Below are 56,810 nucleotides of genomic sequence, written 5' to 3' on the forward strand. Positions count from 1 at the left end.
CGGGCCTGCCAGATCACCCGCGCTGTGCCGGTCCTTCAGCTCCGCGAAGCAGGATGAAAAAGGCTCAGTGAGGTCGTCATCGGACACGTACTCCGCTCTGACCCGTTGTGAGTACTCCGGGAGGCGCCCCGGACGCGCTCAAACGCCCTACCCCACAAACGGGTACGGTTCGTTCCCGAGCCCCGGACGGGAGGCGACGCGTATGGCACTGGTCCGCAAGGGCTCTCGCCACATCATCGTGGACGGCATCACCTACCGGTGGCGGGTACGGCACCGGCCGACCTACGCACAGGCCCTCTGCGGGACACCCATGACCTTCGCCGTGGAACCGGCGGAGAAGCCGGGACGGACCCTCGTCGTCGCCACTCAGCACCCGCACCCGGGAGCCTGGCTGTCGATGACTCCGCCCGCTTCCGTGACCCCGGCCATCGTTTCCGTCGCCATCCGCGAGGCCCTCACCCAGGGATGGACCCCGGAATCCCCCGGGTCAGCCCACCACATGAAGCTCTAGCCCCACCACTGTGCCCCTTGCGTGCCGGTTCGGGTGGCAACGGACGGGAACCCAGGGTCACTCGTACAGGCGGATCCACTCGACGTGGACGCGGCGCCTCCCGCCGTCGATGCGGTAGGCGGTCCGGCCCCCGGAAGCCCCGGCGGTGAGGTGGTGGGACTCCGCGACGGCTCCGCGACGAACGAGGACCTCGTCGATGGAGGCCCGGCCGTGGTCGAGGAAGTCGGGCAGTCGGCCGGAGAGCCCGGGGGCGTGTGCGGCACTTTCCGCGGGCTCGACATGGCCTCCCGCAGACGGTTCAGGGACATGCCGGACTTCACACGTCAGGACGCTCATCGAAAGTGCGTGCGAAAACCGGTGTGGCGTAGTGATACTGGGAGTCTCAAAGCACGTCCGTTCTCATTTGGAGTCGTCGATGGCCGTTCGCCGTGTCGTACCCAACGTCCACTCGGAGGCCGAACAGGAGAGCCGTGAGTTCTACGGTCTCCTCGGCTTCGAGGAGGTCATGAATCACGGCTGGATCATGACGTTGGCCTCCCCATCCAGTCCGATGGCTCAGGTCAGCTTCATGTCCAGCGACAGGACCGCGCCGGTCACGGCCGACATGAGCGTCGAGGTGGACGATGTGGACGCGGTCTACGCGGTCGTACGGGAGAGCGGCGCGGAGATCGTGCACCCTTTGCGGGATGAGGAGTGGGGAGTGCGCCGGTTCCTCGTCCGTGACCCCAACGGCCAGGTCGTCAACGTACTGGGCCACCGCTGAGGATCTCCCCGGTTCGTGGGTGAAGGAGTCGGTCATCGATGACCGCGGCGAGGAGGTGCGCTCCGTAGTGGTCAGCGGGTTCCCGTGTTCGGGCAGGCCGGCGACGGGCGGTTCGGCTCCCGGTATCCGCTCCGCGCGAAGGACGTCTCCTGGCGTTCCAGGCGCACCAATCGGTGTACGGCCGCGCTCTCAAGAACCGTGAAGGGACGGGATCCGCGTGAACGGGGCTTCGGGACTACGGGGCTCGGATCCGGTTGCCCCATGGCCCGGGAACCGACGCCGTGGGACGCTGAACGCGTCCCCGGCATGGCATGCGGCGAAAGACCCCTGAAAGCGCCATCCCCGATTCTGTGGGCACACCGCGACGACGGGTGGACCCGCCCGGTAGCGGACAGCCGAGTGTGAAGGACAGACACGGTGATCGAGTCCGAGTTCAACACCGACGACCTACCCGGAGCGGATCGTTTCGAGGTGTGGCGCCGGCACGTGTCCCAGGCACCGACCCCCATGGACGCGACCAGCGACGGGATCGAGGACTTCCGGGTGCACCAACTCGATCTGCGCCTGGACGCCGCGCGTGTGTGGAAGATGGAGTTCAGGGCACTGGCCCTCCACCGGACGGCACCGCTGATCAGACGCTCCGATCCCGAGGCGTACAACGTGTGCCTGGTACGGAGCGGTTCGCTGGAACGCGGCTGCGGCGCACGGGAGGTGGTCTACGGCCCGCACGACATACACGTCAACGACTCCTCCAGGCCTTTCGATGTCCAGGCACCGAGCGGAGGGGGACTCGTCACGAGCGTGGGGGTCGACATACCCAAGAAGCTGCTGTCCCTGCCCTCACAGCGGGCCGACCGAATGTCCGGTCTGCGGCTGTCGGGACGCGAGGGGATCGGGGCCCTCCTCAGCGGCTTCCTGATCCAGTTGACCGAGAACCCCCGGTCCTACTCCCCCGCCGACGGGCCCAGGTTGGCGCTGACCCTGGGCGACCTGGTCTCGGCGCTGTTCGCCCACACTCTGGAGGCCGAGGGCGACCTGGTACCGGAGAGTCGCGGGCGAAGTCTGTCCCTGCGCATCCGGGCCTTCATCCACGAGCACCTGCACGACCCGCAACTGACCCCGGCCGCGATCGCCACTGCGCACCACATCTCCACCAGCTATCTGCACCGACTCTTTCAGCAGGACGGCACCACGGTCGCGACCTGGATCCGGGAGCAACGTCTGGAGCGTGCCCGCCTCGGTCTGACCGATCCGGCACTGGCCGAGGTACCGATCCACCGCATCGCCGCGCGCTGGGGTTTCCGTCATCCCGCCGCCTTCAGCCGAACCTTTCGCGACGCCTACGGAATCGCTCCGAAGGACTATCGGCACCGGCGCCTCGATCCGGAGCGGCCGTAGAGGCGGTGTCGGCGAACGCGGGTGGTACGGATCGGCCGTTCGCGCGCCGTGATCGCCCGGGGCCATGGAACACGCCGGCACGGGAGGCCACCTTCCGTCCGGCGTCACCCCGGGTGGGCATCAAAGGTGGAGGGAACGTCAAGGAACCGTGGACTCCGGGCCAACGACATCGGGGGACGAAACCGCGATCGTTGAAGAACACCGGACGCCGGGCGCCCCCAACGCCAGCCTCTACGGCCGTCCGCTCTACCCCCCAGGGAGCGAGGTCATGATGACCAGCCCACGCGGACCGACCGGTCCTCCCAGCTCGACCCCCTAGGCGACGACCGGGAGCACCGGGCCGGCCGCGTCCGGCTCACCTCATCGTCCCTCGATCGAGATCCCTTTCATAGGCGGCGGCGCCCGTCAAAGGTCATGCGTTGATCGGCGAGAAAACCTCACGGTACCGACCAGCGGCCACGGTATCGCACGGAAATTCCCTTGAATTATTTTCGTCGGACACCCGTGCCCGAATGAAGCCATTCAAGGAAGAATCCGTCGCCCACCGTTTCACAAAGAGACAAGAAGTAAGATTTCGCCTGCGACGGCGACTCAACAAAGGAAATGAACATGCAGCGGAAATTCGGCACCACGGTGAGGATCGCGACGCTCGGCTTCATCGGAGCACTGGCCCTGGGGGCGGGAACGCCCGCCATGGCCGTCGAGACCACCGACGTGGGCGCCCAGGCGCTCCGGTCGCTCTACGTCTACGAGCACGACAACTTCAAGGGCCGTTCGGCGCACCTGACCGCGAACGACAGTAACTTCTCCGACAACTATTGGAGTGGGGGTACCACCGCCACCATCGACGACAACATCAGCTCTTTCAAGAACAAGGGCTCCTATCGTGCCGTCATGTACCCGTCGGCCAACTACAGCGGTGCCCCCTACACCGCAAAGGGCCACTCCGAGGACAAGGACCTGAGCAAGAACTCGAACAACCCTCCCAACTTCGACAACAAGGCTAGCTCGGTCAGGTTCGTCATCTAGGAGAAGACACCGGCGGGGGCGGTGCCGAACACGGCGCGGCCCCCGCCCGGGTGGGAAAGTGAGCGGTACATGCGGATTCCCCGTGCCCTTCTCGCGGTCGTCCTTCTCACCATCGTGGGCTGTTCGATCACCGAGGCCGAGGAGGAGGCCCCCGAAGTGGGAGAACGGGTGGGCGACCTGTGGGTCCCCTTGGACGACTACGGATTCTCCAGGCTCGACATGCTCACGGTCCAATACGCCGAGGACCTCTTGATCGGAGACTGCCTGAACGCCGTCGGCCTGGAATGGGACCCGCTGCCGTCCCCTCCCGAGCAGGACACCGACCCGCTCAACCGCAGGCGTTACGGCCTGGTCGAGCCCGAACTCGCCGAACTCTACGGCTATCACCTGCCTCCTCCGACAGAGGACCAACGGGAGCGTGATCGGGTCTGGCAGGCCCGAGAGGTCCTGCCCCGAGCCGAGTGGGTCGCGGCCTATGGCGAAGACGGGGACGGTGGGTGCCTCTCCGAAGCGCGAGAGAGGCTCTACCGAGACGTTCCGGCGATCGACACCACGCTGTTGAACGGCCACATCGGGCAGACCTTCGAGGCCTCTCAGGAACACCCGGAGGTCGTGAGCGCCTTCGGTGAGTGGAGAACATGCATGCTCGCGAAGGGGTTCGACTACGCGGCCCCGCTGGACGTCCACGCCGATCCCGCCTGGACCGACTCCGCGGAGCCCTCACCCCGGGAGATCACCGTGGCCGGAACGGATGTGCGCTGCAAGGAGGAGACCGGTCTCGTCAAGGTGTGGTCCGCAGTGGAGGAGGAGATACAGAGTGAGGTCATCGATTCCCATCCGGAGGACTTCGCCTTGTTCGCGCGGGCGAAGGAGGCCGAAATGGAGGCCGCGCGCAGCGTGATCGAACAGAGCGGAGCCGTCGGTTCGGCACAAGACTGACCTCCGGCACGGCCGCCACGCGGACCGCAGGTGCGACCCGACGACGCGGACCGGCCCCACTGGGAGCGCCCTGGCCCGGGGACGTGTCCGCCGCCACGGTCCTCACCCGGAACGCGGTGCGTCCCGGGATCCTCGTGTTCGGGCAGGCCGGCGACGGGCGGTTCGATTCCCGCCATCCGCGCGGACTCGAAAACGGCCGGGAGGCCCGCTGGGAACCGAGGGCCCGGCCGTCTCGCTCTCTTGGAGGCGACTGCCCGGATCCTCGCTGAGCGACTGCGTCGCGCGTGGGCGGGGCCGTCCTGGTGAACGTGCTCGTGGCCGAGTACTTCATCGTGCGGCGAACCCTGAGGCCGCTCGCCCGCAAGCAGAAGGCCGTGAGGGCTCCCCCGCGCGAACGACCACCGGTACCGCCGCCCTCGTGGGTGCGAGCCACCCGGCCGGGAACGGCCCGAAGCGGAAGGCGGTGTCACGGGCTCTGCGGGGCCACGGGGTTCCAGGGCGCTGGGGTGAGTGTGGCGGCCTCCGACGCTGAGAGGTCGCGCCCGAAGTCGACGCCGCGGGCGGAGATCCTCAGTGACGGGGCCGGAACGGAGGTAGGGCGCGGAAGGCCGGATCGAACCGCAGGGAGTACGCGAGCGCCCCGAGCAGTCTCCGGGCCCGCGAGAGCGGGTGGTCCGGGAAGTGCGCGTCCCACCCGACGTCCTCCGCCTGGTTGCGCGGGGTGCCGCCACCGATGTCCTGCGCGTAGGGATGCCGTGCCCAGGCGGCCATGGCCGCGGGGAGGTCTCCCCGGTACTGCTGGAGGAACCCGGGGAAGAGCGCCGCCTCTCGGGTACCCGTGACCGGACCTTCGACGCACTGGACCTTCACCACCACGCTGCACCGGTCCCGGGGAACGGTGTACGTCCCCAGGTAGGCCATGCCCCGCTCATGGTGGGGCTGGGGCCCCTTGACCACCTGGCGGACGGCCGGCATCCCGTCCAGACCGACCACGTCGAGTTCGACCAGACCCATGCCCCCCTGCGCCGTACGGGCGCTCATGTGGGCGCGCAGGTTCGCGGGGTCCTCCACGGGGGCGGGCAGGTCGGGCACGACGTTGAAGAAGTCGAGGACGACCGCGTCACCCGTGCCGTCGAGCCACACGTTCTCCTGGACCTGCCGGAAGGGACGCGTGTCGAACGCGACCGGTGTTCCGGCGAGTCCGAAGGGCTGCGGGACGCCCTGGTGGTGGGGGTGCTGATGAGGGGGCATGACCGCACACTATCCAGCCCTTCGGTCGTTCTCGTCCTGGTTCGTCCGGGGCACGCGGGGCGTCCTGCGATCACGACGGGCGACATCGCCGATGTTCCGCGAGAACGCTCCGGGCCCGCCGCGCGGGAGAGCGGGAGAAGGGGAATCCATGACGCCACACCCGATCACCGTGGTGACCGGCGGCGGTCGGGGCATCGGCGCCGCCGCCACCCCGTGCTCCCCCGACGAGTACGTGCGCCACGCGGTGACCGAGGCCGTGGTGGACGCCATGCCGGTCGGTCCGGTCGAGGAATCGGGGCCGTCCGGAAACCGGGTCGACGCGGTCGCGGCCGGGGCGATCGAGGCCGACACGGACGTCACCGTGGGCGACCCGGATCGCCCGGCCGAGGCGGCGGCCGCGATCCCGCTGCGACGTGCGGGTCGTCCGGAGGAGACCGCCGCCGCGATCGCCGGGTCGTCCCCCGCGTCCGCCTATACGACCGGGACCGTGCCGGGGGCGGGTGGGGACCGACTCCGGACTCCGGAGTTTCGCGGAACGGCGGAGGGGCAGAGTCCTCCGCACAGGAGGTTGCCCCCCGTGGAGACGACGCCCTTGGTCCTCTTCGTCCTGGTGGTGATCGTGGTGGCCGTGGGCACCGCGATCGCCGTCCGCTCCTCGATCCTTCCGTCACGCCGCACGGCCCGGCTCAGGAGACGCTTCGGCGCCGAGTACGAGCACGCGGTGCGGATCCACGGTGACACCGAGACCGCCGAACGCGACCTGTCCGCGCGGCTGTCCCGCCGCACCGAGCTGCGACTGCGGGCCATCCCCGAGGACCTGCGCGACGGCCACGTGCGGGCCTGGATCGCGGTCCAGCAGGGGTTCGTCGACGACCCGGAACGCTCCGTGCGCGATGCCCGGGCCGTGATCGCGGCGATCGCCCTCGACCTCGGGCATTCCCCCGGCGAGGACTTCGAACGCCTGCTGGACACCCTGTCGGTGGACCATCCGGAGGAGGTCGCCGAGGTGCGCCGTATCCGGGACGACGACACGGGGGGCACCGAACACCTGCGCGGATCGCTGGTGGCCCACCGGCGGCTCGTGGACGCCTTGTTGGGCGGGATCGACACGGTGGGCCGGGGATCGGAGACGCAACGTTGAACCACTTCGAAGCGGACACGCGCCGCCGGGTGCGGTGGACCCTGCGGGCGCACGAAGGGGGTGCGCGGGCGGCGCGCTCCGTGGCACGACGGAAGGCGGACATGGTGGAACACCCGACCGACGAGGTGGTAACGGTGCGGGCCGAGGTGCGCGCGCCGAGGGCGGAGGACGGTTGGCGCCCCCGGCCGCGCGGGGTGGACACGGAGCTGGCCCGACGGCGTCTGGACGGCGCGATCACCGGTTTCGTGGACGACCCTCGGAGCGCGGTGCACGAGGCGGACGCCCTGGCCTCGGAGGTCGCCGACGCGCTGGTGGCCGAGATCGAGTCCCGCCGGGCGGCGTTGCGCGCCGCGTGGGACGAGGGCGCCGACACCGAGACCCTGCGGTTGGCGTTGCTGTCCTACCGCGCCTTCGTGCGGAACCTGGTCGGAGACGCCCGGTAGCCAACGGGTCGAGGGGGACCGCGGGGGGCGGTGGCACCCGCACGCCGACCTGCGCGACCGTTCGGGCGCCCGGGAGCCCGTGGCCGCGCAGACCGCGCAGGCCCCGCAGACCGCGCAGACCGCGCAGACCGCGCAGACCGCGCAGACCGCGCCGCGAGGCGCCTCCGATGCGTTCACCGCTTGCGAAAAGCCCGCGCGAACTGCGAAGACGCTATCTCATGATGGTAACGGTCGATAATGTCAGACCGTTCCTTCGGGGTGGTGAAAATAATCCGAGAGGGGACTTCGGCCATTGTTCCCGCCGATGTGACGGACGCCCCGGACGAGGCTCGGGGCGACCCCCTCCATCACCCGGGACGACCGGAGAAGAGCACTCTGAAGTGCCGGTATCCTCTGTACCTTCGTCCCGGCCCCCTGGATCCGCACAGGGGCGCGGCGAATTTTTTTCCCGCTTTCACCTGCGATGATCCCCCCATGTCGCGCATACCGCTGTTTCACCGGAAAAAGCACGGGCAGTGGATGCCGACATAGGAGGTGCACTCGCATGGACACGACGATTCTCATCATCATCGGCGTGGTGGCCATTGTGGTCATCGGTGTCGGAGCGGTGCTGATCTTCGGGACGTCGAAGGTCCCGTTGGGGAACACCACCCGACTGAAGAAGCGCTTCGGTGCCGAGTACGACCACGTGGTCACGGCGCACGGCGGCGACACGAAGGCGGCCGAGAGGGAACTCTCCGCCCGTCTCGATCGCAACGACAAGATCCGGCTCCGCACGCTCACCGACGAGGAGCGAGCGCGTCACCGGGACGCGTGGCTCGCCGTTCAGCGGGAGTTCGTGGAGAACCCCGAGCGTTCCGTCCAGGACTCCCGCAGGGTCTTGACGGCCGCCATGACCGATCTCGGGTACCCGGTCGAGCCGTCGGGGACGGACACCCGGGGCTTCGAGCACCATCTGGCGGACCTGTCGGTGGACCACGGTGACGAGGTCGCCGCCGTTCACAGGGCCGAGGAGCCGGACACGGACACGGACACCACCGGCACCGAGCGGCTGCGCGAGGTCCTGATGGCCCATCGCGACCTGCTGGACGTCATGCTCGACGGTCCTTCGCGACCGCGACGGGCGGGCGGCCTGGTGCCGAAGGCACGTAACGGACGGGAATCGGAGGTAGCGCGATGAGAGGTTCCGAGAACATCACCGACGACACCGAACGACGGGAGGGCGCGCGACGCCGGACCGGCGAGCGGACCGGCCCGCCCACCAACGACACGGGTGCCGCCCGTCCCACGGGGCGGGGAAGCGGCACCGGCACCGGGCGGGCGGACACGGCTCCCGTGGCGGTCGACGCCGAGGTGCGCGACCCCGGGACGACCGGGACCACCGTGCCCGCGCAGGGCACCGGACGCACCGGCCCCGCGGTGAACGACGAGAGGCCCGGTAAGGCCACGACCGCCACCGGCGGAACGCGCTCCGAGGGCCGGGACACGCCGGTCGAGGGTGACCGGGACCGGAGCGGATCGCGGCAGGACGTGGACCGCGAGCGGGTGCGCGAGCGTCTGACCACGGCGATGAACGGTTTCGTGGACGACCCCGGCAAGGCCGTGGGCGAAGCGGACGCGGTGGTCGACGAGGTGACCGAAGCGGTGATCTCCCGGCTCCGGGAGCGCCGTTCGGGCCTGCGGTCGGCCTGGGAAGAGGGGGCCGACACCGAGCGGCTCCGGCTGGCGCTGCGGGAGCACCGCGCGTTCGTCGATGACCTGCTCGACGGCCGCTTCTAGGCGGCGCGCCTTCGGGGGAAGGCGCACGGGAGCGCGGACGCCCCGGGACCTCGGTCCCGGGGCGTCCGTCATGTCCGCCCGAGGATGCCCCGGGCGATGAGCCGTTGGTTGACCCGACTGCGTTCGGCGACCACATCCGGATCGAACACGGGCCGGGACGACCCGGCCGCCATGACGGGTTCGAGCAGCATCGGCCCGAGGATGAGGAAGAGCACCTGGTAGGGCTCCCACCGGCCGGTCACCTCGTCTTCGGCCGGCCCGTCCCGAAGACCGTCGAGACGGGTGCGCACCCCCTCCAACAGACGGGTGAAGAGTGCCGCCCCGGCGTCGTTCCCCTCCAAGAGGGAGCGACGCAGGTACTCACGGCGAACCTCGTCGGTACCGAGGAGGCGAGCACTCGCGCCGCCGAACGCGGCCAAGAGCTCTCCCGGGTCCGTCGTCTCCACCCCTTCCATCAGGGTGTCGAAGTCGTCCAGGACGTCCTCGTCCACGGCCGCGCGCAGCCCCTCCTTGGAACCGAAGTGATGCCGGACCAGGGCGTGGGAGACGCCGGCCCGCGCGGCGACGGCCCGCAGGGAGGTTCCCGCGAAACCGTTCCGGGCGAACAGGGCCAGGGCCGCCCGCCGGATGCGCGCCTTGGCCGTGAGGTCGGCCTCGTTGCCGTGGGTCATGGTCGCCCACCTTATCGGGCCGTCACAGGACCCGGCGCAGTACCGGGGTCCTGGACAGGAGCCGGGCCAGGAGCAGACTCGCGACGGTGCCCACGACGGCGACGATCACGAAGGCGGGCCACGGGGCCAGGTCGAGGGTCGCGTACTGGAGGGCGACGACCACGGGCACATGGATCAGGTAGACCGTGAACACCAGGGCGCCCGCCTCGGCCACCCGGGGCGAGGGACGGTTCGCCCAGCGCCTGAAGGCGGTGAGGAGTCCGATCGACAGCGACACGCACATCACCGTCTCCACGGTGGACCACAGCAGGGACCCCGTGGTCAGGCCGCCGGGGGCGTAGAGCACCTCGATCCGGGAACCGAACGACAGGTGGGCCGCGGCGAGCACCCCGCCCACCGCGAGCCACGCCAGGCCGGCCCGTTCACCGAAGGAGGTGAGCCAGCCGTGCCGGTAGGCCAGGAGGCCGACCCAGAAGAAGGACGCCTGGAGGGCCAGGTCCGCCGGTTCGGTCTGGATGAACTCCAGCAACGGGATCCAGGTGTCGACCGGGTAGGGAACGCGCAGCAGGAAGGTGGAGACCGAGACGACCACGACGAAGCCGCATATCGCGATCGTCCCGGGAGGAGCGGAGGGGACCGCCTTGGGCGCGCGGGGACGGCCGAACCGGCCGGCGACCCACCGCCAGGCCGCGTAGAGGGACACGTAGACCAGCAGGTGCTGTAGGAACCACAGGTGCGCGAACTGGCGGTCCGGCCAACTCGGCCCGGTCCAGCCCTGCGGCGTCTCCCCCTCTCCGAGGTAGACGTCGAGGTAGTAGGTGAGCGGATCCAGGGACGGATGGTCCCGGAAGTTCTGGTGGTACGGGTACATCAGGGCCGGCACGACCACGAAGAAGCCGATGAGGACGAGCGGCAGGAAGCGCCGGAAGCGGTGCCCCAGGAAGCGCGCGCCTCCCTGGCGGTCGTGGGCGGCGGGAACGAAGAAGGCCGACACGAACAGGAAGAGGCTCATGAGGAACGTCCCGCCCACTCGGGCGATCTCGGCGAGTAGCGCCGATCCTCCTTCTCGTTCGACGTACCACCAGTCGGCGGGACCGTAGGGCTGGGCGGCGTGCAGGACCACCACCAGCACGATGAGAAAGAGCTTGAGCGCGTCCAGGTGGTGGAGGCGGCCGGTCCCCTCCACCACATCGCGCTTTCCATTTGGATTATTTGCTGTCCACATGGACAGCAGAATAGATCGGCACGGCCCCGCGCGCGGCGGTGGCACCCGATCCCAGGGCGAATTCGGGGTTCCCCTTAGGGGTGCGTCCCGACCGCGACCGCCCGGCACGCGGTGTGCCCGCCCGGGCCGACGAGTTGTAGCATCGTGGCCGGATCTTCCCTGTCCGCGTGTCCCCCCGTGCCGGAGAAGGCCGTGCGACAGGGCTTTGCGGCACACACGGGAGCGGATGTCCATGGACGTTGAAGAAACCCAGGTCATGAGCAGGACCGGGGAGTTCACCACCACCCTGAGCTGGCAGGAGTCCGTGCGCGGCCGGGTCGCCGCGGCCATGGACCGCTTCTCGGGTCCGATCGCCGATCTGGTGGCGCGCGACGCCAACGAAGGGGACACCCGTCTGCTCATCGCCGATTTCTTCAGTGTCGGTCTGAACTTCAGCAAGTACCAGGACCTCACCACCGAGTACCGCACGAGCGGGGAGTCCAACGACTACGCGATCGTGCTGGACGGGAAGCTCTTCGCCCCGGTGGAAGTGCGCGGGATCGGCCAGGAACTGGATCTGCGCAACATCCAGATGGCCCGCCGGTTGGCCGCCCAGGAGGGCGCGGAGTGGATCTTCCTGACCAACGGTCGGATCTGGCGGGTCTACCACCTGCGCCCCGAGGGTTCGGGCACCCGACCGGTCGTGGTGGTCGACGCGGACCTGAGCGACCCCGACGCCTACCACCGCAACCTGGACCAGTTGTTCCACCTCACCCGTGAGGCCATCGCGCACGGCCGGCTGGACGCCCTGCGACGGTGGCGCGAGGCGGTGGAGGCGGCCCCGCTGTCCGGTCTGGTGACCGAGGACTCCGTGGTGGCGGCGGTGCTGAACGAGTTGCGGGAGAGCACCGGGCACCCCGGGCACGCCGGCGACGCCGAGGAGGTCCGCGAGGTCCTGGGGGAGCAGGTGATCGCGCGCGGGCTGTCCTCGACCCCGCCTTCGGAGGAGTGACCGCGGCGGTCCGGCGGGGGAAGGCCGACGGCGCCCTCCCCCACGGGCCGTTCCGACCGCGTCGTTCCGGGGGGGTCGGGCGCGAACCGACGGGAAATCCCTCGCACAACCCCCATTGACAGGTGTGACGGGTGACACAAAAATGGTCATACCTTTCAATTGGGAGCGCTCCCAAAGTGCTCTCGGTCCGCTCGGAAGGACGACCCCCCCTTGAGTCCACGACGAACCACGGCGGTCCTGGGCACCGCCTCACTGTTGGTCCTCTCACCGATCACCCCCGCCACCGCCGAACCCACCGACGGAGAAGCCGTCGAACAGATCGTCAACGGCGACTTCTCCGACGGGACCACCGGCTGGTGGGGTACCCCGCAGGTCGCGTTGACCGTCACCGAGGACGAGGTCCTGTGCGTCGACGTGCCCGGGGGCACGGCCGACCCGTGGGAGGTCATCGTCGGCCAGAACGACGTGCCGATCGTCGCCGGTGAGTCCTACGCCTTCTCGTTCACCGCCTCCGGCGCGCAGGGCCGACCGATCCGGGCACTGGTCCAGGAGGCGGTCGACCCCTGGCGCACCGAATTCGACGAACGCCCCGTCCTCACCGAGGAGATGACCGCGTACGAGTACGTGTTCACCGCCTCATCGGACCACGACGCCGCCCAGGTCGCCTTCCAGATCGGCGGCTCCGCCACCCCCTGGACCCTGTGTCTGGACGACGTCTCCCTGCTCGGCGGGGCCGAACCCCCGGTGTACGAACCCGACACCGGCCCGCCCGTGCGCGTCAACCAGGTGGGCTACCTGCCCGAGGGCCCCAAGAACGCCACCGTCGTCACCGACGCCGAGGAGCCCCTGGCCTGGGTCCTGACCGACGCCGACGGCACCACGGTCGGCGAGGGCGACACCGTCCCGTACGGACTCGACGCCACCTCCGGGCAGAACGTGCACACCGTGGACTTCGGCCACGTCACCGAGCCCGGTGAGGGCTACACCCTGACCGTGGACGGGGAGACGAGCCACCCCTTCGGGATCGGCGCCGACCCCTACCGGGCGCTGGCCACCGACGCGTTGGAGTTCTACTACACCCAGCGCAGCGGCATCGAGATCCTCGACGAGATCGCCCCCGGCTACGGGCGTGCGGCCGGTCACCTCGGCGTCGCCCCCAACCGGGGGGACACCGAGGTGACCTGCCACCCGAGTTCCCCCTGCGACTACTCCCTGGACGTCTCCGGGGGCTGGTACGACGCCGGGGACCACGGCAAGTACGTGGTCAACGGCGGTATCTCCGTGCATCAGCTGATGAGCGTGTACGAGCGGGCGCACACCGCGCCCACCGGGGACCCCGACCGGGTCGGTGACTCCACGTTGGCCGTTCCCGAACGGGACAACGGGGTGCCCGACGTCTTGGACGAGGCCCGCTGGGAGTTGGAGTTCCTGCTGTCCATGCAGGTGCCCGTGGGCGAGGAACTCGCCGGGATGGCCCACCACAAGGTGCACGACGAACGGTGGACCGGGCTCCCGCTGATGCCCGCCGCCGACCCCCAGCCGCGCTATCTGCACCCGCCGTCGACCGCCGCCACCCTCAACCTGGCGGCGACCGCCGCGCAGTGCTCGCGGGTGTTCGCGCCCTACGACGCCGACTTCGCCGCGACCTGCCTCGCGGCGGCCGAGACGGCCTGGGACGCCGCGGTGGCCCACCCCGACCGGTACGCCGAGGTGGGCGGCGAGGGCGGCGGCCCCTACAACGACGACGAGATCGCCGACGAGTTCTACTGGGCGGCCGCCGAGCTGTACCTGGCCACCGGGTCCGCCGAGTACGAGGAGGCGGTGACGTCGTCGGAGCTGCACACCGCCGACGTGTTCACGGCGAGCGGCTTCGACTGGAAGTGGACCGCGCCCCTGGGGCGGCTCCAGCTCGCCACGGTCCCGAACGACCTGCCCGACCGGGACGCCGTGCGCGCCTCGGTGGTCGAAGGGGCCGAGGCGTACGTGTCCGCCGTGGCGGAGCACCCCTACGGTCTGGCCTACGCCCCCGAGAACGGGGTCTTCGCCTGGGGTTCCAACAACCTCGTCCTCAACAACCTCGTGGTCGTGGCCACCGCCTACGACATCGGCGGCGAGACCCGGTTCCGGGACGCGGTCCTGGAGGGCATGGACTACCTGCTGGGGCGCAACGCCCTCAACAACTCCTATGTCACCGGCTACGGGACGGCGCACTCGCTCAACCAGCACAGCCGCTGGTACGCGAACCAGCTCGACCCGGGCCTGCCCAACCCGCCGGACGGCACCCTGTCGGGCGGCCCCAACTCCGACACCGGGACCTGGGACCCGGTCGCGCAGGCGAACCTGACCGGTTGCGCGCCTCAGTTCTGCTACATCGACCACATCGACTCGTGGGCGACCAACGAGCTGACCATCAACTGGAACTCGACCCTGGCCTGGGTGTCGGCGTTCGTCACCGACCAGGGTTCGGCGGCCCCGCCCGCGACGTCCACCTGCGAGGTGGACTACCGGGTGCACGGCACCTGGAGCGGTGGGTTCAACACCCAGGTGGTCGTGCGCAACACCGGTGACGCCCCCCTGACCGACTGGACCCTGACCTGGTCCTTCCCCGGAGCCCAGACGGTGAAGAACCACTGGAGTTCCGACCTGACGCAGTCCGGGCGCGCGGTGACCGCGCGATCGTTGGGCTGGAACAACGGTATCGCCGACGGAGACGAGGTGACCTTCGGTTTCGTCGGTTCCTCCGGCGTCGGACCGAACGCCTCACCCGAGCGTTTCACACTCAACGGGGGCGTCTGCGGCTGATCCCTCCCCGGCGGCGCGCGATCCCGGTACCGCGCGCCGCCGGTTCCTTCCGGGAAGGGAACGGGGCCCCACAGGAGAGCGTGGGGCCCCGTTCCCTTGCCGTCCGCCCGGGGGCGCCCTTCGGTGCGCTCCCCGTGCGAACGCCGTGTGTCGTGCCCACACGCTCCGCCGGACGGATCCGGCCTACTCCAGGGGGACGCCCATGACACGGTCGTCCCCTTCGGCGGGGTCGCCCCGTCCGTCACGGTTGCTGGTGGACAGCCACAGCGCGTCGCCCTCCGAGGCGACCGTCACCGTGCGCAACCGCCCGTACTCCCCCTCGAAGTGCGCCACCGGTTCGCCGACCCCGCCGTCTCCGGTGAGCGGCACCTCCCACAGGCGGGCACCGCGCAGGGAGGCCACCCACAGGGAGCCGCCCGCCACCGCCGCACCGCTGGGCGAGGCCTCGTCGGTGGTCCAGGTGACCAGCGGGTCGACGTACCCGTCGCCACCGCCCTCGCCCTCCACCTCGGGCCATCCGTAGTTGCCGCCCGGTTCGATCAGGTTGACCTCGTCCCACCGGTCCTGGCCGAACTCCGTCGCGTACAGGCGGCCGTCCTCGTCCCAGGCCAGGCCTTGGACGTTGCGGTGCCCGTAGCTGTAGGTGGGGTCGTCGAAGGGGTTGCCCTCGGCCGGTTCGCCTTCCGCGGTGACCCTCAGGATCTTGCCGCCCAAGGAGTCCCGGTCCTGGGACAGCGAGGGGTCGCCCGCGTCGCCGGTGCCGACGTACAGGAAGCCGTCCGGGCCGAACGCGATCCGGCCACCGTTGTGGTTGCCGGCCGCGGGAATGCCGTCGAGCACGGTCTCCTGTCCGACCAGCCCCTCCTCCGGGTCGTACTCCAATCGGGCGACGCGGTTGTCGGTTTCGGACGTGAAGTAGACGTACACGTACGGCTCGTTGGGGAAGGCCGGATCGACCGCCAACCCCAGGAGGCCGCCCTCGCCACCCGGGGACACGTCCTCCACGGTGCCCACGGGGGTGACGGTGCCGTCCTTCGCCACCCGGACCACCTCGCCGGAATCCCTCTCGGAGACCAGGATCGAACCGTCCGGCAGGGGTGCGACCCCCCAGGGGACGTCCAGGTCGGTGGCGTGGTCGCGGGGCTCTCCCGGGGCCGTGGACTCGGCGTCCGGTGTGTCGGCGGCGCGGGGGACGTCCCCCGCGGGTTCCGCCCCGCCTCCGGAGGCGCACGCGGCCGTCAGGGTCGCCGTGACGGCGACGGCCGCGATCCTTCCCAGGGTCCCCGTGTGCGGTGTGGGTCTCATGACCGCCCCTTACCCACCGGAACGTGAACGACCCGCCCGCTCCGGAGCGCGTCCCGGGGCCGCATGTGTGAGATCGGACCGTCCCGGTCAGTGGAAGGACACGCACACTCTCGAAGGGAACATCGGAATGAACCGGAGAAAGAGCGATCCTCCGCGTCACCCCTGGTTCAGAGGCGCGCTTCGGGGCGTGGTCGGCGCGATGGCCATGACCGGTATGCGTCAGGCGACGGTGGGCCTGGGGCTCCTCGAACGCACACCGCCCGAGGCGATCCTGCGCGAGGGCGCTCCGCCGCTCCTCGAAGCCGTCCCCGAGCACAGGAGGACGGCGGCCATCGAGCTGGCCCATTGGTCCTACGGGGCGGTGGCGGGTACCGCGTTCGCCCTCGTACCCCGACGGCTGCGCAGGTCGCGGCTGGCCGGTCCCGTCTACGGGGTCCTGTCCTGGGGGGTCTTCGAGACCGTCCTCGCGCCCGCGCTCGGTCTGGCGCACGCACGGCGTTCCCGTCCCGCGGATCGGTGGGCGCTGCTGGCCGACCACGTGTTCTTCGGGTTCGTCGTGGGCGCCGCCCCCGAGGCGACCGTCGCCGGTCCTTCGGCGGGAGAGGACGAGGGCGACGAACGACCCTAGAAGGTCCAGACGGGGCCCGGGGGATCCCGGGCCCAGGGTCGTTCCCGCTACTCCTCCTGGGTCTGCTGAAGCCGGGCGTAGGCCAGTTGCAGCCAGTCGGAGATGGCCACGGCGCTGAACACCGCTCCCGCGCCGCGGGTGAGGCGGGGGGCCAGGGCCAATCCGAAGGCGTAACCGGTGGCGATCCACTGGGCGGTGCAGAAGGGGCAGGTGATCAGCTCACCGACGACCTTGCGCGCGCCCTCGCCCCGCACCTCCTCGGACAGCTCCGCGGGTGCGGACACCCCCTGATAGCGGGTGAAGAAGACCCGGAGAGGGCTGGTGACCGGGTCCTTGGTCAGCAGGCGGGACACCTTGTGCGTGGTCATCCCCATCAGGGCCAGGTCCCAGGGCCCCACCGACGTGTCCCCCCGCCGCCCCCGCAGTTTCACCGCGAGCAGGCCCGTACCCACCATGGCCGCGTAGACCGAGACCGCACCCGCGTATCCGGCCAGGGGCCGGTCATCGCCGTTCGCGTAGGCCTGCGCCTCGCGGTGCAGGGTCTCCTTGACGTGCTTCCCGGTGCCGGTGATGTCATCGTTCATCGCCGTCGTCCCCCTCGTCTTCCGTCCTCGTCGTCCTCGTCGTCCTCGGGTCCTCTGCGGTCGACCCACGCGTGCAGGGCCTCGGCGTCCTGCGCGTACTCCAGGTTCATGGCCGCCTCGATCAGGGCCAGATGGGTGAAGCTCTGGGGGAAGTTCCCGAGCATGGTGCCGTCGGCCGTCATCTGCTCGGATTGGAGTCCGAGCGGTCCGACGCGCCCGCACAACTCCTCGAACCTCCGCCGCGCCTCCTCCCTCCGTCCCGCCAGCGTCAGGGCGGAGACCATGTCGTAGGAGCACAGGAGGAAGGCCCCCTCCGGGGAGTCGAGTCCGTCGTCGGTCGCGTCGGTGTCGTAACGGTGGACGAGGAATCCGGCCTCTCCCAGTTCGGCGTCCACCTGGTCCAGGGTCCCCTTGACCCGGGGGTCGTCCCCGTCGAGGAAGCCGAGCAGGGGAATGCGCAGCAGGGAACCGTCGACGCGGGAGGAACCGTAGTACCGGATGAAGGAACCGGCCTCGGAGTCGTATCCGCGTTCGAGCACCTCGGCCCGGATCGCGTCGCGCTCGGCGCGCCAACGGTCCAGGGGGACCTTCTCCTCCCTGCCGGTCAGGCGGACCAGACGGATGCCACGGTCCAGGCAGATCCAGGCGTAGACCTTGGAATTGGTCCAGTGCCGACGGTCCGCCCGGACCTCCCACACGCCCTCGTCCGGTTCCCGCCAGAGATCGACCGCCACCTCGACCACGGTGAGCAGCTGATCCAGTTCCTCCTCGCTCAAATCGCCGGTGACCTCCTGGTAGTAGAGGGCGGCGTCGAGGATGTGACCGTAGACGTCCAGTTGGTGCTGGCCGTAGGCGTTGTTGCCCACCCGTACCGGCCGGGATCCGGCGTAGCCGGAGAGGTGGTCGAGCTCCTCCTCTTCGGGCGGCTCCTCGCGTCGGATCGTCTGGACCGGGGCGATCCATCCCCGGGGCTCGCCGCACATGCTCAGCAGAAAGTGCAGGTAGTGCCCCGCCTCCTCGGTGTAGCCGAGCCGCATGAAGGCCAGGACCACCAGGGCGGCGTCCCGGTGCCACACGTAGCGGTAGTCCCAGTTGCGCTCCCCGCCGGGCCATTCGGGCAGGGAGGTGGTGGGTGCGGCGATGAGACCGCCGGTCTCCTCATGGAGGAGACCGCGCAGGACGAGCGCGCTCCTGTGCACGTGCTCGGCTCCCACACCCTCGTAGTCGCAGCGCGCCGACCACTCACGCCAGGCGGTGACGGTCTCCTCCAGCAGGTCCCGCGCTTCCCGCGCGTCGATCGACCGTTCACCTTCCAGGTGATCCAGGGCGAGGAAGGCCGTCTCCCCTTCGGAGAGCGTCGTTCGCCATTCGACGTCACCGTCGTCGTCGATCCACGGATCCGGTGTGCCGGAGAGCGACAGGCCCGAAGCCTCTCTCAGGTTTCCGTCCTCCCGCTTCCACGCGGGCCGGGCCCGGCCGAAGTCCGGTCGAGCGGCCACACGCGAACGCACCGTGGCGGTCCCGGATCGGCATTCCACCATGCGCAGGAGGAAACCCTCCCGATACAGGCCCGTCCTCCCACCGTCGCGCCGGAGCGGCATCAGGTCGAGCACCGCCACCTCTCCGCCCGGCCCTCGCCAGAGGCTCTCCAGAACGAGGGTGCCGTCCAGGTAGGCGCGTCGCTCCGGTCGGGCCCCGTCGACCTCCAGGGACCACGATCCTCCGCGCTCCGGGTCGAGGAGCCCCGCGAAGGGGGCGGAACCGTCGAAGGCCGGCGCGCACATCCACACGATCGCCCCATCGGGACCGGTGAGGGCCGCGGTATGGCAGTCGGAAAGGAAACCGTGCTCGCCGATACCGGCTCTGGTTCGCTCCATGTCCACCCTCCGGAACGGTCGTCCTGATTTCCCCTCCCATCCGACTGCCCTTGAGTCCTCGGATGAAACAGCAGGTGGAAGGCCCGGAAGCGGAGTACATGGACACGGCCATCGCGGGTAGTGGGACAGCGCGAACGACCGTTTCGGGGGACAACGGGAGGAACCATGGGACACGGACGGAAGACCGGGCGGGTCGTGGTGGTCAGTGGTGCCGGCGCGGGCGTGGGCCGGGCCACCGCGCGGGAGTTCGCCCGTCACGGTCACGCCGTGGCCCTCCTGTCACGGGGGGAGGCGGGGCTGACCGCCGCGGCGGCCGAGGCCCGCGCGTACGGCGTGCCGGTCCACACCGTGAAGGTGGACGTGAGCGACGCCGAGGCGCTGAGCGCCGCGATGGAGGAGATCGAGAGGGAGCTCGGCCCGGTCGACGTATGGGTCAACTCGGCGTTCGCCTCGGTGATCTCCCCGTTCATGGAGATCAAACCGCACGAGTACGAGCGGGTCACGGACGTCTGTTATCACGGCTACGTGCACGGGACGCGGATCGCCCTGGAACGGATGCTCCCCCGGGACCGGGGGGTGATCGTGCAGGTGGGATCCGCTCTGGCCTATCGGGGCATCCCGTTACAGGCGGCGTACTGCGGGGCCAAGCACGCGATCCGGGGCTTCACGGACTCGGTCCGCGCCGAACTGGTCCACGAGGGTTCCCGGGTGCGCGTCACGGAGGTGCACCTACCGGCGATCAACACCCCGCAGTTCTCCTGGGTGCGCACCCGGGTGAACGGGCGCACCCGCCCGGTGCCACCGGTGTACCAGCCGGAGGTGGCGGCCCGGGCGATCGTGTGGGCCGCCGAACACCCGACCAGGCGCAGATACCAGGTGGCCCCCTCGACCGTGGTCACCGTTCTGGGGCAGCGCCTGGCGCCGCGCCTGCTCGACCTCTACCTGGGCCACACGGGCTACGACGACCAGGTGCGCGACGAGAAGCCTCCCACCGAGGACAACCTGTTCTCCCCCGTGGACGAGACAAGGGACTTCGGCGCGCACGGGGAGTTCGACGAGGAGGCCAAGGAGCACAGCCTCTTCGACGAGGTGAACCGGCGCCGTGGCGCCCTGACCGTGGCCGGCCTGGCGGGGGCGGCCGCCGGGGCCGGATGCTACGCGCTCACCCGGCGGCGCACCTGAACCGCGGACGCCGGGGCGAAGGGGAAAGAGAACGAGGAGGAGGGGACATGGCCGAGCATGACGATCGTGTCGACGCGCTCTGGGACGCCTTCCACAGCGCGGTGAACATGACCGGTGAGGAATTGAGGGAATGGCTGCTCACCGACGCCTCGGGAGAGGAGGCGTTCGAGCGGCCCGACCCCGATCTCGGGGTGTCCGAGCGGGGTGAGGAGGTGGTGTCCGTTCTCCGCAAACGCCGTACGGACGTCACCGACGCCGACCTCGACCTCATGGAACAGGTCACGGGGTACGTGCGGGAACGACTGGCCGAACCGCGCCGCCAGGATGCCCGGTGGCGCCGTTCCCTGTTGTCGGTGGGGCACGACCCGTTGCGGCCGGACTCGGTCCGCCCCGACGAGGAGGACCTGGAGGGCTGAGCCGTACCGCGCCTCGGAGGGCCGTTCGGGCCCTTCCACGGCACGGCCGACCGACCGACCGACGGGCCGGTCGGCCGGTCGGTCATCGGCCGGTCGGTCAACGGCGGACCATGACCATGACCCCGCAGGACCAGCCCAACAGGGACAGGCGCTCCCAGCCCGAGCGCGATTCCAGGTCCGCGATGAGGGCCTCCACCGCCAGGCAGTGCCCCTCCGGCACCATCCCCTCGGGTTGCCGTGCCAGGTCGTCCACCACGTAGAAGCCTCCTGGCTCCACCAGCGACAACGCCTCGTCCCGATGGGTGAACCTGCCCGGCCAGGTGTCGGCGAACACCAGGTCGTAGCCGGGTCCGTCGGCCCGCGCGGTGAGCCACGCGCCGCCGTCCGCCTGGTGCACCCGCACCCGTGGGTCCGTCCCGTGGTGGCGCCGGGCCACCCCCAGGCACTCGGGATCGTGGTCGACGGTGTCCAGGGTGGCCTCCCGGTCCATGCCCGCGAGCAGCCACGCGGTCCCGGCGCCGGTTCCCGTGCCGAGTTCCAGGATCCGGCCGCCCGGTTTGGACGCGGCCAGGGCCCGCAGGAGTCGACCCACCTCCTCCTCACAGGACATGGTGAAGCCGATGGCCTCGGTGTCGGCCTCGATCGCGTTCAGGGTCTCGGGCCGCTGCCGGGTGACCTGCATGGGGATCCCCTCTCCGTTCCGGATGAGCCCAGGTTAGGACGGTCGTCCTCACGGGGCGAGGTCTTTCCACAGCCTGTGGACAAACCCGTGGACCGAACCGGGCCCGCTCGTCCGTGGAGACCCGTCCGGGATTTCGAGGACCCTCAGAAACGGAAGCCGAAGAGACCACCGTTCTCGGAGTCGTTCAATCGGGGCTCGATGACGTAGGGGTCCGCGACGAAACCGAGCCGCACCGCTTCGGCGAGGTCGTCGGAATTCATGGTCACGATGTACTGCATGCCTTCATCTCTGCTGACCTGCGCCGCCAGCTCCAGGGCACGGGCGACCTGCCGTTCGTCCACACCGTCGTAGAGCTTGCTGTCGTGGACGAGGAAGTCGGGACCGCGCCCGGCCCGGTGGGCGATCACGGCCCAGGTGAGGTCGAAGCAGAACACCTTCATGTTGGAGATGCCGGTGCTGTCGTCGGCTTCGAGCTTGAGCTCGATCTCCAGGTGGCTTCGCTTCGCCTGGAAGGTCAGGTAGGGAGCACGGGCATCGCCGTACAGGTACTCGGCGAACCGGTTGAACAGCAGGCTCGCGTGCCGTTCCTGCTCCTGTCGGGCTTCGATGTCCCGCTGGACCTCGTCTCCCAGCGCGGCCCTCTCCTGGTCGATCTGCCTGCGGCTCTGCTCCAGGGTGCGCGCGGCGTCGAGCCTCCGCCGGAGGTACTCCCGGTGCGCCTCCTCCTTGGCGAGCGCCCCCTGCATCACGGTGAGCGTGTCCAGGCCCCGCCCTCGTTCAGGGTGCGCAGGAGCGCGGCCTGGCGATCGCCCAGTTCCGCGCGCTCGCGCTCGCTCGCGGCCAGCTTCTCCCGCAGGGCGGCCGCCTCCTCGTCAAGGTACTGTCTGCGGTTCCGCACGACCGCGCGGTGGAACTCCTCCACCTGGTCGAACCGGGCCCGAACCCGGTCGCCGAGCAGTACGCCCATTTCCTCGTAGGCGCGTTCCAGGTAGTCATGGTCGGGTTCGCCGGACTCGCTGATCGAGCGCTCGATGTCGGCGAGGTTGCGCCGGTCGACGACGTCGGCCTCACGCGACTCGCGGATCCTGGAGTCCAACCGCTCCGCCTCGCGACGGATCCCCTCTATGACCTGGAGAGGGGTCACCGCTCCTACGCCAACATCGAAGCGCAGGTCACCGCCATCGAGATGTACCAGTCCCAGCTCATCCCGGGCCCGGCGCAGACCGAGGAATACGCCCGAGCGCTCATCAGGGCCACCATGCGTCCGGACAGTGACCTGGACCGAGAGATTCAGGTACGCCTCACCCGGCAGGAAGTAGTCAACCGCCCCACCCCACCGAACGTTTGGATCATCGTCGCGGAAGCCGCCCTGCGGCAACGCATCGGAAGCGCCTCCGTGATGGCAGACCAGGTAGAACACCTCATGGAGTTGGCTCAGCTCCCCGCAGTGACTCTCCAGGTTCTGCCTTACGGTGCGGGCGCACACGCGGCCTTGACACTGGCCTCCTTCTCCATCCTCCGAGTCGAGCACCACGGACTGCTGACGGTCTACCTCCAAGGACCGTCATCCCACACGTTCATGTCCGGCTCCGAGAACATCGAGCATTACACGAACATCTACAACCGACTGCGTGCTGCGGCGTTGAACGACGGATCTCTCACACTGGCACTGCTGAAACGTATTGCCCGAGAGCACGACCAAGACAAGGAATGACGTCATGAACACAGCGAGCGGTCTCCCCATCAGCGCTCACCGTTTCCGGAAATCCAGCTACTCGCAGAGCGAAGCCGCCTGTGTGGAGGTGGCCGAGTGGGAAGCGGGCGCGGCCGTGCGGGACACACAGCACCGGGAACCGGGCGCCCTCGCCTTCGCCCTCGGCGAGTGGCGGGCCTTCCTCGACACCGCCAAGAACGACACCCGCTGAAAGCGCGTGCGACCGGCCCCGGGCCGTGATTTCAAGGCCCGGGGCATCCATGTCATCGGTGGCCGGTCCGGCGAAGGCCGTCACAGGCCCCAGAGGCAGATCGCGGTGCGGTCGTCGCCGTGTTCCTCGGCTCGGAAGTCCAGCTGGGAGGCGAACTCCATCCGTCCGGGCACCCGGCCCGCGCCCCACTGGGCGGCCAACCGGTCGGCGGTCCCGGGGTCGCCCATCGGACCGGACAGGCCCGTGCCGCACATGAGGAGCGCTTCGCCGGGGGCGATGCGGTGCCCGTTGACGTGCACGCCGTCGGGCTCGGCGGGCAGGGTCGCGGGCAGCGGCTCCCACTCGCCCGCGCGCAGCAGCCGGGCGGCGGCGACGTCGGTGCCGAACAGCAGACAATCCGTGGTCTCTCCCTCCGGGGAGAGCCGGACCAGGGCCACCGTCAAGGCACCGACGGGGGCCGTCTCCATCGCCTGTTCCAAGAGCAGGGCGCACAGGCTCCGGAAGTGCTCCGGGTCCCGGAGCGGCGCGGCGATCTCCGGCATCCGGGCGGCCACGCCCCGCCACAGCAACCGGCGGACCCGGTCGGCGTCCCGGACGGAGGGGAACCCGCAGGCCGTGGCGGCCAGGACGAACCGCTCTCCCCCGTGCTCCAGCGGGTACAGGCCGAAGGACTCCTGACGAGGCCGCCCCTCGACGCGGTTGCGGTCCCCGCGCAGGGACACCGCGCGCACCGCCAGTCCGGGGTGATCGGCCTCGTCGATGATCGTGTCCGGGACCGGGCGGGAGGGCAGGCCCTCCGCCCGGACCGGCAGTCCGGTGTCGCGGGCCGCCGCCGCGCCCTCGACCCCCAGCAGGTCGCCGCCGATCTCGCCGACCGTGGGCAGTCCCAGCCGGTCCCGGAGCAGGACGGTCGTCTCCGTCGCGTCGGGGGACCGCTCCCCCGTGGCGCCCAACAGGGTCCGGTCGGCACCGGAGACGGTGACGCCCCCGTCGTCCAGGATGTCGGTGATCCCCTGTTCTCCGGGTTCCCGCCCATCGGGTGAGGCGAGCAGGTCTCCCACGTGCTTTCCGGCTTCGTCCATCGGCCCTCTTCCCTCGGTCGCGCCCACCGTTGGGACTCCGCCCGTTGGTTCCGGGTTCCCCGACGGCGCGTCCGGTTCAGGACGGCGGGATCCGCCCACCCGACACGGCGGAAGCGGGCCCCGCCGCCGGCGCGGAACGGGGAGGGCGGGCGGAGACCGCCACAGCCCCGCCCGCCCGGATCGAGTATTCCGGTGGTGTCGTGCCGGTGAACACCCCATGACCCCACCGGACGGCCCGAATTCTCAGGCCTCCTTCTGCCGGTCCACCCAGGCGGTGAGCGGCTGCCCCTGGATCGCCGCCGCCATCAGCTCCGGGAAGACGTCCGGCGTGCAGGCGAACGCGGGGACGCCCATCTCCGCCAGGGCGGCGGCGTTCTCCCGGTCGTAGAACGGCGCGCCCTCGTCGGAGAGCGCCAGCAGCACCACCACCTGGACCCCGGCCGCCTGCATGGAGGCGATCCGGCGCAACATCTCCGCTCGGACACCGCCCTCGTACAGGTCGCTGATCAGCACGAAGATCGAATCGTTCGGCCGGCCGATCAGCCCCTGGCAGTACGCGATCGCCTTGTTGATGTGGGTGCCGCCGCCCAGCTGGGTGCCGAACAGCACCTCCACCGGGTCGGTGAGCTGCTCGGTCAGGTCCACCACCGAGGTGTCGAACACGACCAGCGAGGTGCGCAGCGTCTTCATGGAGGCCAGCACGGCCCCGAACACGCTGGCGTACACCACCGACGACGCCATCGAACCGCTCTGGTCGATGGCCAGCACCACGTCCTTCTGCACTCCCTGGCTGCGCCGACCGTAACCCACCAGGGTCTGCGGGACGATCGTGCGGTACTCGGGCAGGTAGTGGGCCAGATTGCGACGGATGGTCGCGTTCCAGTCGATGTCGGAGACGCGACGCGGCCGGTGGGTGCGCGCCGAACGGTCGATGGCGCCCTGCACCAGCGAGCGGGTCTTCTGGGCCACCCGGCGTTCCAGGTCCTCGACGACCTTGCGGACCAGGGCGCGGGCCGACTCACGGGCCTCGTCGGGCATGACCCGGTTGAGGGAGAGCAGGGTGCCGACCAGGTGGACGTCGGGTTCGACGGCCTCCATCATCTCGGGTTCGAGGAGGAGCTGGTGCAGGCCGAGCCGCTCCATGGCGTCCTTCTGCATGACCTGGACGACGGTGCTCGGGAAGTACTCCCGGATGTCTCCGAGCCAGCGGGCCACCCGGGGGGCGGACCCGCCCAGGCCGGCGCTGCGCTCGCCGCCGGCGGAGGCGGCGTCGCCCCGGTTGTACAGGGCCTCCAGCGCGGCGTCCATGGCCTGGTCGGTGGCGCCCAGACCGGAGGCGCAGCGGGCCTCACGGCCCAGTACCAGCCGCCAGCGGCGCTCGCGCTCGTCCACGGCGTTCACACGCGTTTCCTTCCGTCGGTGAGGATGGCCAGGGCGGTGGCCAGGGCCGGGGCGGCGCGGTCGACGTCCACCGCGACCCGGGCGCGGACGATCGTGGGCCGGTCGCCGCCCAGGCGGGAGGCGGCTCCGCCGATCTCACGGCGCTCGGATCCGTCGAACGCCCCGAAGGTACGGCGCAGCAGCGGCAGGACCGCGGTGAACCGCTCCTCGGGCAGGCCCAGCAGCCAGGCGTCGATGAGGCCGAGCAGCCGGTCGTCGTGGACCAGGATGAGCCCGCTGCCCTGGAGGAAGCCCTCCAGCCAGGCGGCGGCCTCCGCGGGTTCGACGCCCTGGGACATCGCCAGGCCCAGGCGGCGGCGCAGTTCCTCCGCGGTGAGGTGGCCGGCGTCGGAGAGCATCCGGTTGAGGCGGCCGGCGATCCGACCGGGCAGGGTCTCCCGGTCGGCGAGGGAGCGCAGGGTGGCCTCCCAGTCGGCGAGCGCCTCGCCGCCCAGCAGGGTGGCGGCGGAGTGCGTGCGGTCGATACGGGTGACGAACTCGGCGGCGGCCTGGTCGTCGAGACCGTGCACGGCCGGGGGGAGCCCGACGCGGACACGGCTCAGGATCTCCTCGGCGACGGTGCGCAGGTGCGCGGCGTCGGTGCCGCGCACGTCGCCGTAGCGGGCCGACCGGGCCAGCGGGGGCAGCGCCCCCATGAGGTGGGTGACGTCGTTGTCGGTGGCCGCCCGGTCGGTGAGCAGGGCAAGCACGGTGGGCAGGGCGTCGGCCAGGTCGGCGAACAGGCAGCGCTCGGTGAGTGCGGTCAGTTCCGGCAGTGCGGCGTCGGCGGCGAGTTCGGTGACCCGGGCGGTGGCCGCCGTCGCGAGGGTGGTGCCCCACCGGGCCGACTCGATGAGCGCCACGTCCAGTTCGGGTTCCCAGCGCAGCCGCCACGATTCCCGGAACGTGCCCTTGCCCGCGCTCTCGGAGTCGCGGGGGTGCCCCCAGTCGACTCCGAGCAGCCGGAGCCGGTGCAGGAGGACGCTGCGTTCGCGCTGGCTCTCCTTGCGCAGGTCCAGGTCGAGGTCGCGGTCGAACGGTTCGGCCTTGAGCCGCAGCCGTTTCCGCGCCGCGATGACGTCGCGTTGGAGCGGGACCATGGGCGTGGTGGGCGGCACCGAGCCCATGCGTTCGCCGATGGCCATGGTCCGGTGGACCAGGGCGGCCCGGGTGGGCTCGCCCTCGCACAGGACCGCGGTGAGCGCCTCGGACACCTCGTCGAGGCCGGCGAGCGGACGCCCGCGCAGCACGGCGAGGCTCTCGGCGAGCCGCACCCCCTCGATGACGTGGGAGGACGATACCGGCTGCCCCTCCTCACGGAGCAGCCGGGCCGCCTCGGTGAGCCACCGGTGGACCGGCAGGTCGGGGGCGGTGTAGAGGTGGTGGTACCAGCCGGGTGAGCTGACGCCCGCGCCGTATCCGCTGGCGGAGGCGAGTCGACCGTGGGTCCAGGGCACCCACGTGGCGTTGACCTTGACCTTGGGCAGCCCTTTGAGGAGGTCGGTGTCGACGCGGACCGGGTGGTCGGCGACGTCGCGCAGGGCGGGTGCGTGCCAGGCGCCGCAGACGACGGCGACCCTTTCGTGCCCTTCCTTGAGGGTGGCGCGCAGCACCTGGCGCATGTACGCCTCGCGGCGGGCCCCCCGACCCCGCTCGGGGCCGCTCTCGGCGCGGACGGCGGCCATGGCGTCGGCGATCGCGGGGAACGGCGAGGGCTCGCCGTCGCCGCGCTGCTCGACGACGTCGTCCCACCAGCGTTCGGCGTCGTCGTAACCGGCGGCCTCGGCGAGCACGCCGAGCGGGTCCAGGCGCATCCGGTCGCGGCCCACGGCCTCGGGGTCCTCGGTCGGTCCCTCCTCCCCTCCCTCACCGGAATCCTCCGCGTTCTCCGGTTCGTCGGCCTCCTCGGCGATGCGCCCGGCGAGGGTGTGCGCGGCGGGCAGGTCGCAGAACCGCACCGGAACGTCGTTGGCGACGGCGTAGCGCAGCGCCTCCCACTCGGGTGAGAACACCGCGAAGGGCCAGAACGCCCACCCGCCGCCGTCCGCCCCGCCCGGCCGTCGGGCCGCGGTGGTCTTCTCCTCCGTGGCACCGCTCACCTTCTCCGCACCGGGCGGATCGGCGAGGTGCACCAGCAGCGCCACCGGGGGCTCCAGCTCCCCCACCAGCGGGATCAGCGCGTCGGCCTCGGGCGGTCCCTCGATGAGGACCGCGTCGGGTTTGATCTCGGCCAGGGCCGCCCGGACCGCGCGGGCCGACCCCGGCCCGTGGTGCCGCACGCCCAGGACGTGCAGACCGCTCGTGTCCAGTCGGGCCATCAGGCGCCCACCTCGCGGCAGGCGCGGTAGAACTCGCCCCAACCCTCGCGGCCGCGGACCACCGTCTCCAGGTACTCGCGCCAGACCACGCCGTCGGAGACCCGGTCCTGGACGACGGCGCCCTGGATGCCGGCGGCGACGTCGGCCGGGCGCAGCACGCCGTCGCCGAAGTGCGCGGCCAGCGCGATCCCGTTGGTGAGCACCGAGATCGCCTCGGCGGTGCTCAGGGTTCCGCTGGGCGACTTGACCTTGGTGCCGTTGTCCTCGGTCATCCCGGAGCGCAGCTCCCGGAAGACCGTGACGACCCGACGGATCTCGGTGAGGCCGGCGGGCACCTCCGGCAGTTCCAACGACCGGCCCAGCTGCTCCACTCGCTGGGTGACGATGCGGACCTCGTCCTCGGCGCTGTCGGGCACCGGCAGCACCACGGTGTTGAACCGGCGGCGCAGCGCGCTGGACAGGTCGTTGACGCCCCGGTCCCGGTCGTTGGCGGTGGCGATGATGTTGAAGCCGCGCCGTGCCTGCACCTCGATGCCCAGCTCGGACACCGGAAGGGCCTTCTCCGACAGCACGGTGATGAGGCCGTCCTGCACGTCGGAGGGCATGCGGGTGAGCTCCTCGATACGGCCGATGGCGCCGCGCGACATCGCCGTCATCACGGGGCTCGGCACCATCGCCGCCTCCGAGGGGCCCTCGGCGAGCAGCCGGGCGTAGTTCCAGCCGTACCGGACGGCCTCCTCGGAGGTGCCCGCGGTGCCCTGGACCAGCAGGGTGGAGTCACCGGAGATCGCGGCGGCCAGGTGTTCCGACAGCCAGGTCTTGGCGGTGCCGGGGACGCCGATGAGCAGCAGCGCGCGGTCGGTGGCCAGGGTGGCGACGGCGACCTCGACCACGCGGCGGGCGCCGATGTACTTGGGGCTGATCTCGGTGCCGTCCTCCAGGGTGTCGCCCAACAGGTACCGCGTCACCGCCCAGGGGGAGAGCTTCCAGCCCGGGGGGCGCTGCCGGTCGTCGGCCTTGGCCAGCGCCTCCAGTTCGGCGGCGTAGGTCTGCTCCGCGTGCGGGCGCAGGGCCGCGGCCGTGTCGGTGGCGATGGTGGGGGCGGGGGTGGTCAACTAGAGCTCCCTGTGCATGTCGAGGCGGAAACGAAGGGTGTCCCGAAGGTTCCGGTAGGCGGAATCGCCGGTGTCGCCGACGGCGGACGCGGCGGGCGTCTCCTCGGGCAGGTCGTGGACGAGTTCGGGGGGCATGCGCTCGGCGGCGAGCAGGCAGACGGACCGGTAGCCGCCGTGGTCCCGCTCCCAGCCCTTGCCCTGAAGGCGCCGGACGATCCGGTGCGAGAGGTCGGTGGCCCACGGTCCGGGGACCGCGTTGAGCAGCGACCACACGTCGCGGGTGCCGGTCTTGGGTCCGAAGGAGCGTTCGGCCAGGGCGCAGCGCTCCTCCGCGGACAGGACCCGCAGCAGTGGCTCCAGTTGGAGCGAGCGGCGGTCCCGGGCGGTGCTGACCATGCGTTCGGCGACCCGGCCTTCGAGGAGTCCGAGGGCGGACCGGGCCCAGACGGGGTCCTCGTGGACGCCGATGGCGTTGAGGAGGGCGTCGTGCGCTTCGGCGTCGTCGGAGAGCCGGTCCAAGACCCCGGCGGGGTCGGTGTCGAACAGGTCGGTCCACACGTCGAGCGGGGCGCGGGTGATGAGCGTCCACAGGTGCTCGGCGCGTTCGCGGCGGCTGATCTCCCCGGTGGGCCGGACCAGCGCCAGGTCGCGGAACAACCCGGTCTCCTCGCGTTCGACGGGGGTGAGGACGATCGTGCGCCCGGGTCCGGTCCGGACGTGGGAGCGAACGTGGTCGCGCAGGCGGTCGGCGTGGGCGCTGTGCGGCAGCCGGGTGAGCAGGGACAGGGCCAGGCCGCGCACGTTGGCGCCCCGGTCGTCGAGGGCCCGGTCGAGCAGGTCGGCGTCGTCGGGGCCCAGCCCGATCTCCATGGCCTCCAGCAGACGGCGGCGCAGTTCGGCCTTGCGCAGGTCGTCCCAGATCCCGGCGAGCAGTTCGCGGCCCCGGGCGGGGTCGGCGGCGCGCAGTGCGCAGAGCATGCGGCGACGTTCGCCCTCGGTGCCGTGCAGCCAGGTCTTCTCGTCGAACACGTCACCGGAGCCGGACTCGGCGAGCAGGTAGGACCAGTCGTGTTCGAAGCGGGCGAGCCAGTGGCCGCGCGGTCCGCAGGCGGCGGCGATGGCGGGGCGCAGGCCGCTGTCGCGGGCGCCTCGGTCGAGGAGGTCGGGCAGGTGTTCGGCGGGCGCGCACCGGCCGGCCACGGCCACCAGTTCCAGCCATTCGGTCAGGAGCTCGGGGCGGTCGGCCAGGATGACGCCCAGGCGCGCGGCGGCCTGCGGACCGACCTCGGGCGGGCCGGACGCGGTGTCGGGTTCGATCGGCACGACCCGGGCGGGGGTGTACCCGGCCAGGCGGCGCACCGTGGCCAGGGCGGCCCGGTCGAGCAGGGCGGTCGCGCCCTCGGTGTCGGGGGTCTCGGGCAGGTCGGGGGTGACGGGGACCGACCGGCGGGCGGTTCCCACGAGTGCGGTGGAGACCAGGTGGTCCCAGGAGTCGACGGCCGCCAGCGGGTCCTCGGGGGCCGTGTACCCGCCGTGGGCCGGGGGGTTGGTGGTCACAGGGGGATCGCCTTTCCGGTCCGGTCCCATACGGCGATGGGGGTCAGTCCTTCGCCCGGCGCCCATTCGGCGGCGACGGTGGAGGGATTCCCGCCGGTGACCGCGAGGAGACGTCGGGGGGAGTCGGTGGCCAGGGGCAGGGCGTCACCGGAGGGGTCGGCCAGGTACCAGCGGTCGTCCCGGGCGGGGACGGCCTCGGCGAGGACCACCGGCCAGGCCTCCCTCCAGGGGTCCTCGGCGAGGACCCGGGCGAAGGAGTCGAGGGCGACGGAGATCGTGGTGCCCTCGGGGACGGAGGCGGGACGGTCGGTGCCCGCGGTCGGGACGACGCGGTGTCCGTCGGGGTAGAAGGCCAGGTCCGCGTCGATCGCGGTGCCCACCCGGTAGGGGGTGGTGGGCGCCTGATCGGCGCGGCCGAAGCTCAGGGCCAGGGCCGTGCGCCCGCTGTCGACGCCGCGCAGCCACACGCGCAGGCCCCGTACGTCGTTCTCGGGCATGTCGACCGAACGCCGTCCGAGCACCAGCCAGGTATCGCGGACGCGCTCGCCCGTGGCCTGCACCTCTTCGGTCTTGAGGGCGATGCCGACCCGGGAGCGGACCGCGCCCCGGGTCCGCTCTCCGACGGCGTCGCCGGCCCGGTAGCCGTCGATGAGCAGGTGGATCAGGCTCATGTGCTCCAGCACCCGCTCGGGCCAGCTCTCCTGGCGGGCCACGGTCGGAAGCCGGGAGACCAGACCGGAGGCACCGCCGGCCTTGGCGTCGATCAGGCGCTTGGCCATCCGGTCCCAGTGGTCGTAGCCGAGTTTGGGGACCTCGGCCAAGCCCGCGTCGATCTGGTCGTACAGCCACATCCGCAGTTCGCCCAGGCCGGCGCCGACGGACTCCTCTCGGGCCCGGAGGGTGGCGGCGGTCTTGGCCGGGTCGACGGGGACGGCCGGGGCGGTGCCCTCGGCACGCGCCCGCCGGGCGGCCCGGCCGTCGAGCCAGGCGCCGACCCAGGAGGGCTTCTCCTCCCGAACGCCGACCTCGCCCTGCGACCACAGGGCGAGCAGGCCCAGCACGTGCTTACAGGGGATCTTGCGGCTGGGGCAGCTGCACTTGTAGGCGGTGCCGCCGACGCCGTCCAAGTGGACGGCGGCCAGGTAGGGCTTGGATCCGCTGCCCTCGCACTCGCCCCACAGGGCGGAGGTGCCGCCCGTGGGAGCGGCGACCGTTCCCCGCTCCGGCCACGACGCCGCCTTGGCCACCTTGAGGGCGGCCTTGCGGGACGAGGCGTCCGGAGCGACGGCCCATACGTCGTCGGTACTCCATCGATCGCTCACAAGAGGAACACTACGGGTCGACACCGACAAAAGGAGAGCCTCCGGAAGGGTTCGCGACGACCCGCTCGGATTGTCCCCGGGGCATGCCAGGCTGGCCCGTAACACCCGGTCATCGACTTCTTACGGCGTATGGAACAAAGGTCTTCTTTTTAATGAGAAGACTCTTTTATCAAAGAAGGACCCGACCGTGTGAACGCATTTTCGCGAGAGCATTGAAAACGATCGCTCGGGCCTCTTACAATGCCACGATCAGGGCGCCGACCACCGCGCCGGTCCTCATCACCATCGGGACGATCCCGCCCTCCCCGCGCACGCACACCCCCGTTCTCCGAAGGGAGGGAAGCGGCCCCTGTTCCGCGGGTACCGCGCACCCGATGACCACCCGTTCCTCCGACGGCACGCCCTCCTGCGGCCGTGCCGCCCCCCTTCCGCGCTTCTACGGCCCCACCCCGGACACCGGACGCGACTCCCTCTGGGACGAACTGCGCGAACGTCACGGCTCCATCGCCCCGGTGGAGCTGGAACCGGGGGTGCGCGCCTGGCTCCTGCTGGGCTACCACGAGAACCTCACGGTGTTGCAGAATCCGCACCTGTTCTCCCGCGACACCCGGCGTTGGCGCGAGGTCCTCAACGGCCGCATCGACCTGGCCACGGCCCGCCCGGCCCTGTCCTGGCGGCCCAACGTCCTGTACGCGGACGGCGCCGATCACACCAGGCTGCGCGGGCCGATCGTGTCCGCCCTCTCCCGGGTGGACATGGCCGCCACCGCCCGGGACGTGCGCCGGATCGCCGACGACCTCATCGACTCCTTCATCGCCGACGGCGAGGCCGACCTCATCGGCGGGTTCGCCGATCCGCTCCCGGTCCTGGTGCTCAACCGGCTGTACGGCCTGCCCGACGGCTACGGTCACATGCTGGGCGATCTCACCGGGATCGTGTTCGGGGACGACGCCAGACGGGCGGAGGACGCGATGATCCGGATCCAGCAGTACTTCGCGGGACTGGTCGCCCGCAAACGGCGGAAGCCGGGCCGTGATCTGGCGTCGTGGATGTTGGAGCACGCCAACGGGTTGACCGATCACGAGGTGGCGCATCAGGCGGCGCTCATGAACAGCGCCGGCCACCAACCCACCACACATCTCATCGGCAACACGATGCGCACACTCCTCACCGAGGAGCGCATCCGCGCCGCGCACTCCGACGCCCGGCTCTCCATCCGGGAACTGCTCGATCACGTCATGTGGACGGACACGCCGTTCCAGGTCCTCCCGGCCCGCTTCGCCCTTCAGGACGTGCGCATCGGCGACACGGAGGTGCGGGCGGGCGACGCGCTGCTCATCGGGTTCGACCCGGCGCACCGGGATCCGGCGGTGCGGCGCGGTCGCGAGGAGACCGGTGTGGTGCGCGGGGCCAGGGCCCACCTGATGTTCGGCGCGGGACCGCACGCGTGTCCGGCCCACGAGCTGGCCCGGATGATCGCCGCGACCGGGGTGAGCGCCTTGCACGAACGCCTGGTCGGGCTGCGCCCGGCGGTGGACCCGGCCGGACTGCGGCGGGTGCCGTCCCCGTTCGTGCGCGGGTTGTCGGCCCTGCCCGTGGTGTTCGTCCCGGGTGAGCCGCTCCCGCCCCGGGAACCGGCCGTCCCGGCGAACACCGACGCCGGGCCGACACCGCCGGACGAGGCGCATGCCCCGGCGGACGACCTGCTCGGTCGGCTGTTCACCTGGTGGCGCTCCCTGCACAGGTGACCGAATTGGGAAGTTTGTTACGTTCGCCCTTATTGGCCATCATGATCGATCACTTTGGGTCCACGCGATCACCACGACCGGTGATCCAACGGATGCGCGTTCATCGGATCGTCACGATAGTGAAAGCAGGAAATCGCCCGAAAACAACCGGCGGCATACCGCTCCGGTCGGGACGGCGTCCCTTTCTCCCCCGCGCCGTGAAGGCGCACTCCCCCCGATCCGCATTCTCCTCGGAGAGCGCGGATTCCCGCAGAAAAGGTGTGAAGTGCACACGACGACCCTTCCCCCGGGATCGACGACCGATCCCGCCCCCCGCCGACTCCGTTCGTGGGTCGCGCGCACGGCCGCCGCCGTTCTGATGGCCGGTGCCGTCACGGCCGGCGCGACCGCCCCCGCCCACGCCGCCAACCCCTACGAGCGCGGGCCCGCCCCCACCGAGCAGAGTGTCACCGCCACGCGCGGCCACTTCGACACCGCGACCGTCTCCGTGTCCTCGCTGGTGAGCGGATTCGGCGGCGGCACCATCTACTACCCGACCGACCGCAGCCAGGGCACCTTCGGCGGCGTGGTCATCGCTCCCGGCTACACCGCGAGCGAGTCGTCCATGTCCTGGTACGGGCACCGGATCGCCTCTCAGGGCTTCGTGGTGTTCACCATCGACACCATCACCCGCTACGACCAGCCCGACAGCCGGGGTCGGCAGCTCGACGCCGCCCTGGACTACCTGGTCGAGGACAGCCGGGTCGCCGACCGGGTGGACGGATCCCGCCTGGCCGTGATGGGTCACTCCATGGGCGGCGGCGGCACGCTCGCGGTCGCCGATGACCGCCCCGAACTGAAGGCGGCCATCCCGCTCACCCCCTGGCACACCCAGAAGCGGTGGTCGAGCCTCCGGGTGCCGACCCTGATCATCGGCGCGGAGAGCGACAGCGTCGCCTCGGTGCGCACCCACTCCATCCCGTTCTACGAGAGCCTGCCCTCCTCGCTGGACCGGGCCTACCTGGAGCTGCGCGGCGCGAGCCACTTCGCACCCAACGTCTCCAACACCACCATCGCCAAGTACTCCATCTCCTGGCTGAAGCGGTTCGTCGACGACGACACCCGCTACAACCAGTTCCTGTGCCCGCCGCCGCGCACCGGCTTCGGCACCGACTTCTCCGACTACCGCGACTCCTGCCCGCACTGACCGGCGCGGCACGGTCGAGGGCGGCGCCCCGGGAGACCCTCCCGGGGCGCCGTCCCCTTTGCGCGCCCGGAGAAGCGGCCGCCGTCGTCGGGACCGAAGCCGGGGAAGCGGCGCCCGAGCCGTGTCCCCGAACCGGTACGGAGGTTCCGTGAGAGTGCCCGCGACACGTTCCCCGGCGTCCACGGCCGCTCGTCCCCACAACACGGCGGTGAGGGGCGGTCGCCCGCCTTCACGGCGGGGCCGTGCGGGCCGGGTCGGGGACACGCGGGAGGGACGGACCCCTCGCGGCGAGGGGACGCCCCGGGGGAGACGACCTCCCCACCGGAGCGAACCGTGGACGGTCCGGCGGGGAACCCTCCCCGTGGAGGGCGCTCGCCGAGGGGACACGACCGCCCGTCCCCGCAGACCGGCGGGGACGGGAGGAAACGGACCCCTCGCGGCGAAGGGACGCCCCGAAGGCGTTCCGAGGGGACGCCCCGAAGGCGTTCCGGAAGACGCGGCCGCCCCCGGACCGGACCGTGGACGGGCGGGCGCGGGACGCCCTCCGCGAAGAGGACGCCCCGAAGACCTCCGGGAGTCGCGCCCGCCCCACCGGACCGGGCCGGCGGACGACGACGAAGGGGCGGGGCCCGGGGGATCCCCCGGGCCCCGCCCTGTGCTCGAACCGACCGATCGGTCGATCAGTCGTGGAAGACCAGCTCCTCCGGGGACAGCGGCTCGTAGTCGCTCTCCTCGATGAGCCCGCCGTCGCGGTCGGTCACCCGGGCGCCCTGGATCATCTCGGTCTCGCCGCCCTCGTTGTACTGCACGACGTAGGCGCCCTGGTGGCCACCGTGGTCACCGTCGGACGAGGAGAACGGGACCGCGCCGGGGCCCTGCCACTCCTGCGCCTCCAGGGCGTCGATCAGCGCCTGCCGGGTGAGGTCGGGACCGGCGGACATCAGGACCTGGGCGAACATCACGGCCTGGGTCATGCCGTACAGGTGGGTGTTGGTGAGGGTGTCGCCCTCCCCGTACTCCTCGTAGATGTCGGCGAAGAACGCCGCCCACTCGTCATCGGGGTCCTCGACCCGGGGCATGTAGCCGGTGATGATCAGACCGTCCAGGAAGGCGTCGGCGGGGACCCCCTCGGCGTCGGTGTCCTTGGTGAACTGGGCCAGCAGACCCTGGAGGGTCGCGGTGTCGCCACCGATGCTGGAGACCACCCACTGGGGCTGGTAGTCGATGCTCGCCGCCTCCAGCATGCCGAGCGCGACGAACGCCGGGATGCAGGAGCAGACGATCACCTCGGCCTCGGACCGCTTGAACTCGGCCATCTGGGAGCTCAGGTCCGGAGCCTCGGACTCGTAGTGCTCCCGGGCCACGACCTCATCGGTGAGGTACTGGTCCAGACCCTCCTGGGAGTTCTCGCCGACGTCGTCGTTCTGGTACAGGTAGCCGACCGCCTGGTCGGGGAAGTTCTCGGTGATGTACTCACCCTGGATCTTGGCCTCCTTGGTGTAGTCCACCTGCCAGCCGTAGGTGAGCGGGTGCTCCTCCGTGTTGTTCCAGGCCAGCGCGCCCGAGGCGGGGAAGACGTCGGGGACGCCCTCCTCGTTGAGGTAGTCGACGACACCGCCGTGGGTCGGGGTGCCCAGACCGCCGAGCATCGCGAAGATCTCGTCCTCGATGACCAGCTTGCGGGTGACGTCGATCGTCCGCGCCGGGTCGTAGCCGTCGTCCTCGACCCGGTAGTCGATCTGCCGGCCGTGGATGCCGCCCTGTTCGTTGATGTGGTCGAACACGGCGGCGGTACCGCGCGAGATCGACGCGTAACCCGCGGCGGCGGGGCCGGTGAGGGGCTGGTGGGTGCCGATGACGACGGCGTCGTCGGTGACACCCGTGGACACGGACAGGTCCGGTCCGTCCTGCTCGGCGACCTCGCCCGCGCCGGTGCAGGCGGTGGCGGCCAGGGTCAGGGCGAGCGCGGCGGCCAGGGTGCCCCTTCGCGCCGTGATTGTCGTGGTGCGCACGATGTTCTCCTTCGGGTGGGGGGGTGTGCGATGTGGAGAGCGGGGATGAGCGGGAATGGAAAGGGTCGGTTCAGTGGCGGCCGGAGCGCAGGCGCGCGCCCAGGCGTTGCAGGATCCCGTGGAAGCCCAGGGGCTGGAATCGCAGGACGAGGATGAGGAGCACGCCGAACAGGACGATCGGCAGGTTGTTCTCCACATCCCGGCTCAGGGAGAAGGCACGGACCGCGTCCGAGAGCCAGATCTCCAGGTAGACCACGGCCAGCGCGGCCCACAGGGCGCCCCACATGCTGCCGATGCCGCCCAGGACCAGGGCCGCGAGCAGGGTCAGCGACAGCGCCAGGGTGAAGATGCTCGGGGTCGCGGTGCCCAGGACGTAGACCTGGAGTCCGCCGGCCAGGCCGCCGGCGGCGGAGGCGATGACGAACGCGACGACCTTGGTGGCGCCGACCGGGATGCCGGACATGGCGGCTGCGGTCTCGTCATCGCGGATGGCGCGCATGCGCCGGCCCAATCGGCCGGTGGAGACGGTCGCCAGGACGGCCAGGCCGATGACCACGGTCGTCCACACCACCAGCGCCTTCCACTCGCTGGCGGAGAGCAGGCCCTGAAGGAAGGGCGGCGCCCCGGCGGTGCGCACGGTGAGCCCGTTGCTGCCTCCGAGGAACTCGTGGTAGCGGTGCGTCAGACCGGGCAGGCCGACGGCGAGGATGAGCGTGGCGCCCGCCAGGTAGGGGCCGTGCAGACGGGCGGTGGCGGCGCCGACGAGGACGCCGGCCACGGTCGCGACGACGACCACCAGGACCAGGTTCGCGCTCAGCGGCAGCATCGGCAGGTTGCCGACCAGCAGCGCCATCGTGTAGGCGCCGATCATCATGAACGCGCCGTGTCCCAGGGACACCTGCCCGCTGCCGCCGACGAGGAGTTGCAGGCCGGCGATGGAGAGCATCGTGTAGCCGACGGCGGCGAAGCGCAGGGCGGTCAGGTCACCGGTGACCAGGAGCAGGCCGGTGACGACGACGAGCGCCAGAGCGGCGAGGAGCAGGTGCCGCAGCGGGGAGGGCAGCGCGCGCCAACGCTCGCGCGGGGACCGGGCGGTCGACGCGGGGCCGGACACGGGGGCGCGTTGTTCGCGCTCGGTGGCGGACGTGGACATGGCTACACCTTTCGCGCGGTCGGGCGGGACAGGATGCCGTCGGGACGCACGCTCAGCACGAGGACGACGAGGGCGAGGGCGGTGAGGGTGGCCAGCTCGGGACCGGCGTAGCCGGAGACGTAGGACATGCCGAGCCCCACGAGCAGACCGCCGATGATCGCGCCGAACGGGCTGTCCAGGCCGCCGACGACGGCCGCGGTGATGCCGTAGACGAAAACGATGTCGAACACGTTGGGCGAGATGAACGGGGGGCCGGCGAGCATGCCGGCGAGGGCCGCGATGAGGGCGGAGAACGCCCACCCGGCGGTGAGCATCAACCCCACCTTGACCCCGCTGAGCCGGGCCGCCTCCGGCCGGAAGGCCGCGGCGCGCATCTGTAGCCCCAGCGGTGTGAAGCGGTAGACGCAGAACAGGAGTACGGCGACGGTGCCCACCGAGACGAGGGCGAAGACGTCCGCCGGGGACAGTCGGCCCACGTAGTCGAAGGCGTAGCCGAATCCGTGCTGCTGGTTGCCCCAGATCATGCCGACCCCGCCCTGGGCGATCAGGAGCAGGCCGAGCGTGACGATGATGGCGTTGAGCTGGGAGGTGCGGGCGATCGGCCGCACGATGAACCGTTCAGCGAGGGCTCCGACGGCGGTGCCCACGGTGAGCGCGGCGATGAAGCCGATCCAGTAGGAGCCGGTGAGCGGGGCGACGGTGGCCGCGGTGTAGACCGCGACCAGCGCCATGGCGGGTTGGGCGAAGTTCACCAGGCGGGTGGCCTGGTAGATGATGACCAGGGACAGCGCCAGGGCGGCGTAGATCGCGCCGGACGCCAATCCGCTCAAGGTCAGGTCGACGAAGCGGTCCATGGGGGGTCCTCCTCGGGATCCGGGCTCAAAAGCCCAGGTAGGCGTGGCGCGTGCGGTCGTCGGAGAGCAGCTCGTCGGAGTCGCCCTCGGCGGCCACCCGGCCCTGGTTGAGGACGACGCCGCTGTCGGTGGCGGCCAGTGCGCCCGCGGCGTTCTGCTCGACCAGGACGACGGTGAGCCCGGTGCGTTCGCGCAGGTCGCGCAGGAGGGTGAAGATCTGTTTGGTGACCAGGGGCGCCAGGCCCAGGGAGGGCTCGTCCAGCAGGAGGATCCGGGGGCGGGCCATGAGGGCGCGACCGATGGCGAGCATCTGGCGTTCGCCGCCGGAGAGGGTGCCCGCGGACCGGCCGAGCCGTTCGACCAGGGGCGGGAACAGCTCCAGCACCTCGGCCTCGGTGGCGCGGTCGCGTCGGGAGGTGCGCCACAGCGCGCCCAGGCGCAGGTTCTCCTCGACCGTCAGTTCGGTGATGACGCCACCGCCCTCGGGGACGTGGGCCAGGCCGCGGGTGATGACGCGGTCGGCGGGCAGGCGGGTGATGTCCTCGCCGTCGAGCAGTACCCGGCCGGACCCTGCGCGGTGCAGACCGGTGATGGTGCGCAGGAGGGTGGTCTTGCCCGCCCCGTTGGCGCCCAGGATCGCCCGGAAGCCGCGTTCGGGGACGGTGAAGGAGACGCCGTCGAGAGCGCGGATCGCGCCGTAGGAGGCGGTGAGGTCCTCGACCTCCAGCAGGGCGCTCATCATTCGTTCCCATCGTCGGTGGTGCCGAGGTAGGCGCGGGTGACCTCGGGGTCGGCGCGCACCTCGTCGGGGGTTCCGGTGGAGATGACCCGGCCGAAGTTGAGGACCACGATGTGGTCGCAGACCTCCATGACCAGGTCCATGTGGTGTTCGACCAGGACGACGGCCATGTCCCGGCCCAGTTCGCGGATCTGCGCGGCGAGATCGCCGATCTGTCCGCCGGACAGGCCGCCGGCGGGTTCGTCGAGCAGGAGCAGTTCGGGATCGCCGACGCAGGCGCGGGCGAGGGCGACCTGCTTCTGGACGCCGTAGGGAAGGGTGCCGGGAAGGCGGTACGCGGTGTCGGCGACACCGAACCGCTCCAGTGCGGCCATGGCGCGTTCGCGCAGTTCGCGTTCGTCCCGGTGGTGGCGGCCGAGCCCGGTGAGGAGTGAGAGGGGTCCTCCTCGGGCGAGGCGGTCGGCGCCGACCGCGACGTTGTCCAGGACGGTCATCAGCGGGAAGAGGTTGAGGCCCTGGAAGGTGCGGGCGATCCCGGCGCGGGCCAGGTGGTGGGTCCTGCGGTTCGATGGCGGTGCCCCCTTCCAGGTGATGGTCCCCGAGGTGGGGCGCAGGACGCCGGAGAGCACGTTGAACAGGGTGGTCTTGCCCGCCCCGTTGGGTCCGATGAGTCCGGTGACACCGCCCGGGCGAACGCGCAGATCGACGTCGTCGAGAGCGGTCAGTCCCCCGAAGCGGACGGTGATCCCCTCTGCGGTCAGGAGGTGTTCGGTCGCTGTCGTCGTCATGGGATGCCTTTCACCCCGCCTTTCTCCGTGTCGCGGATCGGCGTGGTATACCGACCGGTTGGTATGAAGGGGATGTCGGGCACCGTCGCCCGTGTCCCCGGATGATCAGTTGAAGAGGCGGGCCAGGTCCACGCGGGACCTGATGCCGAGCTTGCGGAAGATGCCGCGCAGGTGGTGCTCCACCGTGCGTGGGCTGATGAACATGTGCGCGGCCACCTCGCGGTTGGTCGCGCCTTCGGCGACCAACCGGGCGATCTGTTGCTGTTGCGCGGTCAGCTCGCCCGTGGACGGTGACTCCGGACCGCGTTCCCCCGTTCCGAGGGCGCGCAGCTCGGCGCGGGTCTGTCGGACCCACAGCCGGGCACCGAAGCGTTCGAAGGACTCCTGCGCGTTGTGCAGGTGTTCGCGGGCCCGCCCCGGCAGCCGCGCCCGACGCAGGAAGGCGCCGAAGAGCAGCTGGGTGCGGGCGTGTTCGACGTCGTCGTCGCCGCAGGCCCGGTGCAGGGCCAGGGCGCTCTCGAAGTGGTCGGCGGCCTCGTCCGGTGGGGCCAGCAGACCGGCGCCGCGTTCGGCCAGGGCCATCGCGCTCGGCGAGCCGATCGCGTCGGCCCAGCGGCGGTAACCGGCCAGGGAGGTGCGCGCCCACTCGATCTCGCCGATCCGTGTCGCCGCCTCGACGAAGTGCGGCGCCGTGAGCAGCCGCATCGTCGGGTGCCCGTGTCCGGGGCCGGCGTGGACCAGGGAGCGCAACCGGAAGAAGGCCTCGGCCGCGTTGCCGCGCGACAGTTCCAGGACGGCCAGCGCCCACGAGGCCAGGGCGGCGGCCAGACCCAGGCTGTTCTCCCCCGCCTGGGTGGCGACGGCGCGCGCCCGGATCCGGCAGGTGTCGATGTCGCCCTGGATGGCCGCGATCATCGCCAGGGACGCCAGGTGCTGGGTGGCCCAGATGGTCTGCCCGCTCTCCCGGGAGACCCGCAGGCCGTTGAGCGCGGTCCCGGCGGCGGAGGGGAACCGGCCGCTCCAGAACTCGGAGAACACCAGGAACCCCAGGGCGGCCGGGATCGTCGCGCGTTCCCCGGTGAGCCGGGCGACCTCCACCGCGCGGGTGGTGGACCGGCGGACGAAGGGGTCGTCGGACAGACGCAGCCCGGCGATGCCCGACCAGATCAGTTCCGACGGCTTGTCGACGAGTTCGGCCAGCCGGGTGGCCTCGCGCAGCAGCGGTGTGGAGCCGGGGTAATCACCCCGGAAGGAGATGCTGCACCCCTCCAGGAAGGCGGCGACCAGGCGCACCGGTTCGGGATCGTCGGGGCGGACCAGGGGCAGCGCGAGCCTGGCGGCGCGGGCGTGCCGGGCCGGGTCCCCGGCCAGCGAGGCGGAGTCGGCCGAGCGCACCAGGGTGCGCAGGGCCAGTTCGCGGTCGTGCGGAATGAGGTCACGGCCGACCGTGTAGAGACGCTCCGCGACGTCCACCGCGTTGGAGCCGCGCATCGCGATCTGGGCGTCGACCAGGTCGACCAGGGCGCGCCGCCGATCGGTCACCGCGAGCGGCCTGGCCCGGGAGAGGATCCGTCCGGCCTGCTCGGAGCGGCCCGCCATGTACGTCTCGTACGAGGCGCTGGTCAATCGGCAGGCGCGGATGTCGGGGTCGGGGGTGAGGGCCGCGGCCCGTTCGTAGACCAGGGCCGCGGCGGTCCGACCCTCCACGCGCTTGGCCCGGCGCGCCACGGCGACCACCGAGTCGGCCAGGTCCGCGTCGGGGGCGTCCGCGCCCGCGGCGGTGTGCCGGGCGAACGTCGTCGGGTCCGAATCGGGGTCGGTGACCCCGGCCAGGGCCCGGTGGGCCGCTCGCACCGCGGCGGCCGGGGCGCCCTGGGTGAACGCCCGCCCCACCAGGGGGTCGGTGAAGACGACGATGTCGTCCTCCACCCGGACCAGGCCGAGGTCCTCGGCGGACTCCAGGTCGGCCACCGCCGAGCCCTCCGTTCCGGCGGCCCGCGACAGCAGGTGGAGGGGGATCCCCTCGCCCAGGGCCGCCAGGAGCAGCAGGGAACGGGTGCGCTCGGGGAGGTCGCGGTAGGGGGACAGCAGGTCGGCGCGGAGCCGGTCGGGCAGACGCGGGGCCTCCGAGGTGGGGTCCTCGGGATCGACCGACGGCGATTCCAGGTGGCCCAGGAGGACGGCGGGGTTGCCGTGGGCGGAGCGCACCAGGACGGCGCGTGCGGAGGCCGGCAGGGTGACCGGCGCCCGGTCGGTGAGGATGTCGTGGAGCGCCCGCTCCTCCAGGGGGTGGAGGTGCCGTTCGGGGATCCCGGGCACGAGGGCGTCGGCGGCTCCGGGCTTGATCCGGCCGTCCCGGGCGGAGAACACGATCGCCGTCGCGGTGCCGGCCAGACGACGGGCCGCGAAGGCCAGCGCGTCAAGGGAGGGGCCGTCGAGCCGGTCGGCGTCGTCGACGCACACCAGGAGGGGCTCGTCGGTGGTGAGCCGGTCGAGCAGCGACAAGGACAGGGACATCCGGTCGTCGACCCGGCCCCGGGTCAGGGCCTCGCCCAGGGGTGCGGGGTGCGGGGCCAGGGGGCGCAGCAGGCGTTCGAGACCGGCCAGGGGCAGATCGGCCTCGTCGGGCACACCCCCGCAGTGCAGGACGGTGAAATCACCGGCGTTCTCGCGCAGGTGGGCGAGGAGCGCGCTCTTGCCGCGCCCCGGACCGCCCGTCAGGATGAGGGACGCGCCGCGCCGAGCCCTCGCGTCGTCCAGTACTTCGGCGAGGACCCGCAGTTCCCTGTCGCGGCCCCGCAGGCGTGTCGCCCGGGGGTCGGTGTTTCTGCCGATCACGGGCTCAGATTCGCACAGCGAACCCCCGTTGCGGCAGGTGCGGGCGGTCACACTGGTCGTTTCACCGATACCCGCACGGACTCGCACGCGCGAAGGAACGGGCCGGACCGAGGGCGGGGGCGACGACCCCGGGGACACCTGCTCCCCCTGTTCCACCTGGGATTCTGCGCCGAGCAAAGGTGATGGGGATCACCATCGGACGGCCTCTCGCGCCCCTTCGGCCGAACATGGCGTTTATCAAGCCGTAACGCGGGGGAGACCCGACCCCGCGAAGCGGACAAAAAGGACACACATATCGCCGGATAGCTTTTTGTCCTCTCCGGGACACTGTCGCGGCCGTCTCGCCCGGGATATCAGTGCGGGGACGCACCCGACGGCAGGAGGGAACGACATTCGATGCGGAACCACTCCCTGGTCGCACACGACCTGCGCCCCCAGGTCGCCCCGCCCACTTTCGGTGTCGAGGAGGAGTTCTTCGTCGTCGACCCGCGCACGCGCCGCATCCTCTCCCGTGCTCCCGAGCTGCTCGCCCGTACCCGGATGGACGATCGACTGTGCGGTGAGTTCAGCCGGGCCCAGGTGGAGGCCAACAGTCCCGTGTGCGGCGGCGCCGAGGACGCCCGCCGGTTCCTGCGCGAGGCCCGACGCGAACTGGCCCGGGCCGCCGAGGTCGCCGGCCTGGCCGTGGTGGCCTCCGGGACCCCCGTCCTGGGCGACCCGTCGAGCGCCGTCATCAGCGACGGAGCCCGTTACGCCGAGATCGCCGCCCACTTCGGGGCGTTGCGCGAATCGCACATCGTGTGCGGCTGCCATGTGCACGTGGGGATCTCCGACCGGGAGAACGCCGTCCTGACCGTCGGCCATCTGCGCCGTTGGCTGCCCTTCCTGGTGGCGATGTCGGCGAACTCGCCCTTCCACAACGGCCGCGACACCGGACACGCCAGTTGGCGCACCATCACCTGGAGCCGACTGCCGTCGGCGGGGCCGCCGCCGCGGATGCGCTCCCTCGACGACCACGAACGGGCCGTGCGCGCCCTGGCCGCGTCGGGGGCGATCCTGGATCGTCACATGGTCTATTGGGACGTCCGTCTCTCGGAGCACCTGCCCACCCTGGAGATCCGGGTGGGCGACGTGGCCGCCACCGCCGAGGAGGCACTGCTGTTCGCCGTCCTGACCCGGGGACTGGTCTCCCGGGTCCTCTCCGACGTCGATCGGGGCGTCCCCGTGCCCGAGGTGCCCGACACGGCCCTGCGGGCCGCCATGTGGCGGGCGGCCCGCGACGGGCTGGAGGGGGTGGTCCCCGACCCGCTCACCGGGGAGACCCTCCCCGCGGCGGTGGCCATGGACAGACTGCTGGCCACCGCCCTGCCCGGACTGAGCGCCAACGGCGACGCCGACCTGGCCGCCGACCTCTTGGACCGGCTGCGCCGTCGGGGATCGGGGGCGGCCCGCCAACGGGCGGCCCACGCGCGTCGGGGTCGACTCACCGACGTCGTGGACCACCTCGTCGACCACACCCTCCAGGGGCTGTGACCCGTATCAGGCCAGGTCGGCGGTGACCGGCGGATCGGCGCCCTCCCGGGTGACGGTGACGGCGGCGGCCCGGGCGGCGAAGCCCAGCATCTGCGCCAGGTCCGCCTCCGCCAGGTCGGCCAACCGGGCCCGGGGGTCGGACCCCAACCGGTCGTGGGCGTCCAGCCAGGCCAGCAACGCCCCCATGAACGTGTCGCCCGCGCCCACGGTGTCGACGACCTCGACCCTGGGCGCGGACACCTCGACCCGCACCCCGTGCGAGAGGGCGAACGCGCCCGTCGCCCCGAGGGTGACCACCACCAGCGAGGGCCCCAGCTCCACCAGGGCGTCGGCCGCCTTCTCCGGTGTCAGGTCCGGGTACAGGAACGCGAGGTCCTCGTCGCTGGCCTTCACCACGTGCGCCTGCGCGACATGGCGCAGGGCCAGTGCGCGGGCGGCCTCGGGGTCGCCGATGACGCCCGGCCGGATGTTCGGGTCGAGGGTGACGGTGACCCGCCCCCGACCGTGTTCGCGGCGCAGCAGCGCCTCGACGAACCCGGCGCCCGGTTCCCGGAACAGGGCCAGGGAGGCCGCGTGCAGGGCGCGCACCCCCGGTTCCAGTTCCTCCGGCAGTTCGCCGGGACGCCATCGCCAGTCGGCCGCGTCGTCCATCCGGAAGTCGTAGACCGCCGAGCCGTCCGCGCCCAACCCGGCCAGCGCCAGCGCCGACGGTTCCTCCGCGGGGAGCAGCCCGACCGGGTCGAGCCCCTCCACCAGCAGTCGGCCGCGGATCATCCGGCCGAACCCGTCCGAGCCGATACGGGCCAGGAACCGGGTGGGGACCCCGAGGCGGCGGGCCGCCACCGCGGTGTTGGCCGGTCCGCCGCCCGGCGCGGCCCGCAGCGCTCCGGGGCCGCCCGGGGCGGGCAGCAGGTCCATGACGTTCTCGCCGACCACGACCAGGTGGGGGTCGGTGTGCTCGATCACCCCGGCGGCGAGGGATGTGGACAGCGGGATCTGCGGCAGCAGGGCGGCCTGGTAGGCGTGGTAGACGTCGGGCTTGCCCGGCCAGACCGTGGCCGCGGGCCGGTTCTCCGGGTCGAGCTCGTGGTGCCAGCTGCCGTTCTCGACGTCGATGTGGTGGCGCTCGATGTGGTCCCACCAGCGCTCGTAGTGCTCCAGGTGCGCGCGGTCGCCGGTGTGGCGGGCCAGGGCCCAGGCGGCCATGGTGGCCTCGGCGTCCACCCAGTGCATGCGTTCGCGCACGACCGGCCGGTCGTTCCAGTCGAGGGTGTAGACGAAGCCCTCGGCCCCGTCCACGTTCCAGCCGCGCCGGACCGCGTGGGAGAACAGGGCCTCGGCGTCGGTGCGCAGCCAGCCGGGGACCGCCTCTCCCGCCCGGGTGAGCGCGATCTCCAGGTGCACCAGCAGCCGGGACCATTCCAACAGGTGGCCGGTGGTGCTCCCGAAGGGCCGGAAGGGGTGGTCGGGATGATCCCGGTTGTAGTCGGGGAGCGGTTCCCAGTCGGCGGTGAAGTGCTCGGGGAGCCGCCAGTCGTGGTCGGCGGCCACGCCGTGGACGAGGCGTTCGGCGATGGCCAGTGCCCGCCGGGTCCACACGATGTCACCGGTGGCGTCGGCGGCGGCCAGGAAGGCCTCCACCGCGTGCATGTTGCTGTTGGCGCCCCGATAGTCCTCGGTCTCGGTCCAGTCGGCGTCCCAGCCCTCCAGGAGCGCGCCGGCCGACGCGTCCCAGAAACGGGTCTCGATGACCCGCAGCGCGTCTTCGAGCAGGGCGCGGGCGCCGGGCCGGCCGGCGAGGGTCGCGGTGGCGGCGGCGAGCACCACGAAGGTGTGCGGATACGCGGACTTCCGGCCGTGGGAGCGCTCCCGGGGGACCACGTCGAACCAGCCCTCCCGTTCGGTGTCGCGGAGCGGGCCCTCGGCCAGCGCCCGCACACCGTGGTCGGCCGCGCGCGCGGCGTCCAGGTCGCCCCGCAGCAGGGCCAGTGAGAACACGTGCGTCATCCGCGCGCTGATCCACGTCTCCACGGGCCGGTCCGGTTCGACCCGGCCGTGCGCGTCGAGCGCGCCGAACCCGTCCGGCACGACCGAACCCGCGGCGAACTCGCGCAGGCGCCGTTCCTCATCCCCGAGCCGACGGGGGTCCCCCGGGGGACGATGCTTCACAGTCAAATTCCCTTGCCTCCTCCAGCCCCCGCCCCCGTCACGGATGCGGGGCGACCGACACGGACAAGGACAACGTTGACACAAAGGACCGGGAAGGTCATCGTCCCCCCTCCCTAATGAGGCCGTGAAGCCGACCGCACGGCCCGGCGATGGCCCAGGTCGGCCGCGCGGCAGGTCCACTTGATGTGCTCCGCGACCGAGATCGGGTCGTCCGCCATCGGAATGTGCCCGCTGCCGAGCAGGGAGACCATCCGGGCACCGGGTACCCGCCGGTGCGCGTGTTCGGCGCTGGAGGGCAGCAGGGTCCGGTCCCGGTCGCCCCAGGCGATCGTGACCGGGCAGTCGATCGGCCCCGCCTCGAAGTCGTACTCCGCGATGTGCGGGATCATCCGGATGAACGGCGCGCCCTCCTGGAGACCCCGGACGCTGAAGCGCGTCGCCTTGGCCTCCGGTGAGGAGGGGTCGCCGCGCAGCACGGTCCGGGCCAGCGCACGGGCCGGCGGCGTGCTCGCCAACCGCTCCTTGAGCGGCATGGGCACGCGGGCGGCCAGGTTCGCGAAGGTGCCCACCGTGCGCAGCCCCCACCGGCCCAGGTCGCCGGAGAACCCCGCGGGCGAGAACACCGTCACCGAACCGGCCAGCCCGCGGGCACCGAGTTCGAGGGCGATGGACCCGCCCAGCGAGTTGCCCGCCAGATGCGGGTTCTCCAGTTGGTGGAGCCGGCAGAACGCCTCCACCGCCTCGGTCATCGTGAAGACGTCGTAGGGCTCCCCGGGCGGCGGCGCCGGGGTCCGCCCGAACCCCGGCAGATCGACGCAGAAGACGCGGTAGTCCTCGGTGAGCCTGGGCACCACGGCGCTCCAGCTCTGGCGACGGTCGCCCAGCCCGTGCAACAGGACCAGCGGGCGGCCCGTCCCCCCTCCCTCGAAGGCGATGCGTGTCGGATCCATGACGCCTGGTCTACCCCGGGTCGGCCCGCGGCTCCCCTCGACATGACGGGAACCTGAACGAAAAATGTCGTTTCCTCACTCGTCGTCTACGGTCGGGCACGGTCCGGTGACCGGGTGAGGACCACTCCGCAGAGCACCATGAGCAGACCGGCCAGCGGCCCCCAGCCCAGACCCAGGCCGGTCACCGTCAAGGTCAGCAGACCACCGCCGACCAGGGCCGCCGCCACCAGCACCCGGATCATCCCCGGCGAACCGGAGAGCACCTTGGGCGGGTTCTCGAACCGCACCGCCCAGTGGGCCAGCGGCAGGATCAGCGGAACCAGCACCGCCACCCCCAGGACGCCCCACAGCAGCCACAGGCCGGTCATCGGCTCGGGGGTGTCGATGCCCAGGCCGAACACCACGACCCCGGCGACCACGCTGATCGGCAGCATGTGCCACAGGTAGACCGTCATCAACTGCGGGCAGATCCGGTCCAGCAGACGCGCCGTCACGGGCCGGTCCGCCCAGGTTCCGATCACCTCGCGAGCCAGCACGGCCACACCGACCTGCAACGCGCCCAGAGCCGCCAGCACCAGGGTCGGCGGAGCCACGTTGGAGGTCTCGGCGGCGAACACGCCCGTCATGTTCACCGAGTAGGGACCGAACGCCACCAGGCCGAGCGCCACGGCCACGCCGGCGCCGGCCAGCATCGCGGCGTGCCGGCGGCGGATCCGCCCGGTCACGTAGGAGAAGCCCAGCTGGTGCACGCCCAACCAGACGAACGCGACGTTGAGGTAGCCCACCCACTCCGTTCCGGTGCCGAACCGGATCAGGTCGACGGCGATCGCGCCGGTCAGCAAGGCCAGCAGGGTCCAGGCGCCGAACCGCTCATGGGCCAGGGAGAGCACCGGGGTGGCCACGACCACCAGCACGTACACCGCCAGGAACCACAGCACCATGCCCGCGGCCCCCGCGCCCACCAGCACCGGCTGGGCGGGCGCGCCGCCGAGCACCAGCACGTGGGAGGCGACGATCCACAGGGCCGCCAAGGGGACCACCGGCCAGGCGAGCCGGCGAAGGCGTCGGGCGTACCAGGTGGCCGCCGTGACGCCCTTGCCCGAGGCGGCCCGCCAGCTGATGAGGTTCGCGGCACCCCCCACGAAGAAGATCAGCGGCATCACCTGGGAGACCCAGGTGAGGGCGAACCCGCCCTGGGTGGACAGCACGCTGCCGGCGTCGAGCATGCCCTGGTTCTGCGCCAGGACGGGGAGCCACCAGTGCTGCATGACCACCAGCACCATGACGAACAGGCGAAGGACGTCGAGGAAGCGGTCCCGGCCGATGGCGGGGACGTCGCGCGACTCGACGCCCGTGAGGGTCCGGGCCGTCGTCGTGGTCGGCGGGCCCTCATGGCCTGCGGTCACGGTCATCCGATCACTCCTTGGATCTTCCTGCCGGTGTCGGCCGTGGGACACGCGCGTGTCCGGGGCGCGGGCCGTACCGGCCGGTTTCAGGGGGGAGGGCGCGCGTGTCGGCACCCGTAGAAGGAATCGCGCCGCGATCGGGGTGATCGACCTCCGAGGCCCGGCACGTCGTACTCCACGACCTTAGGTGTGATCGACCGAGGATCGCGATGGATCTGATGCCTCTTTACCAGGGGCGGTTGCCCCGACCGCGAATGGTGGTGCGTGCACCACCACGGGTCGGGGGCGGGGGCCCGTGACTCAGGGAGCGGTGGGCAGGGCGCGCTTGTGGGCGGTGGCCCGGTAGCGGGTCACCAGCGACTCCTCGACCGAGGCGGGGACGGGCAGCCCCTCCAGGAAGTCGTCGATCTGCTCATAGGTGAGACCGAGCGCCTCCTCGTCCGGCTTCTGCGGGGAGAGCGACTCCAGGTCGGCGGTGGGGATCTTGCGCACCAGGTCCTCGGGGGCGCCCAGGGTCGCGGCGACGGCCCGTACCCGGCGCTTGGTGAGTCCGGTGAGCGGAACGAGGTCCGCGCCGCCGTCGCCGTACTTGGTGAAGAACCCGGTGACCGCCTCGGCGGCGTGGTCGGTGCCGACCACCAGTCCGCGCACTCCCCCGGCGACGGCGTACTGGGCGATCATGCGCTGGCGGGCCTTGACGTTGCCGATGACGAAGTCCTCGACGCCCTCGTCCGGGTAGGTCATGCCGGCCTCGCGCAGGGACGCGGCCATGGCCTCGGTGGCGGGGCGGATGTCGACGGTGAGGAGGCGGTCGGGCTCGGTGAACCCCACGGCGCGGGTGGCGTCGTCCTCGTCCTTCTGCTCACCGTGGGGCAGGCGCATGGCGATGTACTCGGCGGTGCCGCCGGCCGCGCGGACCCGGTCCACGGCCAGTCGGCACAGTCGGCCGGCGGTGAGGGAGTCGACGCCGCCGCTGATGCCCAGGACCAGGGCGGTGGTGCCGGTGGTGGTCAGACGCTCGGCGAGGAAGGAGACGCGCCGCTCGATCTCGGCGTGCGCGTCGAAGTCCGCGGCGACCTCCAGGTCGCGGATGATCTCACGGCGATCCCGGCTGAGCTTTGTGTCGGTCACGTGGTGTCCCCCGAAATCTGGGATTGCGGTACGGCTGTTCGCCGATTATCACCCGTCCGCAACACCGGACGTGACACCGGCGGACCACTCGACGGCCGTCTCGCCCTCGCGCAACCGGCGGGCGAACCGCTCGTAATCGACGACCACGCCGTCGCCGTCCACCGACAATCGGTACTCCCCGTGCAGCGGGTCGCGGTAGGTGTAGACCTCCAGCCCGTTCTCGGCCGGGTGGCGGGTGTAGCGCTGCCGGACCCGTCTGACCCGTAGCGACGGCACGTCGATCCAGACCACCGCGATGTCGCGGTACTCGCCCGGACGCAGGCCCAGCCGACGGATCGGCAGGGTGTTGGTGAGCGGGGTGGCGGCCACGTCCACGTCCAGGCAACCGACCAGTTCGGGCAGGGGGCGACCGTCGGCGTCGGTCCAGTGACCGCCCTGCGCGTTGAGCAGGACCGAGGTCAGTCCGCGTGCGGAGACCACCTCCACGCGCACCTCACGGGTGGCCCAGGCCAGATCGGCGCGCACACCGAACCGCACGAAGTATCCGGCGCCGCCGTCGACGACGGCCTCCCCCGCCTCCAGGCGGTAACCGTCGGGCTCGGGCATGAGCGCGCCCAGTCCGAGCCCTTCGGGGACGTCGGTCCGGGCCCACGCGGCCGGGTGTTCCTTCGGTGACGACATGTCACCGTTCTACCGCTCCCGCGACACGCGCGCCAGGGCGGGTGCCCGCGGGTCCTCACCGGAACGGAGCGGGGCCCGCGTCAGGTGACGCGGGCCCCGGATCCGCTGTGCGGTGGACGACCGTCAGGCCTTGGCGTCCTCCGAAGCGACGGCGGAACCGCCCTCCTCGCCGGAGCGGACCTCGGCCTCGACCCGGTCGAAGTCGGCGGCCATCTGGTCGCTGACCCTGCCCAGGCCGTTGAACACGAAGATCGCGGCGAAGCTCAGGATCGCGGCCGGGACCATCGCGTACAGGCCGATGCCGAAGAAGGCCTCGTCCAGGATGTCCCACAGGATGGCGGTGCCGCCTCCCGCGATCATGCCCGCCAGCGCACCGGTCCAGGTCATGCGCTTCCAGAACACCGACAGCAGCAGGATCGGGCCGAACCCGGCGCCGAACCCGGCCCAGGCGTAACCGACCAGTTCCATCACCGAGCTGTTCCCCCACAGGGCGATGCCGGCCGCGGCCAGGGCCACGGCGATCACGGCGCCGCGGCTGATCCACAGCAGGGTCTTGGGGTCGGCGTCGCGGTCCACGAACGCCCGATAGCCGTCCTCGGTCAGGGACGAGGACGCCACCAGCAACTGGGAGTCGGCGGTGCTCATCACGGCGGCCAGGATGGCGGCGAGCAGCACGCCGGCGACCAGCGGGTGGGCCAGGGCCTCGATCAGGCGGGGGAACACCTGCTCGGGGGAGTCCAGCGGGGTCTCGAACCGGGCGATGCCGATGAAGCCGACCAGGACGGCCAGGGCCATCGCGCTGATCGCCCAGGTCACGCTGATGGTGGCGGCGGCCGGGATGTCCTTGACCGAGCGGATGCCCATGTACCGGGCGAGGATGTGGGGCTGGCCGAAGTAGCCCAGGCCCCAGGCCAGACCGGAGACGATGACGACCCAGCCCAGGGTGTCGGTGGACACCCACTGTCCGAGGTCGGCGTCCAGGGAGGTGCCGCCCACCGCCGAGAGCAGGCCGTCGCTCTTGGCCGCGACCCCGTCGGCCAGTCCGGAGAATCCGCCCAGGGCGGTGATCGCCAGGACCGGGACGATGAGCAGGGCCAGCCACATCATCGCGGCCTGGACCACGTCGGTGTAGGAGACGGCGAGGAACCCGCCGAGCACCGTGTAGAGCACCACGATGCCGACACCGATGGCGATGGCCGGGGCCGGGTCCAGACCGAAGATCTGGTCGAACAGGGCGGCCATGGCGACCAGGCCGGAGGCGACGTAGAAGAAGTAGAAGACGATGATGAGGACCGACGACACGCCGCGCAGCAGGCGGGTGGGGTCGTTGAACCGGTTCTCCAGGAAGGAGGGCAGGGTCAGCGAGTCGGAGTCGCCGCCGATCCGGGCGTCGGTCACCCGTTGGGTGTAGACCCGCAGGCGCGGGGCCAGGAGGATCCAGCTTCCGGCGAAGCCACAGGCCAGTCCGACGGCGATCCAGGCCTCACCCAGGCCGGAGACGTAGACGGCGCCGGGCAGGCCCAGCAGCAGCCAGCCGCTGAAGTCGCTGGCGTTGGCGCTCAGGCCCGCCACCCAGCTGTTGAGCCGACGTCCGCCTAGGACGAAGTCCGATTGGGAGACGGTGCGCCTGTAGGCCCACAGGCCGATGGCGACCATGGCGATGAGGTAGACGCCGAAGGCGCCGGTGGACCAGAGCATGGACTCGGTCAAGGCCACCCTCCTTTCCTGGACGACGCGCGAGGAGTGCTCACGCGTTCTTTATGTTCACTGTCCCGGATCATCACCTTTTGTTCATCAGGTCACAACACCCGGGCTCGGAAAAACACCACTTCGAGACCTCTCTGAGTCTTTGACCGGCCATTATTGTCCGCTGAGCCAGGCCGGGGCCCGTGATTTCGTCCGCTGGAACAAATGACCGAGCGCGGTTCGGCCGGCCGGGTCGCCGATGTCGGCTTCCGCCCTTCCGTCCACAGGACGTGGACGAGTATCGACATCCCCAGAGCCGCCGCTTAGCCTGGAATCAGGCGGAACCGGGGCCACCCCGCACCCGCCCGTCGACCGTCTCCCCCACCTCCGACGCCCCCATCCGTCCGAGAATCGTGGACGAACGGCCTTCCCGAGCCGCCGCACAGAAAGCGGGAGGACCATGACGAGCGGAACCGGCCCGACCGGCGGGAGCCGCGACCATCCACCGGTGATGGGCGGCGTTCCCCCCGCGGATCCCGATTTCACCGGCCGCGAGGCGATCCTCGAACAGATCCACGCGGCCCTGCAGGGACGCGAGGGGGCCCGCTACCTGATCGGCGGCGGAAGCGGTGTCGGCAAGAGCCTCATCGCCCGTCAGTACGCGCACCGGTACGCCGAGCACTACGACCTGATCTGGTGGGTGCCCGCCGCCACCGACATCGACGCCAACGGCTCCTTTCTGCGTCTGGCCGAGCAGATCGGGCTGACGGTCTCCCACGACCACATCGCCCGCACCGTGCAGGGGGTGCGCCGGGCCCTCACCCGCGACCCGAGGATCGGTTCGTGGCTGCTGGTGTTCGACGGGGCGTCGGACATCGAGACCCTGGTCTCCGACTACGTGCCCGAGGGAGGGCCCGGCCGGGTCCTCATCACCAGCCGGGACCACCGGCGCCCACGGTGGAACCGGATCGGTCGTCTCATCGACGGACGGGTCGTGCCCCGGCTGGACACCGCCGAGAGCCTGTCCCTACTGCGCAAGGTGTGCCCCGAACGCGTGGAGCCGCTCGGCACCGGCGAGCGCCTGGCCGAGCACCTCGAACACCTGCCCCTGGCCCTGTCCCAGGTCGGGGCGTTCCTGCGGGAGTCCCCGCTGGAGACCGAGGAGTTCTTCGAGCGTTTCCAGGAGCGCTACACCGACATGGTGACCCGGATGGGCACCGACGACGAGCACACCGCGCCCTTGGCGGCGGCCTGGGCGATCCAGGCCGAGGAACTGCTCGGGGACGCCGACGACGGCACCGGCCGAGCGGTGGTCGAACTCGTGCGCCTGTGCGCCTTCCTGGCCCCGCTGCCGTTGTCGCGGTCCTTCTTCACCCGGGCCCGCGGCCTGGGGGACGCCCCTGGGCAGAGGGGACCGTTCGACGACGAGGTCCGCCTGGATCGGGTCCTGGAGTTCATGCGACGGCGCAGACTCGTCTCCGTCGACCCCGGCAACGACACCTTCCACCTGCACGAACTGTTCCAGGAGGTGATCCGGGACTCGATGCCCCTGGTGGAGAAACTGCGCTACCGGGAGCTGGCCCGGCGGGTACTGGCCCACAACGACCCGGGAGAGCCCGCCGACCCGGCGCACCGCGACCGGTACCTGGTGCTGCACGCCCACGTGAAGGAGTCCCAGGCCTGGTCGAGCCGTGACCCGAGGGTGCGTTCCCTGGTCCTCAACGTGATCGACTTCCTCACCGAGACCGGCGAGTACCCCAAGGCCGTGGGCGTGGCCGACCAGGCCGTCAACGCGTGGGGGGACGACCCGGCGCCCCTGCTGCACGCCCGTCTGCGACGCAACAAGATCCGGCGGATCCACAGCGAGTACGCGACCGCACTGGCGGAGGCGCGCGACATCCACCGGGGGCAGCTCGACCGGGGCGGCCCCGAGGCCGACGAGACCCTGGAGGCGCTGCGGGCGGTGGCCATCGCCCTGAGCGGACTCGCCCGGTTCGACGAGGCCGAGCGCCTCTTCGAACAGATCCTGGAGCACCGGCGCGCCCGCACCGGGTCCGAGCCGGACGCCCACACCCTGGAGGCGGCGCACGACTACGCCCAGGTGCTCCAGGAACAGGGGAGGTTCGACCAGGCGCTCCTGGTCTCCGAGCGCAACCTGCGCGAACGCGCCGCCCTGCTGGGGCCCGACAGCGTGCCGACCCTGCGCACCGACCTCAACCTGGGGCTGACCCTGATGTCCCTCGGGCGCTGGGAGGAGGCGCGCGACCGCCTGGAGAGGTGCATGGAACGGTTCGAGGCGATCTCGGCCGCCGAGACCCCGCACGCCCTTCAGGGGTCGTTGTTCCTGGCGGTGGTCCACCGTGACCTCGGCGACACGGAGACGGGGCTGGAGTACTCCTCCCGGGCGCTCGCCCTCTACCGGCGCCACTACCCGCCGACGGTGCGCCAGACGCTGTACTGCCGACTGGTGCACATGGTGACGCTGACCCGGGCGGGTCGCCGGGACGAGGCGGCGGAGGAGGCGCGGCGCCTCCTGCCCCCGACCGACGAGCGGTTCCCCGACGGTCACCCGTTCCCGGCCTGGGCCCGTGTGGGTATCGGCATCGTGCTGCGCGCCCAAGGGGCGTTCACCCGGGCGGCGGTCGTGGATCAGGCCGCTCTGGAGCGTCTTCAGAGGATCTATGGGCCGGGATCGTTCACCACCCTGCCCGCGGCGCTCAACCTGGCGACGGACCTGTACGGGTCGGAACGTCACGCCGACGCCCGTGAGCTGGACGCCCTGACCGAGGCGGACTGCCGCAACCTCGTGGCGGACACGCACCCCATCCTGCTGACCGCCCGCCGCAATCATCTGGTGAGCAGGCACGTCCTGGGCGAGGACGTGAGGGAGGAGTGGTCGGAGCTGCGCCGGACCCTCGCCGAGCGTTTCGGCCCCGCCCACCCCTCCGTGGCCTCCATGTCCTCGTACACCCGTCAGGACTGCGATGTCCTACCCGTGATGGTCGTATAAGAGGAGAGCGGAGAAGGATTTCAGCGCTTGGCCGTGGCCAGGAAGGTGGACCATTCGTCGTTCTTGAATCCGAGCCGCGCCAGGTCCGGGTTCACCGAATCCCGGAAGTACGATTCCCCGGATTCCAGGTTCAGCACTTCACAGCACGCACCCACATCATAAGAATAGCGCGACTTCCGCCACCGGCCAAAGAAATCCGAACCCTTTTCCGGGCTGTTGATCATTATCCGTCCACTCTGACCGATATGCCGATAAGAAGGCATGCCCAGCACAAGGAAAAAGGGATTATTCACAAGAAATATGGCGGTTCAAAGAGCAGAGTGCCCCGAACCGGCAGAGCCCTGTCGCCTACCCCACGCCGGGCGCGCCAAACACCTGATCTTTTTTTCACGGCCCGAAGTAGAAGGCAAGTGACGGGCGAGACCAGTGTGGTCGCTTTTCCATAACATTGCCGATGGCCTACTCGAATCATCGGAGTGCCACCGCGAAGACCCCTGAAATCCGGGTGTTTCATGCCCTGCTGTCGGTTTATACATCCGCCCTTTGACAT

Annotated in this window: 49 protein-coding genes and 1 pseudogene; 20 read left to right on the forward strand and 30 right to left on the reverse strand. The window is 71.2% G+C overall.

The features are described 5' to 3' along the window. Positions 1 to 202 precede the first annotated feature (202 nt). Complete coding sequence (locus PWG71_RS27045) at positions 203 to 511, forward strand: hypothetical protein (RefSeq protein WP_274812860.1); 309 nt, start codon at positions 203 to 205, stop codon at positions 509 to 511. A 57-nt stretch (positions 512 to 568) separates the two neighbouring features. On the opposite strand, the gene PWG71_RS27050 is transcribed toward PWG71_RS27045, so the two are convergent. After that, entirely contained in the window at positions 569 to 847 is a 279-nt protein-coding gene (locus PWG71_RS27050) for a hypothetical protein (protein WP_274812861.1), read from the reverse strand. Between the two features lie 79 nt (positions 848 to 926). On the opposite strand from PWG71_RS27050, the gene PWG71_RS27055 reads away from it, so the two are divergent. The 4 genes from PWG71_RS27055 (at position 927) to PWG71_RS27070 (ending at position 4,640) form a co-directional block, all read left to right on the forward strand. Further along, positions 927 to 1,274 (forward strand): VOC family protein, encoded by a 348-nt coding sequence (locus tag PWG71_RS27055; protein ID WP_274812862.1) that lies wholly within the window; start codon positions 927 to 929, stop codon positions 1,272 to 1,274. A gap of 417 nt (positions 1,275 to 1,691) precedes the next feature. After that, positions 1,692 to 2,672 carry a helix-turn-helix domain-containing protein gene (locus tag PWG71_RS27060; protein ID WP_274812863.1) on the forward strand — a complete coding sequence of 327 codons (981 nt, stop codon included), beginning with the start codon at positions 1,692 to 1,694 and terminating at the stop codon, positions 2,670 to 2,672. Between the two features lie 609 nt (positions 2,673 to 3,281). After that, positions 3,282 to 3,701, forward strand: coding sequence for a peptidase inhibitor family I36 protein (locus PWG71_RS27065; protein WP_274812864.1), 420 nt, complete (start codon positions 3,282 to 3,284; stop codon positions 3,699 to 3,701). A gap of 69 nt (positions 3,702 to 3,770) precedes the next feature. Next, positions 3,771 to 4,640: a hypothetical protein gene (locus PWG71_RS27070; RefSeq protein ID WP_274812865.1), complete on the forward strand. Its 870-nt coding sequence runs from the start codon at positions 3,771 to 3,773 to the stop codon at positions 4,638 to 4,640. Positions 4,641 to 5,210: 570 nt separating this feature from the next. On the opposite strand, the gene PWG71_RS27075 is transcribed toward PWG71_RS27070, so the two are convergent. Next, positions 5,211 to 5,891 (reverse strand): hypothetical protein, encoded by a 681-nt coding sequence (locus PWG71_RS27075; protein WP_274812867.1) that lies wholly within the window; start codon positions 5,889 to 5,891, stop codon positions 5,211 to 5,213. A gap of 148 nt (positions 5,892 to 6,039) precedes the next feature. Between PWG71_RS27075 and PWG71_RS27080 the strand changes: the two genes are divergently transcribed. From PWG71_RS27080 to PWG71_RS27095, 4 genes are all read left to right on the forward strand, one after another. Continuing rightward, positions 6,040 to 7,032, forward strand: coding sequence for a hypothetical protein (locus PWG71_RS27080; protein ID WP_274812868.1), 993 nt, complete (start codon positions 6,040 to 6,042; stop codon positions 7,030 to 7,032). A gap of 101 nt (positions 7,033 to 7,133) precedes the next feature. Then, positions 7,134 to 7,475: a hypothetical protein gene (locus tag PWG71_RS27085; protein WP_274812869.1), complete on the forward strand. Its 342-nt coding sequence runs from the start codon at positions 7,134 to 7,136 to the stop codon at positions 7,473 to 7,475. A 544-nt stretch (positions 7,476 to 8,019) separates the two neighbouring features. Then, positions 8,020 to 8,655 (forward strand): hypothetical protein, encoded by a 636-nt coding sequence (locus tag PWG71_RS27090; RefSeq protein ID WP_274812870.1) that lies wholly within the window; start codon positions 8,020 to 8,022, stop codon positions 8,653 to 8,655. Continuing rightward, complete coding sequence (locus PWG71_RS27095; protein WP_274812871.1) at positions 8,652 to 9,254, forward strand: hypothetical protein; 603 nt, start codon at positions 8,652 to 8,654, stop codon at positions 9,252 to 9,254. Before PWG71_RS27090 ends, PWG71_RS27095 begins: the two co-directional genes overlap by 4 nt. A 68-nt stretch (positions 9,255 to 9,322) precedes the next feature. Here PWG71_RS27095 and PWG71_RS27100 read toward each other — a convergent pair whose 3' ends face one another. Both PWG71_RS27100 and PWG71_RS27105 read right to left on the reverse strand, forming a co-directional pair. Further along, positions 9,323 to 9,925 carry a TetR/AcrR family transcriptional regulator gene (locus tag PWG71_RS27100; protein WP_274812872.1) on the reverse strand — a complete coding sequence of 201 codons (603 nt, stop codon included), beginning with the start codon at positions 9,923 to 9,925 and terminating at the stop codon, positions 9,323 to 9,325. A 22-nt stretch (positions 9,926 to 9,947) separates the two neighbouring features. Continuing rightward, positions 9,948 to 11,150: an acyltransferase family protein gene (locus tag PWG71_RS27105; RefSeq protein WP_274812873.1), complete on the reverse strand. Its 1,203-nt coding sequence runs from the start codon at positions 11,148 to 11,150 to the stop codon at positions 9,948 to 9,950. 232 nt (positions 11,151 to 11,382) lie between these two features. Between PWG71_RS27105 and PWG71_RS27110 the strand changes: the two genes are divergently transcribed. Together PWG71_RS27110 and PWG71_RS27115 are read left to right on the forward strand one after the other, a co-directional pair. Beyond that, positions 11,383 to 12,141 carry a hypothetical protein gene (locus tag PWG71_RS27110; protein WP_274812874.1) on the forward strand — a complete coding sequence of 253 codons (759 nt, stop codon included), beginning with the start codon at positions 11,383 to 11,385 and terminating at the stop codon, positions 12,139 to 12,141. A gap of 210 nt (positions 12,142 to 12,351) precedes the next feature. Beyond that, positions 12,352 to 14,943, forward strand: a complete 2,592-nt coding sequence (locus PWG71_RS27115) for a glycoside hydrolase family 9 protein (RefSeq protein ID WP_342456009.1) — start codon at positions 12,352 to 12,354, stop codon at positions 14,941 to 14,943. 183 nt (positions 14,944 to 15,126) lie between these two features. On the opposite strand, the gene PWG71_RS27120 is transcribed toward PWG71_RS27115, so the two are convergent. Then, positions 15,127 to 16,248, reverse strand: a complete 1,122-nt coding sequence (locus tag PWG71_RS27120) for a PQQ-dependent sugar dehydrogenase (RefSeq protein ID WP_274812875.1) — start codon at positions 16,246 to 16,248, stop codon at positions 15,127 to 15,129. Between the two features lie 199 nt (positions 16,249 to 16,447). On the opposite strand from PWG71_RS27120, the gene PWG71_RS27125 reads away from it, so the two are divergent. Then, positions 16,448 to 16,876: a hypothetical protein gene (locus PWG71_RS27125; RefSeq protein ID WP_274812908.1), complete on the forward strand. Its 429-nt coding sequence runs from the start codon at positions 16,448 to 16,450 to the stop codon at positions 16,874 to 16,876. 47 nt (positions 16,877 to 16,923) lie between these two features. Here PWG71_RS27125 and PWG71_RS27130 read toward each other — a convergent pair whose 3' ends face one another. Together PWG71_RS27130 and PWG71_RS27135 are read right to left on the reverse strand one after the other, a co-directional pair. Next, positions 16,924 to 17,460 (reverse strand): DUF1360 domain-containing protein, encoded by a 537-nt coding sequence (locus PWG71_RS27130; protein WP_274812876.1) that lies wholly within the window; start codon positions 17,458 to 17,460, stop codon positions 16,924 to 16,926. After that, the gene (locus PWG71_RS27135; protein ID WP_274812878.1) at positions 17,457 to 19,337 is read right to left on the reverse strand and encodes a glycoside hydrolase family 15 protein; all 1,881 of its coding nucleotides are present in this window, start codon (positions 19,335 to 19,337) and stop codon (positions 17,457 to 17,459) included. The genes PWG71_RS27130 and PWG71_RS27135 overlap by 4 nt, the downstream gene beginning before the upstream one ends. Positions 19,338 to 19,502: 165 nt before the next feature. Between PWG71_RS27135 and PWG71_RS27140 the strand changes: the two genes are divergently transcribed. Both PWG71_RS27140 and PWG71_RS27145 read left to right on the forward strand, forming a co-directional pair. After that, positions 19,503 to 20,519 (forward strand): SDR family oxidoreductase, encoded by a 1,017-nt coding sequence (locus PWG71_RS27140; RefSeq protein ID WP_274812879.1) that lies wholly within the window; start codon positions 19,503 to 19,505, stop codon positions 20,517 to 20,519. A 47-nt stretch (positions 20,520 to 20,566) separates the two neighbouring features. Next, the gene (locus PWG71_RS27145; protein WP_274812880.1) at positions 20,567 to 20,935 is read left to right on the forward strand and encodes a DUF3140 domain-containing protein; all 369 of its coding nucleotides are present in this window, start codon (positions 20,567 to 20,569) and stop codon (positions 20,933 to 20,935) included. A 97-nt stretch (positions 20,936 to 21,032) separates the two neighbouring features. Here PWG71_RS27145 and PWG71_RS27150 read toward each other — a convergent pair whose 3' ends face one another. The 3 genes from PWG71_RS27150 to PWG71_RS27160 form a co-directional block, all read right to left on the reverse strand. Next, a complete protein-coding gene (locus PWG71_RS27150) occupies positions 21,033 to 21,617 on the reverse strand; it encodes an O-methyltransferase (RefSeq protein WP_274812881.1) in 585 nt (194 codons plus the stop codon). Between the two features lie 143 nt (positions 21,618 to 21,760). Beyond that, positions 21,761 to 22,363 (reverse strand): DUF2326 domain-containing protein, encoded by a 603-nt coding sequence (locus PWG71_RS27155; protein WP_274812882.1) that lies wholly within the window; start codon positions 22,361 to 22,363, stop codon positions 21,761 to 21,763. Next, positions 22,363 to 22,761 (reverse strand): ABC-three component system protein, encoded by a 399-nt coding sequence (locus PWG71_RS27160; protein ID WP_274812914.1) that lies wholly within the window; start codon positions 22,759 to 22,761, stop codon positions 22,363 to 22,365. Before PWG71_RS27160 ends, PWG71_RS27155 begins: the two co-directional genes overlap by 1 nt. Between PWG71_RS27160 and PWG71_RS27165 the strand changes: the two genes are divergently transcribed. Next, the gene (locus tag PWG71_RS27165) at positions 22,747 to 23,331 is read left to right on the forward strand and encodes a DUF5753 domain-containing protein (protein ID WP_274812909.1); all 585 of its coding nucleotides are present in this window, start codon (positions 22,747 to 22,749) and stop codon (positions 23,329 to 23,331) included. The genes PWG71_RS27160 and PWG71_RS27165 overlap by 15 nt on opposite strands. A gap of 4 nt (positions 23,332 to 23,335) precedes the next feature. Beyond that, entirely contained in the window at positions 23,336 to 23,542 is a 207-nt protein-coding gene (locus PWG71_RS27170) for a DUF397 domain-containing protein (protein WP_274812883.1), read from the forward strand. A gap of 80 nt (positions 23,543 to 23,622) precedes the next feature. Here the strand turns inward: PWG71_RS27170 and PWG71_RS27175 are convergent, their stop codons facing one another. The 6 genes from PWG71_RS27175 to PWG71_RS27200 form a co-directional block, all read right to left on the reverse strand. Further along, a complete protein-coding gene (locus tag PWG71_RS27175; protein WP_274812884.1) occupies positions 23,623 to 24,624 on the reverse strand; it encodes a hypothetical protein in 1,002 nt (333 codons plus the stop codon). Between the two features lie 243 nt (positions 24,625 to 24,867). Continuing rightward, complete coding sequence (locus PWG71_RS27180) at positions 24,868 to 26,025, reverse strand: VWA domain-containing protein (protein WP_274812885.1); 1,158 nt, start codon at positions 26,023 to 26,025, stop codon at positions 24,868 to 24,870. Continuing rightward, a complete protein-coding gene (locus PWG71_RS27185; RefSeq protein ID WP_274812886.1) occupies positions 26,022 to 28,382 on the reverse strand; it encodes a DUF5682 family protein in 2,361 nt (786 codons plus the stop codon). The genes PWG71_RS27180 and PWG71_RS27185 overlap by 4 nt, the downstream gene beginning before the upstream one ends. Next, a complete protein-coding gene (locus PWG71_RS27190; protein WP_274812887.1) occupies positions 28,382 to 29,497 on the reverse strand; it encodes an ATP-binding protein in 1,116 nt (371 codons plus the stop codon). The genes PWG71_RS27185 and PWG71_RS27190 overlap by 1 nt, the downstream gene beginning before the upstream one ends. Next, positions 29,498 to 31,054 carry a DUF5691 domain-containing protein gene (locus PWG71_RS27195; RefSeq protein WP_274812888.1) on the reverse strand — a complete coding sequence of 519 codons (1,557 nt, stop codon included), beginning with the start codon at positions 31,052 to 31,054 and terminating at the stop codon, positions 29,498 to 29,500. After that, positions 31,051 to 32,301, reverse strand: coding sequence for an SWIM zinc finger family protein (locus tag PWG71_RS27200; RefSeq protein WP_274812910.1), 1,251 nt, complete (start codon positions 32,299 to 32,301; stop codon positions 31,051 to 31,053). Before PWG71_RS27200 ends, PWG71_RS27195 begins: the two co-directional genes overlap by 4 nt. A 449-nt stretch (positions 32,302 to 32,750) precedes the next feature. On the opposite strand from PWG71_RS27200, the gene PWG71_RS27205 reads away from it, so the two are divergent. Next, complete coding sequence (locus PWG71_RS27205) at positions 32,751 to 34,124, forward strand: cytochrome P450 (protein WP_274812889.1); 1,374 nt, start codon at positions 32,751 to 32,753, stop codon at positions 34,122 to 34,124. 358 nt (positions 34,125 to 34,482) lie between these two features. Beyond that, positions 34,483 to 35,310, forward strand: a complete 828-nt coding sequence (locus tag PWG71_RS27210; RefSeq protein WP_274812911.1) for an alpha/beta hydrolase family protein — start codon at positions 34,483 to 34,485, stop codon at positions 35,308 to 35,310. A gap of 680 nt (positions 35,311 to 35,990) precedes the next feature. Here PWG71_RS27210 and PWG71_RS27215 read toward each other — a convergent pair. The 6 genes from PWG71_RS27215 to PWG71_RS27240 form a co-directional block, all read right to left on the reverse strand. After that, positions 35,991 to 37,322 carry an ABC transporter substrate-binding protein gene (locus PWG71_RS27215; RefSeq protein ID WP_274812890.1) on the reverse strand — a complete coding sequence of 444 codons (1,332 nt, stop codon included), beginning with the start codon at positions 37,320 to 37,322 and terminating at the stop codon, positions 35,991 to 35,993. Positions 37,323 to 37,392: 70 nt separating this feature from the next. After that, positions 37,393 to 38,475, reverse strand: a complete 1,083-nt coding sequence (locus tag PWG71_RS27220) for a branched-chain amino acid ABC transporter permease (protein ID WP_274812891.1) — start codon at positions 38,473 to 38,475, stop codon at positions 37,393 to 37,395. A gap of 2 nt (positions 38,476 to 38,477) precedes the next feature. Next, complete coding sequence (locus PWG71_RS27225; protein ID WP_274812892.1) at positions 38,478 to 39,329, reverse strand: branched-chain amino acid ABC transporter permease; 852 nt, start codon at positions 39,327 to 39,329, stop codon at positions 38,478 to 38,480. Positions 39,330 to 39,354: 25 nt separating this feature from the next. Then, a complete protein-coding gene (locus tag PWG71_RS27230; protein WP_397220960.1) occupies positions 39,355 to 40,071 on the reverse strand; it encodes an ABC transporter ATP-binding protein in 717 nt (238 codons plus the stop codon). Next, positions 40,068 to 40,856: an ABC transporter ATP-binding protein gene (locus PWG71_RS27235; protein ID WP_274812894.1), complete on the reverse strand. Its 789-nt coding sequence runs from the start codon at positions 40,854 to 40,856 to the stop codon at positions 40,068 to 40,070. Before PWG71_RS27235 ends, PWG71_RS27230 begins: the two co-directional genes overlap by 4 nt. A gap of 105 nt (positions 40,857 to 40,961) precedes the next feature. Continuing rightward, complete coding sequence (locus tag PWG71_RS27240) at positions 40,962 to 43,694, reverse strand: LuxR C-terminal-related transcriptional regulator (RefSeq protein ID WP_274812896.1); 2,733 nt, start codon at positions 43,692 to 43,694, stop codon at positions 40,962 to 40,964. 396 nt (positions 43,695 to 44,090) lie between these two features. Between PWG71_RS27240 and PWG71_RS27245 the strand changes: the two genes are divergently transcribed. Next, positions 44,091 to 45,227: a carboxylate-amine ligase gene (locus tag PWG71_RS27245; protein ID WP_274812898.1), complete on the forward strand. Its 1,137-nt coding sequence runs from the start codon at positions 44,091 to 44,093 to the stop codon at positions 45,225 to 45,227. A gap of 6 nt (positions 45,228 to 45,233) precedes the next feature. Here the strand turns inward: PWG71_RS27245 and PWG71_RS27250 are convergent, their stop codons facing one another. The 7 genes and pseudogenes from PWG71_RS27250 to putP form a co-directional block, all read right to left on the reverse strand. Beyond that, positions 45,234 to 46,193 (reverse strand): carbohydrate kinase family protein, encoded by a 960-nt coding sequence (locus PWG71_RS27250; protein WP_274812912.1) that lies wholly within the window; start codon positions 46,191 to 46,193, stop codon positions 45,234 to 45,236. After that, positions 46,176 to 47,402, reverse strand: a pseudogene (locus tag PWG71_RS27255) (AGE family epimerase/isomerase); the annotation flags it as partial. The pseudogene PWG71_RS27255 and the gene PWG71_RS27250, both read right to left, overlap by 18 nt. Positions 47,403 to 47,509: 107 nt before the next feature. Continuing rightward, positions 47,510 to 48,346 (reverse strand): alpha/beta fold hydrolase, encoded by an 837-nt coding sequence (locus PWG71_RS27260; protein WP_274812900.1) that lies wholly within the window; start codon positions 48,344 to 48,346, stop codon positions 47,510 to 47,512. Positions 48,347 to 48,432: 86 nt separating this feature from the next. Beyond that, positions 48,433 to 49,758 (reverse strand): acyltransferase family protein, encoded by a 1,326-nt coding sequence (locus PWG71_RS27265; protein WP_274812901.1) that lies wholly within the window; start codon positions 49,756 to 49,758, stop codon positions 48,433 to 48,435. 294 nt (positions 49,759 to 50,052) lie between these two features. Next, positions 50,053 to 50,883, reverse strand: a complete 831-nt coding sequence (gene nadE / locus PWG71_RS27270) for an ammonia-dependent NAD(+) synthetase (RefSeq protein ID WP_274812902.1) — start codon at positions 50,881 to 50,883, stop codon at positions 50,053 to 50,055. Positions 50,884 to 50,931: 48 nt separating this feature from the next. Next, complete coding sequence (locus PWG71_RS27275; protein WP_274812903.1) at positions 50,932 to 51,564, reverse strand: putative glycolipid-binding domain-containing protein; 633 nt, start codon at positions 51,562 to 51,564, stop codon at positions 50,932 to 50,934. Positions 51,565 to 51,687: 123 nt separating this feature from the next. Beyond that, complete coding sequence (gene putP, locus PWG71_RS27280; RefSeq protein ID WP_274812913.1) at positions 51,688 to 53,262, reverse strand: sodium/proline symporter PutP; 1,575 nt, start codon at positions 53,260 to 53,262, stop codon at positions 51,688 to 51,690. A gap of 448 nt (positions 53,263 to 53,710) precedes the next feature. Here putP and fxsT point away from each other — a divergent pair, with 448 nt between their 5' ends. Further along, positions 53,711 to 56,260, forward strand: coding sequence for an FxSxx-COOH system tetratricopeptide repeat protein (gene fxsT / locus PWG71_RS27285; RefSeq protein WP_274812904.1), 2,550 nt, complete (start codon positions 53,711 to 53,713; stop codon positions 56,258 to 56,260). Between the two features lie 20 nt (positions 56,261 to 56,280). On the opposite strand, the gene PWG71_RS27290 is transcribed toward fxsT, so the two are convergent. Further along, complete coding sequence (locus PWG71_RS27290; protein ID WP_274812905.1) at positions 56,281 to 56,484, reverse strand: DUF397 domain-containing protein; 204 nt, start codon at positions 56,482 to 56,484, stop codon at positions 56,281 to 56,283. Positions 56,485 to 56,810 lie beyond the last annotated feature (326 nt).

The sequence above is a fragment of the Nocardiopsis sp. N85 genome, assembly GCF_028882275.1.
Lineage (GTDB): Bacteria > Actinomycetota > Actinomycetes > Streptosporangiales > Streptosporangiaceae > Nocardiopsis > Nocardiopsis lambiniae.

What these genes read in the sequence shown, in the direction of transcription:
- PWG71_RS27045 (WP_274812860.1), top strand. Translation starts at nt 203, where the DNA reads ATGGCACTGGTCCGCAAGGGCTCTCGCCACATCATCGTGGACGGCATC.
- PWG71_RS27050 (WP_274812861.1), bottom strand. Translation starts at nt 847, where the DNA reads ATGAGCGTCCTGACGTGTGAAGTCCGGCATGTCCCTGAACCGTCTGCG.
- PWG71_RS27055 (WP_274812862.1), top strand. Translation starts at nt 927, where the DNA reads ATGGCCGTTCGCCGTGTCGTACCCAACGTCCACTCGGAGGCCGAACAG.
- PWG71_RS27065 (WP_274812864.1), top strand. Translation starts at nt 3,282, where the DNA reads ATGCAGCGGAAATTCGGCACCACGGTGAGGATCGCGACGCTCGGCTTC.
- PWG71_RS27070 (WP_274812865.1), top strand. Translation starts at nt 3,771, where the DNA reads ATGCGGATTCCCCGTGCCCTTCTCGCGGTCGTCCTTCTCACCATCGTG.
- PWG71_RS27075 (WP_274812867.1), bottom strand. Translation starts at nt 5,891, where the DNA reads ATGCCCCCTCATCAGCACCCCCACCACCAGGGCGTCCCGCAGCCCTTC.
- PWG71_RS27080 (WP_274812868.1), top strand. Translation starts at nt 6,040, where the DNA reads ATGACGCCACACCCGATCACCGTGGTGACCGGCGGCGGTCGGGGCATC.
- PWG71_RS27085 (WP_274812869.1), top strand. Translation starts at nt 7,134, where the DNA reads ATGGTGGAACACCCGACCGACGAGGTGGTAACGGTGCGGGCCGAGGTG.
- PWG71_RS27090 (WP_274812870.1), top strand. Translation starts at nt 8,020, where the DNA reads ATGGACACGACGATTCTCATCATCATCGGCGTGGTGGCCATTGTGGTC.
- PWG71_RS27095 (WP_274812871.1), top strand. Translation starts at nt 8,652, where the DNA reads ATGAGAGGTTCCGAGAACATCACCGACGACACCGAACGACGGGAGGGC.
- PWG71_RS27100 (WP_274812872.1), bottom strand. Translation starts at nt 9,925, where the DNA reads ATGACCCACGGCAACGAGGCCGACCTCACGGCCAAGGCGCGCATCCGG.
- PWG71_RS27105 (WP_274812873.1), bottom strand. Translation starts at nt 11,150, where the DNA reads ATGTGGACAGCAAATAATCCAAATGGAAAGCGCGATGTGGTGGAGGGG.
- PWG71_RS27110 (WP_274812874.1), top strand. Translation starts at nt 11,383, where the DNA reads ATGGACGTTGAAGAAACCCAGGTCATGAGCAGGACCGGGGAGTTCACC.
- PWG71_RS27120 (WP_274812875.1), bottom strand. Translation starts at nt 16,248, where the DNA reads ATGAGACCCACACCGCACACGGGGACCCTGGGAAGGATCGCGGCCGTC.
- PWG71_RS27125 (WP_274812908.1), top strand. Translation starts at nt 16,448, where the DNA reads ATGGCCATGACCGGTATGCGTCAGGCGACGGTGGGCCTGGGGCTCCTC.
- PWG71_RS27130 (WP_274812876.1), bottom strand. Translation starts at nt 17,460, where the DNA reads ATGAACGATGACATCACCGGCACCGGGAAGCACGTCAAGGAGACCCTG.
- PWG71_RS27135 (WP_274812878.1), bottom strand. Translation starts at nt 19,337, where the DNA reads ATGGAGCGAACCAGAGCCGGTATCGGCGAGCACGGTTTCCTTTCCGAC.
- PWG71_RS27140 (WP_274812879.1), top strand. Translation starts at nt 19,503, where the DNA reads ATGGGACACGGACGGAAGACCGGGCGGGTCGTGGTGGTCAGTGGTGCC.
- PWG71_RS27145 (WP_274812880.1), top strand. Translation starts at nt 20,567, where the DNA reads ATGGCCGAGCATGACGATCGTGTCGACGCGCTCTGGGACGCCTTCCAC.
- PWG71_RS27150 (WP_274812881.1), bottom strand. Translation starts at nt 21,617, where the DNA reads ATGCAGGTCACCCGGCAGCGGCCCGAGACCCTGAACGCGATCGAGGCC.
- PWG71_RS27155 (WP_274812882.1), bottom strand. Translation starts at nt 22,363, where the DNA reads ATGCAGGGGGCGCTCGCCAAGGAGGAGGCGCACCGGGAGTACCTCCGG.
- PWG71_RS27170 (WP_274812883.1), top strand. Translation starts at nt 23,336, where the DNA reads ATGAACACAGCGAGCGGTCTCCCCATCAGCGCTCACCGTTTCCGGAAA.
- PWG71_RS27175 (WP_274812884.1), bottom strand. Translation starts at nt 24,624, where the DNA reads ATGGACGAAGCCGGAAAGCACGTGGGAGACCTGCTCGCCTCACCCGAT.
- PWG71_RS27185 (WP_274812886.1), bottom strand. Translation starts at nt 28,382, where the DNA reads ATGGCCCGACTGGACACGAGCGGTCTGCACGTCCTGGGCGTGCGGCAC.
- PWG71_RS27205 (WP_274812889.1), top strand. Translation starts at nt 32,751, where the DNA reads ATGACCACCCGTTCCTCCGACGGCACGCCCTCCTGCGGCCGTGCCGCC.
- PWG71_RS27210 (WP_274812911.1), top strand. Translation starts at nt 34,483, where the DNA reads ATGGCCGGTGCCGTCACGGCCGGCGCGACCGCCCCCGCCCACGCCGCC.
- PWG71_RS27220 (WP_274812891.1), bottom strand. Translation starts at nt 38,475, where the DNA reads ATGTCCACGTCCGCCACCGAGCGCGAACAACGCGCCCCCGTGTCCGGC.
- PWG71_RS27225 (WP_274812892.1), bottom strand. Translation starts at nt 39,329, where the DNA reads ATGGACCGCTTCGTCGACCTGACCTTGAGCGGATTGGCGTCCGGCGCG.
- PWG71_RS27230 (WP_397220960.1), bottom strand. Translation starts at nt 40,071, where the DNA reads ATGATGAGCGCCCTGCTGGAGGTCGAGGACCTCACCGCCTCCTACGGC.
- PWG71_RS27235 (WP_274812894.1), bottom strand. Translation starts at nt 40,856, where the DNA reads ATGACGACGACAGCGACCGAACACCTCCTGACCGCAGAGGGGATCACC.
- PWG71_RS27245 (WP_274812898.1), top strand. Translation starts at nt 44,091, where the DNA reads ATGCGGAACCACTCCCTGGTCGCACACGACCTGCGCCCCCAGGTCGCC.
- PWG71_RS27260 (WP_274812900.1), bottom strand. Translation starts at nt 48,346, where the DNA reads ATGGATCCGACACGCATCGCCTTCGAGGGAGGGGGGACGGGCCGCCCG.
- PWG71_RS27265 (WP_274812901.1), bottom strand. Translation starts at nt 49,758, where the DNA reads ATGACCGTGACCGCAGGCCATGAGGGCCCGCCGACCACGACGACGGCC.
- PWG71_RS27275 (WP_274812903.1), bottom strand. Translation starts at nt 51,564, where the DNA reads ATGTCGTCACCGAAGGAACACCCGGCCGCGTGGGCCCGGACCGACGTC.
- putP (WP_274812913.1), bottom strand. Translation starts at nt 53,262, where the DNA reads ATGCTCTGGTCCACCGGCGCCTTCGGCGTCTACCTCATCGCCATGGTC.
- fxsT (WP_274812904.1), top strand. Translation starts at nt 53,711, where the DNA reads ATGACGAGCGGAACCGGCCCGACCGGCGGGAGCCGCGACCATCCACCG.
- PWG71_RS27290 (WP_274812905.1), bottom strand. Translation starts at nt 56,484, where the DNA reads ATGATCAACAGCCCGGAAAAGGGTTCGGATTTCTTTGGCCGGTGGCGG.